General features: G+C 68.8%; 50 protein-coding genes and 1 pseudogene (1 of these 51 cut by a window edge). 16 read left to right on the plus strand and 35 right to left on the minus strand.

Going from position 1 to position 56773, the window contains the following annotated elements:
* Together HUA75_RS46300 and HUA75_RS35520 are read right to left on the minus strand one after the other, a co-directional pair.
* Positions 1-1036: pseudogene (locus HUA75_RS46300) on the minus strand (molecular chaperone DnaJ); the annotation flags it as partial.
* Between the two features lie 33 nt (positions 1037-1069).
* Complete coding sequence (locus HUA75_RS35520) at positions 1070-1573, minus strand: tRNA (cytidine(34)-2'-O)-methyltransferase (protein ID WP_174488942.1); 504 nt, start codon at positions 1571-1573, stop codon at positions 1070-1072.
* Between the two features lie 17 nt (positions 1574-1590).
* Between HUA75_RS35520 and HUA75_RS35525 the strand changes: the two genes are divergently transcribed.
* Positions 1591-1968, plus strand: a complete 378-nt coding sequence (locus HUA75_RS35525) for a DUF192 domain-containing protein (RefSeq protein ID WP_174458592.1) — start codon at positions 1591-1593, stop codon at positions 1966-1968.
* A gap of 90 nt (positions 1969-2058) precedes the next feature.
* Positions 2059-2823, plus strand: a complete 765-nt coding sequence (locus HUA75_RS35530; protein ID WP_141642395.1) for a Stp1/IreP family PP2C-type Ser/Thr phosphatase — start codon at positions 2059-2061, stop codon at positions 2821-2823.
* Between the two features lie 7 nt (positions 2824-2830).
* Here the strand turns inward: HUA75_RS35530 and HUA75_RS35535 are convergent, their stop codons facing one another.
* The 4 genes from HUA75_RS35535 to HUA75_RS35550 form a co-directional block, all read right to left on the minus strand.
* Positions 2831-4849, minus strand: coding sequence for an amylo-alpha-1,6-glucosidase (locus HUA75_RS35535; protein WP_174488943.1), 2019 nt, complete (start codon positions 4847-4849; stop codon positions 2831-2833).
* Positions 4846-6750, minus strand: a complete 1905-nt coding sequence (gene treZ, locus HUA75_RS35540; RefSeq protein ID WP_174488944.1) for a malto-oligosyltrehalose trehalohydrolase — start codon at positions 6748-6750, stop codon at positions 4846-4848. Before treZ ends, HUA75_RS35535 begins: the two co-directional genes overlap by 4 nt.
* Before the next feature lie 307 nt (positions 6751-7057).
* A complete protein-coding gene (locus HUA75_RS35545) occupies positions 7058-8089 on the minus strand; it encodes a sugar phosphate nucleotidyltransferase (RefSeq protein ID WP_174488945.1) in 1032 nt (343 codons plus the stop codon).
* Positions 8090-8117: 28 nt separating this feature from the next.
* The gene (locus tag HUA75_RS35550; RefSeq protein ID WP_141642399.1) at positions 8118-9158 is read right to left on the minus strand and encodes an aminoglycoside phosphotransferase family protein; all 1041 of its coding nucleotides are present in this window, start codon (positions 9156-9158) and stop codon (positions 8118-8120) included.
* Between the two features lie 374 nt (positions 9159-9532).
* On the opposite strand from HUA75_RS35550, the gene HUA75_RS35555 reads away from it, so the two are divergent.
* The 4 genes from HUA75_RS35555 (at position 9533) to HUA75_RS35570 (ending at position 13948) form a co-directional block, all read left to right on the plus strand.
* Positions 9533-10900 (plus strand): pyridoxal-phosphate dependent enzyme, encoded by a 1368-nt coding sequence (locus HUA75_RS35555; protein WP_141642400.1) that lies wholly within the window; start codon positions 9533-9535, stop codon positions 10898-10900.
* Between the two features lie 135 nt (positions 10901-11035).
* Positions 11036-12544 (plus strand): AlkA N-terminal domain-containing protein, encoded by a 1509-nt coding sequence (locus tag HUA75_RS35560; RefSeq protein ID WP_174464153.1) that lies wholly within the window; start codon positions 11036-11038, stop codon positions 12542-12544.
* Positions 12537-13073 carry a methylated-DNA--[protein]-cysteine S-methyltransferase gene (gene ogt, locus HUA75_RS35565; protein ID WP_174488946.1) on the plus strand — a complete coding sequence of 179 codons (537 nt, stop codon included), beginning with the start codon at positions 12537-12539 and terminating at the stop codon, positions 13071-13073. Before HUA75_RS35560 ends, ogt begins: the two co-directional genes overlap by 8 nt.
* A 59-nt stretch (positions 13074-13132) precedes the next feature.
* Complete coding sequence (locus HUA75_RS35570; RefSeq protein ID WP_174468246.1) at positions 13133-13948, plus strand: isocitrate lyase/phosphoenolpyruvate mutase family protein; 816 nt, start codon at positions 13133-13135, stop codon at positions 13946-13948.
* A gap of 159 nt (positions 13949-14107) precedes the next feature.
* On the opposite strand, the gene HUA75_RS35575 is transcribed toward HUA75_RS35570, so the two are convergent.
* The gene (locus HUA75_RS35575) at positions 14108-14566 is read right to left on the minus strand and encodes a MaoC family dehydratase (protein WP_174488947.1); all 459 of its coding nucleotides are present in this window, start codon (positions 14564-14566) and stop codon (positions 14108-14110) included.
* Between the two features lie 187 nt (positions 14567-14753).
* Here HUA75_RS35575 and HUA75_RS35580 point away from each other — a divergent pair, with 187 nt between their 5' ends.
* Positions 14754-15017 carry a hypothetical protein gene (locus HUA75_RS35580; RefSeq protein WP_174458583.1) on the plus strand — a complete coding sequence of 88 codons (264 nt, stop codon included), beginning with the start codon at positions 14754-14756 and terminating at the stop codon, positions 15015-15017.
* 222 nt (positions 15018-15239) lie between these two features.
* Here the strand turns inward: HUA75_RS35580 and HUA75_RS35585 are convergent, their stop codons facing one another.
* The 4 genes from HUA75_RS35585 to HUA75_RS35600 all read right to left on the minus strand — a co-directional run bounded on the left by HUA75_RS35585 (position 15240) and on the right by HUA75_RS35600 (position 19313).
* Positions 15240-16238 (minus strand): hypothetical protein, encoded by a 999-nt coding sequence (locus tag HUA75_RS35585; RefSeq protein ID WP_174488948.1) that lies wholly within the window; start codon positions 16236-16238, stop codon positions 15240-15242.
* A 164-nt stretch (positions 16239-16402) separates the two neighbouring features.
* Positions 16403-17998 (minus strand): caspase family protein, encoded by a 1596-nt coding sequence (locus tag HUA75_RS35590; protein WP_174488949.1) that lies wholly within the window; start codon positions 17996-17998, stop codon positions 16403-16405.
* Positions 17995-18765: a hypothetical protein gene (locus tag HUA75_RS35595; RefSeq protein ID WP_174488950.1), complete on the minus strand. Its 771-nt coding sequence runs from the start codon at positions 18763-18765 to the stop codon at positions 17995-17997. Before HUA75_RS35595 ends, HUA75_RS35590 begins: the two co-directional genes overlap by 4 nt.
* On the minus strand, positions 18762-19313 hold the full coding sequence (locus HUA75_RS35600; protein WP_174488951.1) for an RNA polymerase sigma factor: 552 nt from the start codon (positions 19311-19313) through the stop codon (positions 18762-18764). The genes HUA75_RS35595 and HUA75_RS35600 overlap by 4 nt, the downstream gene beginning before the upstream one ends.
* 205 nt (positions 19314-19518) lie before the next feature.
* Here HUA75_RS35600 and HUA75_RS35605 point away from each other — a divergent pair, with 205 nt between their 5' ends.
* A complete protein-coding gene (locus HUA75_RS35605) occupies positions 19519-19680 on the plus strand; it encodes a hypothetical protein (RefSeq protein ID WP_174488952.1) in 162 nt (53 codons plus the stop codon).
* Between the two features lie 41 nt (positions 19681-19721).
* On the opposite strand, the gene HUA75_RS35610 is transcribed toward HUA75_RS35605, so the two are convergent.
* From HUA75_RS35610 to HUA75_RS35620, 3 genes are all read right to left on the minus strand, one after another.
* Positions 19722-20099 (minus strand): DUSAM domain-containing protein, encoded by a 378-nt coding sequence (locus HUA75_RS35610; RefSeq protein WP_174464160.1) that lies wholly within the window; start codon positions 20097-20099, stop codon positions 19722-19724.
* A 9-nt stretch (positions 20100-20108) separates the two neighbouring features.
* A complete protein-coding gene (locus HUA75_RS35615; protein ID WP_217446436.1) occupies positions 20109-20582 on the minus strand; it encodes a hypothetical protein in 474 nt (157 codons plus the stop codon).
* Positions 20583-20751: 169 nt separating this feature from the next.
* On the minus strand, positions 20752-21399 hold the full coding sequence (locus tag HUA75_RS35620; protein ID WP_174488953.1) for a TetR/AcrR family transcriptional regulator: 648 nt from the start codon (positions 21397-21399) through the stop codon (positions 20752-20754).
* A 55-nt stretch (positions 21400-21454) separates the two neighbouring features.
* On the opposite strand from HUA75_RS35620, the gene HUA75_RS35625 reads away from it, so the two are divergent.
* From HUA75_RS35625 to HUA75_RS35635, 3 genes are all read left to right on the plus strand, one after another.
* Positions 21455-22186, plus strand: coding sequence for a nitroreductase family protein (locus HUA75_RS35625; RefSeq protein ID WP_174488954.1), 732 nt, complete (start codon positions 21455-21457; stop codon positions 22184-22186).
* A gap of 93 nt (positions 22187-22279) precedes the next feature.
* Positions 22280-23470 (plus strand): hypothetical protein, encoded by a 1191-nt coding sequence (locus HUA75_RS35630; RefSeq protein ID WP_174488955.1) that lies wholly within the window; start codon positions 22280-22282, stop codon positions 23468-23470.
* Positions 23471-23544: 74 nt separating this feature from the next.
* A complete protein-coding gene (locus HUA75_RS35635) occupies positions 23545-25044 on the plus strand; it encodes a tail fiber domain-containing protein (RefSeq protein WP_174488956.1) in 1500 nt (499 codons plus the stop codon).
* 149 nt (positions 25045-25193) lie between these two features.
* Here HUA75_RS35635 and HUA75_RS35640 read toward each other — a convergent pair whose 3' ends face one another.
* The 3 genes from HUA75_RS35640 to HUA75_RS35650 form a co-directional block, all read right to left on the minus strand.
* Positions 25194-27071: a metallophosphoesterase gene (locus HUA75_RS35640; protein WP_174488957.1), complete on the minus strand. Its 1878-nt coding sequence runs from the start codon at positions 27069-27071 to the stop codon at positions 25194-25196.
* A 191-nt stretch (positions 27072-27262) separates the two neighbouring features.
* Positions 27263-28408, minus strand: a complete 1146-nt coding sequence (locus HUA75_RS35645) for a cystathionine gamma-synthase (protein ID WP_141642414.1) — start codon at positions 28406-28408, stop codon at positions 27263-27265.
* 49 nt (positions 28409-28457) lie between these two features.
* Positions 28458-29219 (minus strand): crotonase/enoyl-CoA hydratase family protein, encoded by a 762-nt coding sequence (locus tag HUA75_RS35650; RefSeq protein ID WP_174488958.1) that lies wholly within the window; start codon positions 29217-29219, stop codon positions 28458-28460.
* Positions 29220-29352: 133 nt separating this feature from the next.
* Here HUA75_RS35650 and HUA75_RS35655 point away from each other — a divergent pair, with 133 nt between their 5' ends.
* Positions 29353-30354 (plus strand): class I SAM-dependent methyltransferase, encoded by a 1002-nt coding sequence (locus HUA75_RS35655; protein WP_141642416.1) that lies wholly within the window; start codon positions 29353-29355, stop codon positions 30352-30354.
* Between the two features lie 34 nt (positions 30355-30388).
* Here HUA75_RS35655 and HUA75_RS35660 read toward each other — a convergent pair whose 3' ends face one another.
* Positions 30389-31579, minus strand: coding sequence for a hypothetical protein (locus HUA75_RS35660; RefSeq protein ID WP_174464168.1), 1191 nt, complete (start codon positions 31577-31579; stop codon positions 30389-30391).
* 235 nt (positions 31580-31814) lie between these two features.
* On the opposite strand from HUA75_RS35660, the gene HUA75_RS35665 reads away from it, so the two are divergent.
* Positions 31815-32480 carry an RNA polymerase sigma factor gene (locus tag HUA75_RS35665; RefSeq protein ID WP_174458571.1) on the plus strand — a complete coding sequence of 222 codons (666 nt, stop codon included), beginning with the start codon at positions 31815-31817 and terminating at the stop codon, positions 32478-32480.
* Complete coding sequence (locus HUA75_RS35670; RefSeq protein ID WP_174488959.1) at positions 32467-34299, plus strand: FecR domain-containing protein; 1833 nt, start codon at positions 32467-32469, stop codon at positions 34297-34299. The genes HUA75_RS35665 and HUA75_RS35670 overlap by 14 nt, the downstream gene beginning before the upstream one ends.
* A gap of 248 nt (positions 34300-34547) precedes the next feature.
* Here HUA75_RS35670 and HUA75_RS35675 read toward each other — a convergent pair whose 3' ends face one another.
* Positions 34548-35741: a DTW domain-containing protein gene (locus HUA75_RS35675; RefSeq protein WP_174488960.1), complete on the minus strand. Its 1194-nt coding sequence runs from the start codon at positions 35739-35741 to the stop codon at positions 34548-34550.
* Between the two features lie 146 nt (positions 35742-35887).
* Here HUA75_RS35675 and HUA75_RS35680 point away from each other — a divergent pair, with 146 nt between their 5' ends.
* On the plus strand, positions 35888-36652 hold the full coding sequence (locus HUA75_RS35680; RefSeq protein ID WP_174464171.1) for a 16S rRNA (uracil(1498)-N(3))-methyltransferase: 765 nt from the start codon (positions 35888-35890) through the stop codon (positions 36650-36652).
* Between the two features lie 33 nt (positions 36653-36685).
* On the plus strand, positions 36686-38308 hold the full coding sequence (locus tag HUA75_RS35685) for an aminopeptidase P family protein (RefSeq protein WP_174488961.1): 1623 nt from the start codon (positions 36686-36688) through the stop codon (positions 38306-38308).
* Positions 38309-38422: 114 nt separating this feature from the next.
* Here the strand turns inward: HUA75_RS35685 and HUA75_RS35690 are convergent, their stop codons facing one another.
* The 16 genes from HUA75_RS35690 to tig all read right to left on the minus strand — a co-directional run.
* Entirely contained in the window at positions 38423-39592 is a 1170-nt protein-coding gene (locus tag HUA75_RS35690; RefSeq protein ID WP_254614854.1) for a winged helix DNA-binding domain-containing protein, read from the minus strand.
* A 273-nt stretch (positions 39593-39865) separates the two neighbouring features.
* Complete coding sequence (locus HUA75_RS35695) at positions 39866-40423, minus strand: DUF4123 domain-containing protein (RefSeq protein WP_141642423.1); 558 nt, start codon at positions 40421-40423, stop codon at positions 39866-39868.
* A gap of 14 nt (positions 40424-40437) precedes the next feature.
* Complete coding sequence (locus tag HUA75_RS35700; protein WP_174488963.1) at positions 40438-40968, minus strand: hypothetical protein; 531 nt, start codon at positions 40966-40968, stop codon at positions 40438-40440.
* A 50-nt stretch (positions 40969-41018) separates the two neighbouring features.
* Positions 41019-42449 carry a DUF2914 domain-containing protein gene (locus HUA75_RS35705; protein ID WP_174488964.1) on the minus strand — a complete coding sequence of 477 codons (1431 nt, stop codon included), beginning with the start codon at positions 42447-42449 and terminating at the stop codon, positions 41019-41021.
* 77 nt (positions 42450-42526) lie between these two features.
* A complete protein-coding gene (gene grxD / locus HUA75_RS35710) occupies positions 42527-42847 on the minus strand; it encodes a Grx4 family monothiol glutaredoxin (protein WP_141642426.1) in 321 nt (106 codons plus the stop codon).
* Between the two features lie 16 nt (positions 42848-42863).
* The gene (locus HUA75_RS35715; RefSeq protein ID WP_141642427.1) at positions 42864-43121 is read right to left on the minus strand and encodes a BolA family protein; all 258 of its coding nucleotides are present in this window, start codon (positions 43119-43121) and stop codon (positions 42864-42866) included.
* Positions 43121-43666, minus strand: coding sequence for a YqgE/AlgH family protein (locus tag HUA75_RS35720; protein WP_141642428.1), 546 nt, complete (start codon positions 43664-43666; stop codon positions 43121-43123). Before HUA75_RS35720 ends, HUA75_RS35715 begins: the two co-directional genes overlap by 1 nt.
* Positions 43667-43752: 86 nt before the next feature.
* Positions 43753-44214, minus strand: coding sequence for a response regulator (locus HUA75_RS35725; protein ID WP_141642429.1), 462 nt, complete (start codon positions 44212-44214; stop codon positions 43753-43755).
* A 93-nt stretch (positions 44215-44307) separates the two neighbouring features.
* Entirely contained in the window at positions 44308-45120 is an 813-nt protein-coding gene (locus HUA75_RS35730; protein WP_174488965.1) for an ABC transporter permease subunit, read from the minus strand.
* Positions 45121-45445: 325 nt separating this feature from the next.
* The gene (locus HUA75_RS35735) at positions 45446-46330 is read right to left on the minus strand and encodes an ABC transporter permease subunit (RefSeq protein WP_141642431.1); all 885 of its coding nucleotides are present in this window, start codon (positions 46328-46330) and stop codon (positions 45446-45448) included.
* A gap of 572 nt (positions 46331-46902) precedes the next feature.
* Positions 46903-48489, minus strand: coding sequence for a peptide ABC transporter substrate-binding protein (locus HUA75_RS35740; RefSeq protein WP_217446452.1), 1587 nt, complete (start codon positions 48487-48489; stop codon positions 46903-46905).
* Between the two features lie 242 nt (positions 48490-48731).
* Complete coding sequence (gene lon, locus HUA75_RS35745; RefSeq protein WP_141642433.1) at positions 48732-51182, minus strand: endopeptidase La; 2451 nt, start codon at positions 51180-51182, stop codon at positions 48732-48734.
* 198 nt (positions 51183-51380) lie between these two features.
* Positions 51381-53450 (minus strand): prolyl oligopeptidase family protein, encoded by a 2070-nt coding sequence (locus HUA75_RS35750; protein ID WP_254623996.1) that lies wholly within the window; start codon positions 53448-53450, stop codon positions 51381-51383.
* A gap of 288 nt (positions 53451-53738) precedes the next feature.
* Positions 53739-55022 carry an ATP-dependent Clp protease ATP-binding subunit ClpX gene (clpX, locus tag HUA75_RS35755; protein WP_141642435.1) on the minus strand — a complete coding sequence of 428 codons (1284 nt, stop codon included), beginning with the start codon at positions 55020-55022 and terminating at the stop codon, positions 53739-53741.
* A gap of 215 nt (positions 55023-55237) precedes the next feature.
* Positions 55238-55858, minus strand: coding sequence for an ATP-dependent Clp endopeptidase proteolytic subunit ClpP (gene clpP, locus HUA75_RS35760; protein ID WP_141642436.1), 621 nt, complete (start codon positions 55856-55858; stop codon positions 55238-55240).
* Positions 55859-55909: 51 nt separating this feature from the next.
* Positions 55910-56773, minus strand: the 3' portion of a protein-coding gene (gene tig / locus HUA75_RS35765) for a trigger factor (protein WP_174458560.1). Its footprint extends 414 nt past the window's final position; the window shows 864 of its 1278 coding nt (coding positions 415-1278); its start codon lies off the right edge, out of view — the gene reads right to left on this strand; its stop codon occupies positions 55910-55912.

Here is a 56773-nt window from a genome sequence, read left to right on the forward strand (position 1 = left end):
GCTCTTCCTCGGCACGGATCCGCGCCTCTTCCGCGAGCCGGGCCTCCTCGGCAAGCCGAGCCACTTCGGCGAGCCGGGCCTCTTCCGCGAGTCGCTCCTCCTCGGCGCGAATCCAAGCCTCTGCCGCCAGCCGAGCAGCCTCCGCGCGCCGGGCCTCTTCCGCCCGCCGTTCTTCCTCGGCACGAGCCCGGGCCTCTTCCGCCCGCCGTTCTTCCTCCGCCCGAACCCTCGCCTCTTCCGCGAGCCGAGCCTCCTCGGCACGAATCCGAGCCTCTTCCGCGAGCCGAGCCTCCTCAATCGCACGGAGTCGGGCTTCCTCCGCCAGCCGAGCCTCCTCCGCCCGCCGACGAGCCTCCTCCTCGGCGCGGAGCCGCTCCTCCTCCGCCCTCCTGCGCGCCTCCTCCCTCGCCTCCCACTCCTCCACCGACAGCGCCTCGACGCCCCCCTCGCGCTCCAACACGAGCAACAGCGCCTCGCGCGCGGGCGTCAGCGACTCCGGCTCACGAAACTCCCCCAACGTCCTCAACAACTCCCGCTCGGACGCATCCGTCAGCCACGGCTCGCACACGGCCACATCCGCGCACCGGAACACCCGCCCCTTCGCCCCGCCCGCCCCCGGCCGCTCCAGCGCCGCCCGCACCACCCTCACCCCGGAGATGGGCTCGAACTCCGCCTCCACGCTCCCAGGCTCGAAGGCCGCGCGCTCGGCCAACTCACTCAACCGCCGCACGTGGGCAAGCACCTGCTGCTCCACCACCGCGTCCCGCTCCAGCCCGTGCTCCTCCAACAACTCCTCGTCCGCGGCGCCCGCACCACCCCGCGCCCACAGCGCATCCAGCGCCTCCGCGCTCAACAAGCCACTCTGCAACAGCGCCTGCGCCGGACTCTGATACCCAAACCCCAGCCGCGTCCCCACGAGGTCACCCTCGCGCAGCATCAACCGCGACTCACGCCCTCCTGCGGACAAGGTCAGCCATCCCGTGGCTCGGGACTTGTGGGCGGAATACAGCGCTTCGGCGGCCTGCGACGGAATCATCCTCGCCGCAGTGTAGTCCCTCCTCACCGCCCCTCAACTTGCCGAGGGTGCCCGCCTGCCCGCCCCGGTGAAACACACCTGTCGCAGCGCCTCGTAGGTCCCCACCCCCACCGCCGTGGACAGATTCATGCTCCGCCGCCCCTCCAACATCGGAATCGTCAGCGCCGTCCCCGTCCCCCCCTCCATCACCTCCGGCAACAGCCCCGTCACCTCCGAGCCGAACACCAGGTGGTCCCCCTCCTCGAACCGCGCCTCGTACAAGGTCTGCTCCGCCCGCGCCGAGAACAACCACCGCCGCGCCTCCGGATACGCCTCCACGTAGGCCTCATAAGTCGGGTACAGCCGTAGAAATACCTTGTCCCAGTAGTCCAACCCGGCCCGCTTGAGGTTCCGGTCATCGATGGAGAAGCCCAGGGGCTCCACCAGGATGAGCCGGCAGCCCGTCACCGCGCAGAGGCGGGCCACGTTGCCGGTGTTGGGGGGAATCTGGGGGGAGACCAGAACCAGATGCAGAGGACGCGCCAGGGGCTCGAGCATGGGGTAGAACGCGCTACATGCGCTGGAAGGTGACCAACGAGACGCGGCAGAAGCCGCTGGCGGACCGGGCGGAGAAGGCCACCTCCTTCGCCCAGCGCTTCAAGGGATTGATGGGGCGCCAGGAGCTCGCCATGGGCGACGGCCTCCACATCCAGCCCTGCAACTCCATCCACACGTTCTTCATGCGCATCCCCATTGACGTCGCCTTCCTGGACGCCCAGGGCCGCATCGTCAAGCAGATGATGGCGCTGCCGCCCTGGAGGGCCACCTCCGTGTACTTCCAGGCCCGTTCCGTGCTGGAACTGCCCGCGGGCGTCCTGGCCGCGAGCGGCACCCAGGAAGGGGACCGCTTGAGCTTCGAGCCTGCCTCCCCTGCCCCGGTGTCCCCTGTCTGACCGCACCAAGAGCACGTCTTTTGACCGTTTTCCGAGCGCTTTGTTAACGTGCGCCGCCAGTTTCTCGTCCCCTTAGAAGAGTCCCCGCGCATGCGCATCGAGGTAGCCGGCAGCACCCACGTCGGGATGAAGCGGAACCACAACGAGGACAACTTCCTCATGTTGCCCGATGAGCACCTCTTCATCGTCGCGGACGGGATGGGCGGGCACTCCTCAGGAGAGATCGCCAGTCGCATCGCCGTGGACGAGTTGGGTGAGTTCTACAAGATGACCTCCAAGGACCAGGACAGCACCTGGCCCTTCAAGATGGACAAACAGCGCAACTATGACGAGAACCGGTTGGCCACCGGCATCAAGCTCGCCAACGCGCGCATCTTCGAGAAGGCCAGCAGCGAGTCGAAGTACAAGGGCATGGGGACGACCATCGTCAGCGTGCACTTCGCCAGCGACGTCGCGTACGTCGGGCACGTGGGCGACAGCCGCGTGTACTGCTTCCGCGCTGGAGCCCTCAAGCAGATCACCGAGGACCACTCCCTGCTCAACGACTACCTCAAGGCGAAGAAGCTCTCGCCCGAGGAAGTCGAAAACTTCCCGCACAAGAACGTCATCGTCCGCGCCCTGGGCATGAAGGAGAACGTCCAGGTGGACGTCTCCCGCGTGGACCCCCAGCCGGGCGACGTCTTCCTGCTGTGCTCGGACGGCCTGAGCGGCATGGTGACCGACCCCCAGATGCAGGAAATCCTCGGCCGCACGCCCGAGCTGGACAAGGCGTGCTCGCAGCTCATCGACATGGCCAACGCCGCGGGCGGCAACGACAACGTCACCTGCGTGCTCGCCCGCTACCACCCCGCCTGACCCGACGTCAGGCGGTGCGCAGGAAGACCCGCAGCGCCTCGGCCACTCCCCAGGCCTGGGCGATGCACCCCCTGGGCCTGAAGGGGGGCGTGGCGTCGAAGATTTCGCTGACCTGACCGACGCCCGCCTGTCTCAGGTGGGTCTCCAGGCCCTCCATGACGTCACGCACGTGCGCGCGGGCCGGCTGAACCCTGAGCGCGGCGTCCACGTAGTGGCCAATCAGCCAGCTCCACACCGTGCCCTGGTGGTACGCCGCGTCACGCGCGCGCAGGTCTCCGTCATACGTGGCCTTGTAGTCGTCGTGGTCCGAGGCCAGCGAGCGCAGCCCCACCGGGGTGAGCAGCTCCGTCTCCACCTTGCGCAGCACGTCCGACCAGTGGTCCGGGTTCAACACCGGATACTTGAGGGACAGGGCGAAAATCTGGTTGGGCCGCACGGCGGCGTCATTGCCGCCCCCTTGCGCGTCCACCACGTCGAACAGGCACCCCTCGGCCGGATTCCAGAAGCGCCGGTTGAAGGAGTCCTGCGCCTGTTGCGCGGCCTTCGCGTAGGGCGTCCCGTCCAGTCCCTGGAGCGCGGCCCACTCCGCCATCAGCCGCATGGCGTTGAACCACAGGGCGTTGAGCTCCACGGCCTTGCCGCGTCGGGGCGTCACCACCCAGCCGTCCACCTTCGCGTCCATCCAGGTGAGCTGGTAGCCCTCTTCGCCCTGCGTCAGCAGCCCATCCGTGGGGTCGATGCGGATGTTGTGGCGCGTTCCCTGCTGGTGCCTGCGGACGATGTCCTCGAACGTCGGGTAGAACTCCCGCAGCAGCTCCAGGTCCCCGGAGGCCGTCACGTAGCGGTCCACCGCGTGGAAGAACCAGAGCGTCGCGTCGGCCGTGTGGTAGAGCCCGTCGGCCTCTCCCTCCGGGAAGAGGTTGGGCAACAGCCCGTCCTTCACGTGGTGACGGAACGTGCGCAGAATCGCCGCCGCCTCACGGAAGCGCCCCGTGGACACCGTCAGGCCCTCCAGCGAAATCATCGTGTCGCGGCCCCAGTCGGTGAACCAGGGGTAGCCCGCGATGACGCTGCGGGCATCCTCGCCAATGGCCCGGGCCCACGCATCGTCGCGCGGACGCATGGGGTCGACGATGAACTGGTCGCCCGCGAGGACCAGGCGCGCCGCCGTGCCCGTCCTCGCCGCCACGGGCGCGCGCTCCAGCAGGCGCCACTCGCGCTCGCGCTCCATGTCGAAGCTCATGGACGGGTCCCGGTCCAACAGCGCCCAGTCATCCACCGTGGCGCCGAGCGACAGGCGACCGCCTGGCCTCACCGTGCACTCGAAGTAGCCAGGGCTCGCCTGCGTCTCGATGTGGGGCATCCCCCGGGAGCGCTCCGTCCGGTAGAGCAGGGGTGAGGAAATCTCAGGCATCGCCACGAAGGGCACGGTGCCATCGCCGTACAGCCGCAGCCGCAGCGAAGGCGCATCCTTCGCCGCCTGCATCTCGATGCGCTCTCCCTGGAGAATGACCTTCGGCTGGCAGTAGTCGTGCGGGAAGTCGTGCTCGTGCACTCGAAACACCGGGAAGGGCCGCAGCCGGAGCTTCACCGGAGGGCCGGACAGGTGCGCCCACTCGATGAAGAGCGTGTTCTCCCCGTGCACCAGCACCAGCCTGCGACGCAGACGGGAGGCGCCCAGGACGTAGTCCCATTCGGGAATGAGGCCGTCGAGCCGGAAGGAGCGCAGCAGCGAGGCGTCCCCCATCAGCGCGCCGTCCGCCCGCACCTCGCCGTCCAGGCGGCACGTCTGCCCCTCCACCCGGGCCGTCTCCACCAGGCGGGACAGCATGACGGTGCGGCCCCGCTCGGGCAGGGTGGGGATGAAGAGGCCGTGGTAGCGGCGCGCGTTCACCCCCGCCAGGGTGCCGGACGCATAGCCCCCCAGGCCGTTCGTCATCAGCCACTCCCGTCCGAGCACCTCGATGGCCGGCGCTCCCATCGGCCATGCGAACTTCAGCTCCGGCAGCCCGCGCACCCGGCTCATCCGACCTTCCGTGGGCCGAGCCCCTGGCCGCTCCTCCCGGTGCTCGTCATCCACAGGGCGGTCATCCCCGGTACGCGCCACGACGTCTCGACCCTCAGTGACTCCAGTGAGCAAGACCCTGCACCTCCGAATCGAACCTCTTCACTCGACAGTCCAAGACGCCACCCTTCATCCCGAGGTGGTGCGAGTAATGGTTCGGGGCACGGAGAGAGCTCCAGCTCGCCCCCCAGGTTGACGAGCAGCAGCCGGTCGCCTTCCTGTTCGCCGCCCGAGTAGCGCAGCACGAGCGCGAGCGGGGAGAGGACCGCGCCGGTGAGCTGGCCGCTGTCCTGCCGGGCAAGCACGGAGTCCTCGCGGCGCAGTCGGAGCAACTCCCGGTGCAGGGTGAGTGGCCCGGTGTGGCGCTCGCGCTCGCTCCAATCGAGCCGGGAGAGGGTGAACGCCTTCTCGTCCACGTGCTCCACATAGCCCTCGTGCTCCAGCGCGTGACGGGCGCTCTCGAACTGGCCGAGGAACTGGTCCCGGCCCTTGCGCACCAGCGGCTGCAGCTCCGGCTTGTGGTCCACGAAGTAGAAGAAGGGGGAGTTCGCGAACCACTCCTGGCCCATGAAGAGCAGCGGCGTCTGGGGCAGCAGCAGCCACAGCGTGGTGAGCGCGCGCGCCAGTCGCTCGCCGCAGATGCGGTGCAGCCGCTGGCCCTGGAGCATGTTGGCGAGCTGGTCGTGGTTCTGGAGGTAGAAGACGCACGCGCTCGCGGGCACGCGCAGCAGCGGACTGCCTCGGGCCTTCTTCTGCCAGCGGTAGTACTGCCCCTGATAGAGCGAGTTGCGCAGCGCGCACGACAACAGCTCCTGCGCGGTGCCGCGATAGTCCTGGAGGTAGGCCTCCGCGCGTCCCGTGGCGGCGACACGGGCGGAGTGGTGGAAGTCATCCACCCAGAGGGCGTCCGTGCCCCAGCCGCCCCTCTCCACCGACCTCACGCACAGTTCGTCCTGGGGCTCGTTCTCGGCGATGACGAGCACACCGCGGCCGGCCGCGGCCTCGCGCACGGCGCGCGTCAGCTCCTGGACGATGTGGCACGGCCCGTCGTCGTACAGGGCCTGTGTCGCGTCCAGGCGGAGCCCGTCGAAGTGATACTCGGCGACCCAGGCGCAGGCGTTCTGGATGAAGAAGTCGCGGCTGGGGCCCGCGGCGGCGCCGTCGTCGAAGTTCGTCGGCTCGCCCCACTCGTTCTCATACTTGCGGGTGAAGTAGTCCGGTGAGTACTGGGCCAGGTAGTTCCCGTCGGGCCCCAGGTGGTTGTAGACGACGTCCACCAGCACGCCGAGCCCCAGCGCGTGCGCGGCCTCCACGAAGGCGCGCAGGTCCTCCGGCCGGCCGTACTGCCCGCTGGGCGCGAAGAGCTGCGCGCCGTCATAGCCCCAGTTGAAGCGCCCGGGGAACGTGTGCAGCGGCATCAACTCCAGGCAGGTGACGCCCAGCTCCTTGAGCAGCGGCAGCTTGGCGATGGCCGCCTTGTACGTCCCCTCGGGTGTGAAGGTGCCCAGGTGCAGCTCGTAGAGCACCTGCCCCCGGATGGAGGACACGCCCTTCCAGTCGCCGTCCGTCCACGAGTGCGAGTGCGCGTCGACGACCTCGCTGAAGCCATGCGGGCCCTCGGGCTGGAAGCGCGAGGCGGGGTCGGGGAACTCCTCGCTCGAATCCAGGCGGTACTTGTACAGCGCCCCCACGGCCACCGGATGCACGGCCTCGAAATAGCCCTGGGCATCCCCCACGAGCGGGAGCGGGCGGGAGCCTCCCTTCACCACGACCTCCACACTGCGCCTGCGTGGCGCCCACACGCGGAAGTGAGTGCTGTCTCCCCCTGCCGGCCTGGCCCCCAGAGAACCTCGCCACTTCATGCCCCGGACCTCCCCTTGTTCCCCGCCGGAAACCCCCAGCGCAAGCAGGCTGTCCGTGGCGAAAGGTAGGGCCCATTGTCCGAAACGGCGACCTTCGTGCGGACGACAGAGCTCGCTTGCACGCCGTGCGGAAACCGACCCTTTCCGAGCAGGGTTCGTGCGCGCGCGGACAGGAGTCGACAGGCATCACCATGCGGCCGCCCCCACACGCTCGCGGCGAGGGCACGCGCGAGCGGGCGGCGCACGGCACCCGCCGACCGCGCGCACACACGGTCAGCGCATCCGGGTGCCTCGAGGCCCGTGCGAGTCAGCGTCCCGAAAGCGGCGCGGGAATCCGATGCTCTCGCCACGCGAGCAACTCCGTGAGCGACTCACCCGCCGTAATCACTGTCTGCTCGAAGACGGCGGCGTTCTGGAGGCGAGCCCCCGCGTCCACCTTCACTCCAGCGCCCAGCGACACGGACTCGCCGACGACGGCGCCCTCCGCCACCGTGACGCCCCGGCCAAAGTACGCGGGGCCCTCCACCTTCGCGCCACTCACGTGCGCGTCGGGATGCGCCCACGAGGACCCCGGCCCTCGCACCGTGCCAGCGAGCGGCGAGTCCGCCCCCAGCCACTCCAACCGCACGCGGCCGGCGAGCACGTCCCGCACCGTGGCCAGATACCGCGACGGCGTGCCCAAATCGGACCAGTAGCCATCCACGCGCACGCCTCGCACCACCTGTCCCTGGGACATGGCGCGGGCGTAGACCTCGCGGTTGATGTCCTCGGGGCCTTGCGCGCTCATGAAGTCGAAGACGCGCGGGGACATGACGTGCACCCCGGTGAAGTGCCACGGCGTCAGGCCCTCGCCTCCAGGCCCGTGCCCCGCGATTCTCCGCACGCGCCCCGACGCATCCAGCTCCACCGACGCGTACTTCTCTCCCTCCGGCATGGGCAGCAACACCATCGTCGCCAGCGCACCGGACGCCTGGTGCACGGCCACCACCGGCCGCAGGTCCACCGGGTAGAGGATGTCGCCGTTGTAGACGATGAAGTCTCCGTCGGAGAGGAAGTCGCGCAGGCCCCGGATGCCGCCGCCGGTGCCCTGGATGACGGGCTCGCGCACCACGTGCAGCGCCAGCTTCGCGCGCGCGCACTCCTCGCGAGCCACCTCCTCCATCGTGTCCGGCAGGTGGTGGGTGTTGATGCCCACCGCCGTGACACCCGCGGCCTTCAGCACCGCCAGGTGGTAGCGCAGGAGCGGCTGACCCAGGAACGGGAGCGCCGGCTTGGGCCAGCGCTCCGTCAACGGACGCAGGCGGGTTCCCAGACCCGCGCAGAGCACCATCGCCTTCATTGTCGACTCCCCTCCCCCGCCAATGGGCTCAGGCCGCCAGCTCCGGGACGTACTTCGCCACCAGCTCCTGCAGCCCTCGCAGCTCCGGCCGCTGACGGAACGCCTCGCGCACGTAGCGCAGCGACGCGGGGATGGAGACGAGGAAGCCCGGGTTGCCCTTCACGCGGTTGATGTACTCGAAGCGGCCCGCGTCCTTCAGCTTGCGCTGCACGGTGAGCAGGTCGAAGAACGCCTTGAACTCCACCGCGTTGATGCGCTCGCCGCTCGCCTCCTGGAACGTGGCGATGTAGCGGTCCAGCATCGCGTCCACGAAGGCCCGGTCCAGCTCCACGTAGCTGTCGCGCAGGAGCGCCACCAGGTCGTACTGCCTGGGACCCTGGAGCGCGTCCTGGAAGTCGATGACCACCAGCTCGCCCTCCTTCACCATGATGTTGCGGCTCTGGTAGTCGCGGTGCGTGAAGCCCCGGGGCGCGGCGGCCAACTGCTTCGCGATGTCCCGGAACGTCGCGTCCAACTGCGCGCGCTCGGCGTCCGTGGGCAGCTTGCCGCTCCACGCCTCCAGGCCCCACTCGCGGAAGTGGTGCAGCTCCCAGTCGTACAGGTCCTCGTCGAACGAGCGCGTGAAGGCCAGGCAGTCCGGGTCCTGGTGCTTCTCCGCCTGCACCCGCAGCCGCGCCAGCAGGTCCACCGCGCGCGTGTAGAGCGCCTCGTTGTGCTTGCCACCTTCCAGCGCGGACTCGAAGGTGATGTCGCTCAGGTCTTCAATCACCATCATCCCCGCCGGCTCGTCGTAGCGGAGGATGGCGGGCACGCGCACACCGAGCTTGTTCAGGTAGCGGTGCACGTTGACGAAGGGCAGCTCCTTCGGAGGCTCACCCTTGGTGGCCTCCTCGCTCTTCTTCGTCGCGTCCAGCGGCATCACCATCACCACCCAGCTCTCCGGGGGCGCGCCGACGCGGTAGTACGAGCGATTGCTCGCGTCTCCCTTCAGCTTCTTGATGGGAGCATGGGGCACGGGACGGCCAGTGGCCTGTCCCACCTGGTCGCGCAGGGCGGCCTCGAGTTCCATATCGACGGGGTTCTCCAAGGGGGTTGGGAGAAGAGGCTTGCGAGTATGGGAGGGGCGACTTTCCGCGTCAAAGGCCCGGCGCGGCGATTGCCCCCTGGCCCCTCGGGCTGTCACGTAAGCGACGGCGAAACCTTGAGCCCCCAATTCCCGTCGCGACGCGTCGCGCGCCCGGCCGCCCCCTGACGAAGCAGGCCCGTCCCTGCTGGCAGGTCGCCAGGAGACACCCCGGGTCCTGCTGCTCCAGGGGTGCGGGGGAAGTGCCCAGGACGGGGCACTGTTACTTCTCGACCGGGGAGATGGACTCCCGCTGTCGACCGGGCCCCTCCGGCGGCATATAAGACGCGCCGCGAACCCCCTTTTTTCTGGAAGCCCCGATGGACATCCACGACACCATTCTCTCCGCCATTGGCAACACGCCCCTGGTCAAGCTCAACAAGCTCGTCGGACCGAACGATGCGACTGTTCTGGTCAAGTGCGAGTTCATGAACCCGGGCGCGTCCATCAAGGACCGCATGGCGCTGTACATCATCGAGAAGGCCGAGCGGGAGGGGAAGCTCAAGCCCGGCGGGACCATCGTGGAGAACACGTCCGGCAACACCGGCATGGGCGTGGCGCTGGCGGCCGCGGTGAAGGGCTACAAGTGCATCTTCACGATGCCGGACAAGATGTCGCTGGAGAAGATCAACCGCCTGAAGGCGCTGGGCGCGCAGGTGGTGGTGACGCCGACGAACGTCGCGGCCGAGGACCCCCGCAGCTATTACGAGACGGCCAAGCGGCTGCACCGTGAGACGCCGGGCGCGTTCATGCTGAACCAGTACCACAACCCCGACAACATCGAGGCGCACTACCAGCTCACCGGTCCGGAGATCTTCGAGCAGACCGGCGGCAAGATGGACTACTTCATCTCGGGCCTGGGCACCGGCGGGACGATGAGCGGCGCGGGCAAGTTCCTCAAGGAGAAGATCCCCGGCCTGAAGAACGTGGGCGTGGACCCCGAGGGCTCCGTCTACGAGGGCTACTTCAAGACGGGCAAGCTGACCGAGCCGCACGTCTACAAGGTGGAAGGTATCGGCGAGGACATGCTGTGCGGCGCCATGGACTTCAAGGTCGTGGACGACGTGCGCCAGGTGGATGACCGCCAGTGCTTCGCGGCGGCGCGGCGGCTGGCGCGCGAGGAGGGCATCTTCGCGGGTGGCTCCTCCGGCGCGGCCGTGCACGTGGCCGTGCAGCTGGCGAAGGAAGTGGGCAAGGGCAAGACGATTGTCGTCGTGCTCCCCGACTCCGGCAGCAGCTACATCAGCAAATTCCACTCCGATGAGTGGATGCGCGACAACGGCTTCGCCGAGGACAAGAGCACCGGCACCGTGCGCGACATCATCGGGAGCAAGCAGCGCGACGTGAAGACGGCGCGCAAGGGCGACCGGGTGGACCAGGTCGTGGAGACGATGCGCGGTCACGGCATCAGCCAGATGCCCGTGGTGTCCGAGGACGGCCGCGCGGTGGGCATGGTGCACGAGTACGACCTGCTCAACGCGCTGGTCGCCGGGAAGGCGAAGTTCGCCGACACCATCGACGCCATCGTCTCGCCGCTGCAGGGCGCGCTGTCGCCGGACACGAGCATCGCCCGCCTGCGGGAAATCTTCGCGCAGGACAACGTGGCCGTCGTGAAGGAGGGCGAGAAGGTCATCGCCATCGTCACGAAGATCGACCTCATCGACTTCCTGCACCGCACGGCGGCCTAGTCAGCCCCCAGGCAGTCGCGTCTTGAAGAGGGCCTCTCACCGGTGGTGGGAGGCCCTTTTCGCGTCTGGAGGGTGCGTGCCATCGATGTCCGAAAACCGCGAGCGCGCACGACGCCCCGATGACACTGTCTGGGCATGGACCTGCTCGATTCCGACGCCTGCTACCGCGTGCTCCAGACGCGGGATGCCCGCTTCGACGGCCGCCTCTTCGTCGCGGTGACGTCGACCGGCATCTACTGCCGGCCCATCTGCCCCGCGCGCACGCCGAAGCGGGAGAACTGCCGCTTCTTCGCCTCCGCCGCCGCGTCCCAGGAAGAGGGCTTCCGGCCGTGTCTGCGCTGCCGGCCGGAGACGGCCCCGGACCTCGCCTCCTGGCGGGGCACCTCCAACACCGTGTCGCGCGCGCTGGCCCTCATCGCGGAGGGCGCGCTGGACGGAGGCGAAGCGGGCGTGGACGCGCTGGCGGAGCGGCTGGGCGTGGGCGGACGACAGCTCCGCCGTCTCTTCAAGCAACACCTGGGCGCCACGCCGGTGGCTGTCGCGCAGACGCGGCGCGTGCTCTTCGCCAAGCAGCTCATCCAGGAGACGCGGATGCCGCTGGCCGAGGTCGCGCTCGCCGCGGGCTTCGGCAGCATCCGGCGCTTCAACGAGACGTTCCAGGACCTCTACCAGCGGCCCCCCAGCGCCCTGCGCCGCAAGCAGGCGGTGGAGACGACCTCCAGCGCGGCGGCGGAAGCGGGCGTCACGCTGCGGCTGCGCTACCGGCCGCCGTACGACTGGGCTGCGATGCTCGCCTATCTGTCCGCGCGAGCCATCCAGGGCGTCGAGCAGGTGTCCGACTCGCGCTACCTGCGCACGGTGTCCCAGGACGGCGCGGTGGGCACGGTGGAGGTGTCCCACGAGCCCGCGAGGGACAACCTCGTGGCGAGGATTCGCTTCCCGCGCGTCCAGTCGCTCCCCGCCATCGTCGCGCGCGTGCGCAGGGTGTTCGACGTGGGCGCGGACATCGAGGTGATTGGCGCGCACCTCTCCAGGGACCCCTTCCTGGCGCCCCTCGTGGCGCTGCGCCCCGGGCTGCGGGCCCCTGGCGCATGGGACGGGTTCGAGCTGGCGGTGCGCGCGATTCTGGGCCAGCAGGTGACGGTGGTGGCCGCGCGCAGGCTCGCGGGCCAGTTGGTGGGACTGTGCGCTGACGCCCCCGTGGACGGACTTGCTCCGGGCCTGTCGCGGGCCTTCCCTTCACCGGAGCGCGTCGTGGCGACGGACCTGGGAGCACTGGGGATGCCCTCCGCGCGCAAGGCGTCGCTGAAGGCCCTGGCGGAAGCGGCGCTCGCGGACCCGCTGTTGTTCCAGCCGTTCGGCACGGTGGAGGAAGGCGTCGCCCGGCTGCGCTCCATCCGGGGCGTGGGCGAGTGGACCGCGCAGTACATCGCCCTGCGGGCGCTGCGCGAGACGGACGCGTTCCCCGCCAGCGACGTGGCGCTCTTGCGGAGCGCGGCGACAGACGCGGGCGCGCGTCCCACACCCGAGGACCTGCTTCAACGCGCGGAACCCTGGAGGCCCTGGCGGGCCTATGCCGCGCAACACCTGTGGGCCGCGGACCCGGGCCTGCTTCCACGACTCCAAGAGGTGCGTCATGGCTGAGACTCTCCGCTTCCTCATCGACAAGACGGATACACCCATCGGCGAGCTGGTCATCATCGCGGACCGAGACGGACACCTGCGCGCCGTCGACTGGACGGAACACGAAGGCCGCATGCGGCAGTTGCTGCGCCTGCACTACGGGGCCGGAGGCTTCGAGCTGGACACCGCGCGAAATCCGGGCGGACTCACGGAGACGATGCGGACGTATTTCTCCGGGCGGCTCGACGCCATTGAGGGACTGTCGGTCCGCACCGAAGGCACGCCCTTCCAACGCGAGGTGTGGGCGGCGCTGCGGGGCATTCCCTGCGGCGCGACGGTGTCCTACTCGGAGCTGGCGAAGCGCATCGGCCGTCCCGCGGCCGTACGCGCGGTGGGCCTGGCGAACGGCGCCAATCCGGTGGGCATTGTCGTGCCGTGTCATCGCGTGGTGGGTGCCAATGGCTCCCTCACCGGCTACGGAGGTGGCATCGAGCGCAAGCGCTGGTTACTCGACCACGAGTCGCGAGTGCGACGGACATCCACGGCCTGAAGCGCTCTGCGTATCATCCGGCCCCGCTCCACACCCCTGTCGAAAGAGGACCTCTGCCCATGCCTGTCGCTCCGCCGAACTCCGCCCGGGACTTCCGTCAGTTGCACGAAGCGGGCTTGTTGTTGCTGGTCAACGCATGGGACGCCGGAAGCGCCCGCGTCATGGAGAGCCTGGGGGCCAAGGCCCTCGCCACGACGAGCGCGGGCGTGGCCTGGGCCCAGGGATACCCGGACGGCGACCTGCTGCCGGTGAGTCGACTCCTGGACACTGTCGCCGCCATCACCCGCATCGTGAAGGTGCCTCTGACGGTGGACATCGAAGGGGGCTACTCGGAGGACCCGCACGCGGTGGGCGAAGTGGCCGCGGGGGTGCTGGAGGCGGGCGGCGTCGGCATCAACCTGGAGGATGGCTCGGGCTCGGTGGACCTGCTGTGCGCCAAGATTGAAGCCGTGAAGCGCGCCGCCGCGCGAAAGGGCGCGGACCTGTTCGTGAACGCGCGCACGGATGTGTTCCTGCGGGGCATTGGCCCGGCGGAGCGTCGCGTCGAGGAGACGCTGGCCCGGGCCCGTCGCTATCGCGCCGCGGGCGCGGATGGGCTCTTCGTTCCGGGCCTGAAGACGCCGGTGGACATCAAGGCCATCGTCACGGAAGCGGGCCTGCCCTTGAACCTGATGGCGATTGGCGGCCTGCCTCCCGCGTCGGAGCTCGCCTCGCTCGGCGTGCGTCGCGTCAGCGCGGGCGCGGGCATGGCCCAGTCCATCTTCGGCCGCATCGCGGCGCTCAGCGCGGACTTCCTGCGGGACGGCTCCTCCGCGCCTCCGCCCGAGGCGGGCATCAACTATCCCGCGCTCAATGCCCTGATGGCCCAGCGCTGAGCCGACGTCGCGCGGGCGGACAACAAGACGACGCGGTGTCGCTCGCCCACGTGGAGGGTCGCACCGACGTCGGGTCCGGCCAGCGCCTGGCAGGTGAAGCGTGGCCGCGCCGATGAATGGCGCGGCTCTTGCCATCGGTTCCCTGAGGATGGCTCGCGGCTACTTCGCCGCGCCGTCCTCGGGCCGTCGGGCGAACAGCGCGTTGGCGACCTCCGTCATCACCACCTCGCCATTCTGGTTGCGGACCTCGAAGCGAAACTTGATGGCGCCCCGGTCCGGCTTGCTGCGCGACGGAGTGGTGGCGAGGACCTCGAAGCGCGCGCTGAGCGCATCGCCGGGACGCACCGGCCGCAGCCAGCGCAGCTCATCGAGCCCCGGTGAACCCAAGCTCGCGGACTTGCCCAACAGGCTCTCCACCGCGAGCTTGTGGCAGATGGAGGCCGTGTGCCATCCACTGGCGATGATGCCGCCGAAGATGCCCTCCCGACCTCCCTCGTCACTCAGGTGGAAGGGCTGCGGATCGAACTGCTTCGCGAAGGCGATGATCTCCTCCCGGGAGACCACGTAGGGCCCGGCCTCAATCGCCTCACCAGGTTGGAAGTCGTCGAAGTAACGCATGGGATTCCTCGGATATGGGTGACTCGTGCTGCGTGGCCCCCTGGCGCATTGCATAGGCTGCTCGCCGGGTCAGGGCAACGCATTGCGGCGCCCATCCGCTCCCGAACCATCTATCCTCGACTTTCTGGATTGGTTGTTTTCATGACAGACTGGCGTGGCCTCGTCAGGCACTGCCAAGGAGACACGCATGTTCGCGAAGCTGCTCAAGAGCCAGTGGTCCATGGTGCTGTGCATGTTGCTCGTGGTGGGACTCGCCGCCCTGTCCATGGGTGAGCCTCAGGCCGCGCTCGTCGAAGTGGAAGGAGACGCGACGTGTGACCTGGAAGTGAGCACGCCGCCGGAGGGCATGCTGCTCGCCGACAGCGAGCACGCCAACGCGGCCTGTCGTCCCGGCTGCGTGGGTCCGTGCTGGTTCTGCCTGCTGGGTGTCTGTGAAAACCGCTGTATGTAGACAGTCCTCGGAGCGTTGAGCCACCCAGCATGGATGGACGCGGCCAATCTCTGCTCAGAAGTGCCCCATGAATCCGTCGCCTGGGATTCATGGGCTCGCGGAGTCAGGGGTCGCGGTCCTCGTCACGACAGGCTGTGACACTCGGAAGTCTTCCGTGCCGCCGTCGGGTGACTCGTCGCGAAGGGGGCAGCGCACCCGGCCTGCCCCCTCGCGGTCCTCACCTCAGGGCGCGGACACCGGGCAGGGCCACCACGCGGGCGGAGAGGCCCGGTCATCCCAGGCGCCATCCCAGTAGTCTCGCAGCGTGTACGCCACCGTGTTCGCGGCGGTGCAGAAGCGCTCCGGATGGGGGTTCACGTGCAGCACCTGCTCGAGGTGCGACACGGGACGGATGTACGTGCCGCAGCGCTGGGTGCTCCCCGGCGGTGGCGGCCCCATGGTGGAGGCGCGCACCGAGTCCCTCAGGACGTTCGCGTTGGGCAGCTCACAGGCCATCTGCTGGAGGGCCAGGCTCGCCTCCAACTCGATGTTCAAGTCCACCTTCCGCGTCGTCACGAAACACTCCTCGGAGGTAGGCGTGTAGCGCAACGTCACCACGGAGTACCCCTGGGGAATCTCCGGGCAGTTCGGGAAATCGAAGTGGAAGATCGGGTGGAGCGCGCCCTCGCGATACATGATGAAGGAGCTCTCCGTCTGCGCTCCGTCGAAGCCCTCCTGAAACCCGACGACGATGTCAGGGCTGGAAAGAGCCTCGGTCGGGACCCGGTCCAGCTTGCCGTTGCCGTTGCCGTCCACGTAGGCCAGCACATTGGCCATGCCCAGCCGGGAGCCTTCCTCGCCCATCAGGGCTCCAGGCTCCGGCAGGCGATTGAGGGGCATGCTGAAGGTGTTGGGGAAACGGCCGTTCACCTTCACGTCCACCCCGGGATGGTGGAACGACGACCTGGGGCTCAACCGCGCGCACTTGGAGATACCCTCCGGGTACGTTCCCTGGACCAGGCAGTCCACGACGACCTTGGGCCAGGTGTTCCAGAGCAGCGCCGCTCGCAGCCGGTCGGAGTTGGAGTTGCCCAGATCGAATGAAGCGCTGGATTGAAGCGTCCCGTCCAGCGTGAGCAGGGGCTCATCCCCCGCCTCGTCCCCCAGGACACCGCCGCACCCCGCCAATGCCAGTGAAAGCAGGCCCCACTTCCAGAAACCGCGCTCCAGCCTCGTCGTCATATGGCCTTCCTTTCGGTGCATGGGAGCAATCCCATGTCGCGTGACAGACACCAGCCAGGAGACACGCGCGCCTTGCTTCGAATGCGCTCGGGCCACCTGGTCGATGCGAGAAAGGAGACGCGCGGACAGCGAGGCGTGGGACATCCCTTCCATGCGCTTCCGTGTCACAGCCCCCAGGTGCAACCCAGCAGCAGTTGTGGCACGAGTTGCGTGCGGAGCTTTTCATCCTCGCGCATCAACGCGAGATGGCCGCCCAGCCGGGCGAAGAGGCCCGTGCGCGCCCCCACCGGCACCTCCGCGGAGAGCGAGGCGAACGCGGCTGCTCCCGCGCCCGTGCGTGTCCGCCGCGCGGGCAGCCCCAGCTCCCGGCGTCGCTCCGCATCCGGGCTCGTCGCGCGTTGGACCAGGCCCAGCACGCCGAGGCCCGCATGGGCTCCGGCCCAGACACGTCCCACGGAGCCCGCCACGCCCAGGCCACTCCACAGCCCCAACTCCAACTGCTCCAGGTCCTGCGCGGGGGTTGAGCCCCGGGTGGCTCCCAGCGTGAGTCCTCCAAGGAAGGACACGCCCAGGCCTCCCGTGCCCTCGCGCGCGAGCAGCACGCCCACCTGCGGCCCCCATCCGCCCAACTGCGTCGAGGAGCGGCCCGCGCCCAGCGCCGCTTGAAGTCGCCAGGAGCTGGCCTCCAGGAGTTCGCCCTTGCGCTGGTGCAGGGCCAGGGTGCGCACCTCCAGGGACTCGGGATTCAAGCGCTGCCTCTCGCCCCAGGGCAGGTACACCTTGCCGTAGAGCACCTGCGAGCCACGCCGCACCTGCACGCGGTAGCGCCCCGAAGGCAGGGCGATGCTCACCGGGTCCTCCGCCCGCGGCTCCACCTCCGCCATCACCTGCAACGTGCGCTCGTCCACGAGCACGACGCTGTCCCCCACCAAGGGAGGAAGTTCGAGGTGCGCGTGGGCTCGCGAGAGCGTGGTGAGGAACAGGTCCCCTTCTCCCGCGAGCTGGCTGGACAGCTCCGGGTGCTGCACCGCCGCCGTGGAGCCATGGGAGCCCGCGAGCGTGCGGTGGTAGACGTGGCCATACGCTTCCGTGAGGGTGACGCGGCCGTCCGCGTCCACATCCGCCGCGCCCCGCAGGCCCGAAATCAGGTGGTGCGTGAAGAACGAGCCCCGGAGGCTGTCCGACTCCTGCGCGACCTCGTGTGCGCCGGCGGAGGCGATGAACACGCGGCCCTCCGGCCCCACCTGTCGGAGGAAGGAGACATCGAAGGCGGGCGCGGACTTGAGGCCCTTGGACCGGCCGCGCACGAGCGCGCCACTGTGACAGGCGTCCAGCATGGCGATGGTGACGGTGGCCGGGACTTCGGCGAGCAGCCGTTGCAGCTCCGCGAGCGGAAGCGCCTCCCCACCCATGCGCAGCGCGGCCTCGTCTCCATGGCCTGAGTAGAAGAAGAACAGCAGCGTGCGCTCCCCGGCGCGTCGAGCCTCCTCGATGCGGCCTCGCATCCGCGCCAGTCCCAGCCGGAGATTCGAAACCGACTCACCGCGCAGGAGGATGCGGCGGTCCTCGGGCACGCCGCCAAGCTGGCCGAAGACCGCGTCCATGCGTTCGGCGTCCTGCTGGGCCCAGCGCAGGGGCTCATCCGTGTCCCGGCCCAGGTTGTGTCCCACGCTGATGGAGAACCGGTTCTCCGCGCTCGCGACAGAGGCGGCGAGGAGGACGAGCAGGCCTCCGAGCGCGCGCGCGGCCCTGGCGCTCAAGGCAGCTCCTTGGGCAGCGTGCGCACGGCGTGGCGGGTGCCGGGCAGTGGCGTGAGTGACGGGGGGAAGTCCGCCTCTCGCGCCGCCTGCTCCAGCCAGCGATGGATGGCCTCTGGCGACGGTGCATCACGGGCGTCGGCCGCGAGCACCACCACCAGCGCCTCCTGCTCGGGGGCGTCATCCAGCTCCAGGCTCCCGGGCAACACCCACCGCCCCGGCACCATGGACAACGTGCCCCCCGTGGCCGGAAAACCCTGGAGCGGAGTGACGCGGCCACGCTCACTCACCGCCAGCACATAGAGCGCGCCCCCTTCCACGTCCTCCACCTCCACGCGCACCCTGTCGCCGGAACGCAGCACCGCGCCGGGCCCCTGCTCGAAGACGACCTCGCCTCGCTTGACGAGCACCCGCGCGGTGAGGCCACCGCGCACGTGCACCCGCTCCACCTCCTGGAGCGAATGAAGCCGTGGCAGCACCGCCGCCAGCACCACGCCGAGCACCAGCACGGGCTGGCTCCAGCGCCAGAGCATCCGCCAGCGGCTCGGACGAGGCAGCTCCAGACGCGCGCGCACCGGCCCGAAGGGACGCACGAGGGCAAAGGCCGCCTTCTCCGCCCGTCGCTCGCGCAGGTGCGCGGCCAGCGCGGGCGAGGCCCTGGCCGCCTCCTCCACGTGACGAGCCTCTTCCGAAGAGAGTTCGTCACACAGGTAGCGCTCCACCAGGAGGTCCGGCACGCCCGGAAAGTGAGGAATGGATGAGGTGCTCATGTGGAGACCGCTCCCTTTCGCGGCTCAGGACGGGGGGCGACTTCCAGCAGCCGCCGTGCGGTGTCGAAGAAGGCCTGGAGCTTGCGCTGCACCGTTTTGCGCGAGACGTCGAGCAGCGTGGCGATCTGCTCCTGCTCCAGCTCGTCGATGAAGCGGTGGGCCACGATGCGCTGGACGTCCTCCGGACAGTGGGCGAGGACGCGTCTCACCAGGTCCGCATCCACCAGGAGCCGCTCCAGCGTGGCCTCTGGGGACGCGTGGGCGTCCGGAAGCGGAGCCAGTCGCGTCAGCGCGCTGGTGACCTCCGTGCGGCGGCGACGCAGCACCGAGAAGCACTGTCGGTCCGCCACGGTGAGCAACCACGACAAGGCAGAGCCGGCGGCGCGGAGCTGCGTCAGGTTCGCGTGGGCGCGCAGGAACACCTCCTGCGTCGAGTCCCAGGCCAGCGCGTCGTCGCCAAGCAAGCGCAGGCAACGCCGGTGCACGGCCTCACCGTAGCGACGGTAGTAGCCCTCGGTCTGCTCGACCTCATTCACTGGCTCGCGCACGCAAGGACCTCACCCTGGGCCGACACCTGCCCCCACAGTCAGTCTCGCCCGGCGCGGGCGTCGGGGGAGGCTCGACCCACGAAGCGAGACGCATGACCCTCATTCCGTGGGACATTTCCCGAGCCCATTCTTCTCGGCTTGACGGGAAGCAGACGGCTCGTTCCAGGCGGGCGGGCCTCACCGGCCACCCTCGGCGGAATCCTCCATGACCCGGTATGCCAATACGCAGGTGATGTGCGCCGCGCTGACGGCGGTGCGCGACTCGGAGCGCACATGGGCCGCGTATCTGGATGCGCGGCTTACGGCACGGACGGGCGCGGCGTGCAGGCAAGAGGCGCCACCGAGCGACGGAGCGGCGGCGCCGTAGTGCTCCGGGGCTCCGTTTTGGCGGGAGCGCCCCAATCGCCGTTACGGCTCGTCGAGCGCGTCCAACTGCACCTGGGCAAGCTCGCGGTAGAATGGAACAACCTCAACATCAAGCAGTTCCAGAAGCGGTGCACGCGCGGCGTCAAGGTCGCCTTCCTCCTGGCGCTTGTCCACTTCGGCAAGAGCGCGCGACAGGCGCCACGAGCCCACGCGAATGCGCTTCGCAATCTCCTTGAGCAGAGCGGCGGCACTCGCGTCGCCCTGGAGGGCCTGGGAGACCTCCTGCGGCGCGATAGCCACCTCGGAGGCCGTGCCAATCAAGAGCGCTCGGATTTCATCCGTGAGGGCGAAGGGCTCCCCGAGGTCGATGACGCGGCGATTCAGTTCCCTGATTTCGTTCCAAGTTCTATGGTCCGGCATCGGAAGCCCCTAGCGTTTACTCTGGCTGCACAGTTCGTAAGGCCATTGGTGTTGGCCTTCGCAGTTGCGTAGGCAGTCATAGCAAGGCCCCACCCATCGCGGCTTCTTCTGGCTCTTGCACCGCACATAGTTGTCGATGCAGTGCTGTCGCCATCCTTCATCGGGGTCGTCGCCTTCGCTCGACGTGGCCAGCACTGACGTGGCCGTCGCGGCAGCCGCGAGGATGATGGCAGCTTCCGCATCGGTGAAACCGCACGCAGCCGGGTTGCCCGGATGTGACTGCAGGCAACACGTCTCGCTGTCCATGCAGCGCCCCCCAGGGGTGGCGCATTGCAGCGAGAGCGCGGCGACGAATGCGGTGAACCCGATGGATTGCACGTTTGTCATGGTGAGCAATTTATCCACCAGGAGTGACGTCAATGCGTTGGACGTGATGCCGCGCTGACGGACGCATGCAAGGTACGGCATCAAGCGCGGCGCCACTGGTACGCATCCAGCACACCGTCGGTCCGGGACGCCAAGGTGCGTCCTGCGGCACCCGGTTGACGGCCGAACCCCAGGCAAGGATTCCAACTGATAATGCAATACCCCTCGGAGTCACGTCCGGGGCCGCGCTTTCAGGCAGCGCTCCGAAAGCAGTCCAGTCTGAGGCCTACCCCGCGCGCGTGCGTGAGCGCGCCGGGGCCGCCCGGCGAAGGTAGCGGTCCAGCAGGCACACCACCTCGCTGGCGAAGTCAGGCCGGTCCAGCAGCTCCTGCCTCGAAGTGGCCGCCTCGTGAATCACCGCGTGCAGCGTCACCCGGACGAAGAAGGCCGCGAGCGGCAGGTCCGTCACGTTGCGCACGAACGGCGCCAGCACCTCCCTCCAGAACCGGTCCACCTGCGCATCCGGCACCTCCGAGGGAGCCCGGGCCGAGCGCGGCAGCTCCTCGGAGAAGATTCGGTGCAGCTCCGGCGCAACACGGTGCTCGGCGATGGCCCCCTCCACCACGAGCTCGAGCACGCGCGGAAGCGTCTTCTGCGCCCGCAGCGCGGAGATGGCCCCCTGCATCCCCTCCCGTGACTTCGCGACATGTCGCCGCTGGAGCTCCACCACGATGGCTTCCTTGTTGGGGAAGTACTGGTAGAGCGAGGCGATGTTCACCCCGGCCCGCTCCGCCACGCGGTTGGTGGTGAAGCCCTCCCAGCCCTCGCGGACCAGAATGTAAGTCGCCGCTTGCAAAATCGCGTCGACCGTCGCGACGGAGCGGTCCTGCTTCGGCTGTTTGCGGGGAGAGGTCCTGGGCTTTCGCGCGGCCATCGCTGGGTCCTGAATGCAAGTTGTGAATCCAAGCTCCAACTTACATTCTTGACACATGACAGACCAGACCCACACCGAGCCTCGCTGGAGCCACTTCTGCGAGGTCAACGAGCACCGCCGCGCCATCCGCGATTTCGATGGAGCCCCCCTCCCGGACGAAGACGTGCGCGCGGTGTTGCAGGCCGCGCTGCTGGCACCGTCGAGCGGCAACCTCCAGCCCTATGAGCTGCACTGGCTGCGGGACACGGACCTGAAGCAGCGCGTGGCGGAGGCCTGCCACGCCCAACGCGCGGCCCGGTCCGCGTCGACGCTGGTCGTCGTCGCCGCCAGCAGGAGCATCGGCCTCAGGACAGCGGCGCGGCAGCTCGAGCACGTCGAACACGCCACGGACATGGATGCCCGGTCCAGGACCTACCACCTGGGTCAGGTCCGCAAATTCACGCGCTTCCTGAAGCTGGCCCCGCTGCTGCTCTGGACGCCGATGCGCGCCCTGCTGTCGCTGCTGAATCCCGTGCACTCGCTCCTGCCCATCGGCACGACGGGCATGCGCAACTGGGCGGCGCGCAGCGGCATCTACGCGGCCCAGACACTCATGCTGGCCGCATCCGCGCGCGGCCTGGACTCGTGCCCCATGGAAGGCTTCGACGCCCCCAAGGTCGCCAAGGCGCTGGGGCTGCCGCGCGGCACGGTGATTCCGATTGTCATCGCCCTGGGCCATCGCAGCGCGGACGCACGCCTGGAGCCGCGCTGGCGCCGGGCGCTCACGGACGCGGTCATCGAGCACTGAAGCTGTCCCGCCGCGTCCTCCGCGAGCAGGCGGGGCACCGGGCCTCGCCCTTCCGTCGCTCCTAGCTTCAAGAAGAGACGCTGGAGGTGCGTCATGCCCAATCCCCACACCCTGTTGAGCAGCCCGGAGCTGATTGCCCGGCACATCATCGAATACGGCGCCACGGTGGACGAGCAGCCACTGGAGGCGACGGCCCTTCCCAGAGGCCCCCTGCCCGCCGAGGTGGCCCTGGGGCTGACCTGGCCCACGGGCCTGGAGCCGCGTCCCCGACGACTGCCGACCACACCCGACCCCGGCGCCGCGCTTCCGCAGGCCGACTACCTGGTCGTCACGTGGACGGTCGCCGAAGTGGAGGCCCTGGCGGACACCCTCACCCCGGGCGTGCGGCGCACCGCCTGGTACCCATACGACAGGAACTTCCAGAGCCACTACCAGCCGCTCATCCGCAAGTCGGCGCCCGCCCAGCGCGTGCAGCGACTGGGAAGCTGGTTCCTCACCGACATCGGTGGCCGGAGCGTGCTGTGCTTCAAGTCGGAGCTGCACCTCAACCAGGACGGCGTGCGCACCGGCGTCGGCACCGCGACGCTGCCGGTGAAGGACCTGTTCCACCAACTGCTGCGGGAGGTGAAGCCTCGCATGGCCATCACCGTGGGAACCGCCGGAGCGACGTTCGCGGACCACGAACTGGGCGACGTCATCGTCACCCGCGCCGCCCGCTTCCGACTCTCCCAGGAGTTCCGCAACGAACCCTTCAACGACAAGACCTATCGCTGCGAGATGGACGTCCCCACCCGCTTCTTCGACGACGCGGAGCGACTGATGGCCCAGCACGCGCCACAGCTCGGCGAGCCGGACTTCGGGCCGCCCACCAAGCGCTACGCCTTCGACGGACCCTTGCTCCAGGGCCCCCGCAACACCCCCGACATCAAGCTCGATGGCAGGGACCTGCCCGCCTTCCACCCCATCCTCACCACGGACTTCTTCGAGTTCGGCACCTCGCGAAACGGCCTGGAAGCCGTTGGCGCGGGTGTGGAGATGGGGGACGCGGTGCTCGGCATGGTGGCGGAGGAACTGGGTAACACCGCACCCCTGTGGCTCGTCATCCGCAACGCCTCCGACCCTCAAATCAACGGAGACCTGCCGGATGCGCCCAGCCGGCTCGACATGCAGGCGCACTGGGCCGTCTGGTACTACGAGGCCTACGGATACTGGACCAGCGTCAACAGCGCGCTCGCCACCTGGGCGGTCATCGCCGGGCAGACAGCCCCCGGGGTGCGACACTGAAGGCAGTCCATCTCCCGAGATGACCTGGCGCGTAGGGCGGTAAGCTCCCCGCCCTATCTGCCTGGAGGCATCGAATGAAGGTCGGGACGTGGCTGGCCGCGCTGGGAGTCGTCTTCGCCGGCCTGGGCTGTGGTGGGTCCGATGGTGTGAACGGCGCGCAGGGCGGCCAGGGACTCCCGGGGCCCCAAGGCGCCGCGGGGCCTCAAGGCGTCGCGGGACCCCAGGGCGTCGCGGGGCCTCAAGGTCCCATTGGCCCCGTGGGCCCATCCTGGCAGGTGGGGACAGGGTTGGAGCTGAAGGACGATGTCCTGAGCCTCCGGTACGGAGACGAAGCCACCGCCCCCGTGCCGAGCAGCGACCCGCGCCTCACCGATGCGCGCCAGCCCCTGCCGGGCAGCACCAACTACATCCAGAATGGCGTCCTCGCCCAGGACGCCTCCTTCTCGCTGTCGGGCACGGGCACCACGCGCGGGCGGATGACGACACGCTCCGACCTGCTCGTCGATGCGGCGACGGCCATCGCCACGCCCACGTCCCTCTTGAAGCTCCAGAACACGACGTCGGACGGCGTGAGTTGGACCGCGTTCCCCCTCTTCACCGTGGACTCCGCCGGTGGGCTGCTGGTGCGAGGCGAGCAGGGCCAGGGCAAGCTCCCCATGACGGGCAAGGGAGCTCGCCTCATGTGGGCGCCCCACAAGGGAGCCTTCCGCGCGGGCAACGCCGACACCCAGTGGGATGAGAGCGGCGTCGGATTGTTCTCCTGGGCGGGCGGCACCCTCTCCACCGCCAGCGGCAGAGCATCATTCGCCATGGGTGAGAGCTGCATCGCGAGCGGCGAGACCTCGACGTGCCTGGGCAAGTCCAGCAGTGCCAATGGGGCCAGCAGCGTGGCCCTGGGCCTTTCGAACAGCTCAAGCGGCCTTGGGGCCTTCTCCGGGGGACTCTTGAACGTCGCCTTCGGCCAGGGCGCCGTGGCCCTGGGCTCGGGCGTCACGGCGAACGCCGACTACAGCATCGCCCTCGGTCAAGCGGCGTCGACGAACGGCTACACTGGCTCGTTCATCTGGGGAGACCAGTCGACGGTCGCCGTCATCAACAACACCGCCAAAAACCAGTTCATGGTGCGCGCCGCGGGTGGCATCCGCCTGCGCGTCACCGCGGACGCCAGCGCGGGTTGCGACCTGGCGCCGGGCGGCGGCGACTTCACCTGTACGTCGGACCGGAACCAGAAGGAGGGCTTCCGGAACGTCGACGGCGAGCAACTGCTGGCGAAGGTCTCCGAGCTGCCCATCTCGACCTGGCGCTACAAGCAGGAGCAGTCCGATGTGCGGCATCTGGGCCCCATGGCACAGGACTTCCGGGCGGCCTTCGGCCTGGGCGCGGACGACACGAGCATCGGCATGCTCGATATTGGCGGCGTGAATCTGGCCGCCATCAAGGCGCTGGAGGTCCGCACGCGGGAGCTGCGCGAGAAGACCGCCGAGGTCGACACCCTCAAGGCCGAGCTGGCCGAGCTGAAGCGCGGTCTGTCGCGCCTGGAAGCCGCCGTCCACGCACAGGCCGCGCGCCCGTAGCCATCCGGACTTGCGCCACGGCACGCGGACCTGGAGCCGTCCGCGCCGTGGCACCCGCGCTCCACCACCGCTGGAGCGATGAAGGGCCTCCCGACTCCATGGAGGGAGCACGGGAGGCCCTGTTCAACCCCGGCGTCGTGATGCCGGGCCTACTCGGACTCGGGGGCTTCGGTCCGCGCGGGAGGCTCGGGCGCGTCGGCCACGTCCTCCAGCCGGTCCGCTGGAGGCAGCGGAGGCCGAACCCTCAGGCTCTCCGGCATGTGGGCCGGGTCATCCACGGGTCCAGGCACCGTCTCCATCGGCTCCAGCTTCTGGGCCTGGGACGACGTGCGCACCGCCGGCTGCGACTTCGTCACCGTGAGGGTGTCGCGCACCGTGCCCGTGGAGGTGATGAGCCGCGCCGTCAGCGTGCCGCCGTCCACCACCACGTCCATGAAGCCATACACCTGGTTGTCGCGCAGGGCCGTCCACGAGGGCTGGCTGCCCGCGAAGGGACGCAGCGTCGCGCCGCCGCTGCCCACCACGACATAGGGAATGCCACGCGTGCCCGACGGCGCCACGGCGTCTCCCTTCATCGGCTTGCTGCGCTCGTAGTTGTGGTCATGCCCGGTGAGCACCAGGTCCACGCCGTACTTCTCGAAGAGCGGGCCGTACGTGCGGCGCATGGTGAGCTGCGAGCCGTGCTCTCCGCTGGACCAGGGCGGGTGGTGGAAGAAGACGACCTTCCACGGCAGCGCGCTGGCCGCCAGGTCCTGCTCGGCCCACGTCTTCTGCGCCGCCGCCGAGCACCGGTCCGAAGACGCCATGCCGATGGCGCAGTTGGAGTCGAGCGCGGTGAAGTGCACGTTGCCCCAGTCGAACGAGTAGTAGCGCTCGCTCTTCGCCGGGTTGTTGGTGGGCAGGTAGAAGTTGTCCAGGTAGGGCTGCCCCTGGTTCGTCACGTACTCGTGATTGCCCAGTGAGGGGAACACCGGCACCTCGCGCAGCAGGGCCCCCATGGGCTTGAACATCCGGTCCTGGAACTCCTGCTCGGTACCAGAGGAGTAGGCGTTGTCCCCCAGCGCGACGAGGAACTCTCCGCGCCACTCCGGCTTGTTCATCATCGCCATCACCTTCGACTGCGCGGAGCCGCCCGTGCCGAAGTCACCCATCGTGGTGAAGCGCACGCGCCGCGTCCCCGGCGCCGAGGCCGTGCGGAACGTCCGCAGCCCCGTGACGGAGCCACACGCCTCCACGCTGTAGCCATACGCGCGGCCCGGCTGCAGGCCCTCCAGCTTCACCGCGTGACGCCAGCCCGCGACGGTGGCCGTCGCCGTGCGCGCCGGCAACGTGCCCTCGCCGAAGCGGACGAAGGGCGTGCAGGACACGCCGGAGCGAAACACGACGATGGCGCTCGTGGGCCCCACGCTCTGGAGATACGGCAGGCGCGGCAACACCGGCCCGGAGTCCGCGGTGGGCGCGGGCGGCGCGGTCTGCTCACCACACGCGCGCGTCTCCGCGATGGAGGCCCAGTCATTCACCGTGTTGCCATTCACGGTGATGCGCACGTAGCGGGCCTTGCGCGCGCTGAACGCATACGTCTGCGCCTGGTTGTTCAACGCGCTGTCGGCCGCATATGCCTGGGTGAAGGTGGCGCCGTCCTCGGACGTGGAGAGGACGAAGTGGTTCTGTCGCTCATTGCCCCGGTGCCACGCGACGGTGGTCCCCACCAGCGTCTGGGACTCGCCCAGGTCCATGATGAGGAACGCGCCCTTGCCCGGACCACTCCAGCGCGTGTCCAGGTTGTCGTCCTGCGAGTTGGCCGCGACGCTGCCATCACCGTCGTCACCGCTGGCCGTCACGGAGGCGGTGGTGAGCATGCGGCAGTCGGGCGCCGTCAAGGCGGCCTCGGAGACCTGCGACTCCGTCGCGGGGACTTCGGGTGGAACGACGTCCTGGTCGGCGGACGCGGGGGGCTCGTCGCAGCCAGCAACGGCCGCGAGCAGCACGCCCAGGAAGCATGTGGAGAGATTGCGTCGGTCGCTCATGATGGGAGCCCAAACGGAACCCATCTGGCGACATTCCATTGGAGAACACTCGCCCTTCCCCCCAGGCGGCAGGGCAGCCGAGCGCGAGCCACGGCTGGCAGGGCATGGACAGACGAAGGGCCTCCGCGCGTCCCAGATGCGAGGGAGCGGGGAGGCCCTTGGAAGCCCGCCAGGCGCGGGGGCTGACGCGGTTACTTCACCGCGTCGAGCGCCTGGGACAGGTCATCGATGAGGTCGCGCGAGTCCTCGATGCCGACGGACAGGCGGATGAAGCCATCGGCGATGCCGAGCTTCTCGCGCGTCTCCTTGGGCACGGAGGCGTGGGTCATGATGGCCGGGTGCTCGATGAGGGACTCGACGCCGCCGAGCGACTCCGCGCAGGCGAAGACCTTCACCGTCTTGAGGAAGCGGCGCGCCGCCTCCAGGCCGCCGTGGATGTCGAACGTCAGCATGCCGCCGAAGCCCGTCATCTGCTGGCGCGCGAGCGCGTGCTGCGGATGCGTCTCCAGGCCCGGGTAGGTGACCTTCTTCACCTTGGGGTGCGTGGCCAGGAACTGGGACACCTTCATCGCGTTGTGCGCGTGGCGGTCCATGCGGACATGGAGCGTCTTCACGCCGCGCAGCACGAGGAAGCTGTCGAAGGCGCCGGACACGCCGCCCACCGCGTTCTGGAGGAAGTACATCCGCTCGGCCACGTCCTCGCGGCTGGTGCAGACGAAGCCGCCCACCACGTCGCTGTGTCCGTTGAGGTACTTGGTGGTGGAGTGCGCCACCACGTCGAAGCCGAGGTCCAGCGGGCGCTGGAAGTACGGCGTCATGAACGTGTTGTCGGCGACGGCGAGGATGTTGTGCTTCTTGGCGACCTCGGCGATGCGCGCCAGGTCGATGAGCTTGAGCATCGGATTGGTGGGGGTCTCCACCCACACCATCTTCGTCTTCGGCGTAATCGCCGCCTCGAAGGCTCTCGGGTCGGACAGGTCGACGAAGGAGAAGTTCAGGCCGCAGCGCTTGTAGACCTTGTCGAAGAGGCGGAAGGTGCCTCCGTAGACGTCGTCGGAGACGATGACGTGGTCACCGTGATCCAACATGTGCATCAGCATGTCCGTGCCCGCGAGGCCGGAGGCGAAGGCGGCGCCGTACTTCGCGCCCTCGAGCGCGGCCAGACAGTCCTGGAGCGCCTTGCGGGTGGGGTTCTGCGTCCGGCTGTACTCGTAGCCCTTGTGCTCTCCGGGCCCGTCCTGGACGTAGGTGGAGGTCAGGTAGACGGGGGTCATGATGGCGCCCGTCGTGGGGTCCGGCTCCTGACCGGCATGGATGGCGAGAGTGTCGAAGCGCATGGGCGGGGGAGTAACACAGCCCCCTGGGCCGTGCATCAGCCCCGCTGCCCTACTCGAACGTCCCGTGCCGCCCCGCCCCCTTCGCGAAGCGGGTGGCCCCGGCGATGGACTCCGATTCCAGCACCTTCACGCCCCCCACGAACTCCTGACGCAGCGCTTCTTCCAGGCCCAGGCCCCCCTGGGCGTAGGCCGAAGCCCGGTCCGCGTTCATGCAAGCCTGCGGAAACGCGGCCACTTCCCGGGCGAGCGCTTCGGCCGCCTCGCGTGCCTGCCCGCGGCGCACCACGCGGTTGACCAGTCCCATGGCCAGCGCCTCCTGAGCCGACACGGGGCGTCCGGTGAGGATGAGGTCCATGGCCCGAGACAGGCCGATGAGCCGGGGCAAACGCACGGTGCCGCCGTCGATGAGCGGCACGCCCCAGCGCCGGCAGAAGACGCCCAGCACCGCGTCCTCCTCCGCCACACGCAAGTCGCACCACAACGCCAGCTCCAGGCCACCCGCCACGGCGTGGCCTGAAATCGCCGCGATGACGGGCTTGCTCAGCACCATGCGCGACGGGCCCATGGGGCCGTCCCCGTCGACTTGAAGGCGCGGCATGCGGCCCTCGGAGACGGCCTTGAGGTCCGCGCCCGCGCAGAAGGTGCCGCCGTCGCCGTACAGCACACCCACGCGCGCGTCGGAATCGGCATCAAAGGAGCGGAAGGCGTCAGCCAGGAGCTGGGCGGTGGCGCCGTCCACCGCGTTGCGCACCACGGGCCGCTGGAGGACGACGGTGGTGATGGGGCCGCTCTTCTCGACGCGCACACTCATGGCGCCGAGTCTTCCCTCCCCCAGCACTCGCCGCAATGCCCGCGCGGGGGGCGTGCGCTTCGTCACCTGCCCGCCCGAAGCGGCCTCTCCGAGCTTGTCGTCCGTCCGCGAGTCAGGGATGAGTGGGGCCGAGATGGCTGACCCACAAGATACCCACGGCAACGGCGGCAACGAGACACCCGGGACGACCGAGGCGGCCATGTTCGCCAACCGGCTGCGCAAGGGCGCGAAGCACTTTCGCAAGTGGGCCCAGGCCCGGGGGCTGACGTCGTTCCGCGTCTATGACCGGGACATCCCCGAGTACCCCTTCGCGGTGGATATCTACGGCGACTGCGTCCACGTCACCGAGTACCCGCGCCGACGCGCGCTCAAGTCCGGCACGGCGGAGACGCAGCGCACGGAGGTGCTCGCGGCGGTGACGGAGGTGCTGGAGGTTCCCGCCGAGCGCGTCTTCGTCAAGACGCACACGCCCCAGCCCTGGGGTCGCGCGCAGTACGGCCGCGTGGGCCAGGGCAGTGGACGGCTCGTGGTGGAGGAGCGGGGCCTGAAGTTCTGGGTCAACCTGGGCGACTACCTGGACACCGGCCTCTTCATGGACCATCGCGACACCCGGCAGCGCGTGCGCGAGGAGGCCAGGGGCAAGCGCTTCCTCAACCTCTTCGCGTACACGGGCGCGTTCACCGTGTACGCCGCCGCGGGTGGCGCCGCGAGCACGGTGACGGTGGACCTGTCCAACTCGTACCTGGACTGGGCCGAGGACAACCTGGACCTGAATGGACTGGCGAGCTCGCGCCACGAACTCATCCGCGCGGACGCGAAGGCGTGGGTGGAGGCCCAGGCCCGGGGCCCCGAGCGCTTTGACCTCATCGTCTGCGACCCGCCCTCCTTCTCCACCTCGAAGAAGATGACGGGCTCGTTCAACGTGCAGAGAGACCACCCGCGCCTGCTGGACGCACTCCGGACACTGTTGTCACCCGGAGGCGTCCTCTACTTCTCCAACAACTTCCTCGGCTTCCAGCTCGACGCCAAGGCGACGCGCGGCTGGAAGTCCGTGGAGGAGCTCACACCGGCCTCCATCCCCGAGGACTTCCAGCGCAAGGACATCCACCGCTGCTGGCGGATGGTGGCGCCCTGAGGACGGACCTCAGCGCGCCACCCGTCATGACGGACTACAGCCAGCAGACGTTTTCCTGGCAGCGCTCTCCCGCGGGGCACTCGCAGTTGGCCACGCAGGCCTTGCCGCTCCCTCGGTTGACGGGCTTGCACGCGCCCTCCATGCAGGCCTCTCCCGCCGGGCACTCGCAGTTGGCGCGGCACACCGTGGTGGTGCCCGCATCCTGCGGCGTCGGAGGCGGAGGCGCGCGGCAGTAGTTGTTCGTGCACACCTGACCTGAAGGACAGTCGCAGTTGGCGGCGCAGGCATTGCCCGGGCCCGCGTCGGGCGGAGGAGGCGGCGGCGCGGGAGGACGGCAGTAGCCGCTGGTGCAGACCTGACCGGAGGGGCAGTCGCAGTTCGCCAGGCACGTCTGACCCGGTTCCGGCTCCGTGGAGCGGCACTGGCCGTTCGTGCAGACCTGGCCCGAGGGGCACTCGCAGTTGGCGCGGCACTCACCGCCGTGGGGAATGGGCAGGCAGTAGCCAATCTGGCAGGACTGGTCCGCGGGGCACTGCGTGGTGGACTCGCACTGCGCACGGCACTGGCCGTCCACGCAGTCCTTGCCACCCGAGCAATCCGCCGCCGTGCGGCACGCGTTCGGGTCCGGCGGACGCGGGCGGCACACGCCGAAGACACACGCCTCGGTGCTGGAGCACTGCCCATCCGTCGCGCAGCCGCGGTGACACTGGTTGTTGATGCAGTAGTTCCCCGTGCCGCAGTCCGCGTTCACCTGGCACACGGGCCCCGGACCCGCATCCATCGGAGGATGCCCCCCGTCGGGAGGACCCGCGTCGGGACGACCGCCGCCATCCGGGCGAGGACCACCGTCGGGCTTCGGGCCGGAATCGGGAGTGCCGCCGTCACGCGGCGGCCGCGAACTACTCGGGGTGCAGAAGCCGTCCTCGCACCTGCCACCGGAGGAGCACTCGGCGGTGCGGGTGCAGGGCTGATTGCAGACGGAGTTGATGCAGATCTCCGTGCCGGGGCATTCGAGCGTGGAGGTACACCGATCCGCGTTGGGCCCCAGGTCGCGACAGTAGCCCGCACGGCAGTACTGGTCGGCGTCACAGTCGGCGTTGGTGGCGCAGTAGCAGAGTTCCTCGTCGTCCAGCCAACTGTCATCGTTCTCGTGGATGATGCAGCCAGAGAATGCGAACAACACGAGGAGCGGCGCCAGCAGGCCGCGTGCGGGGTGGTGCCTCATGAGCGGGGACTCCATGCTTCGGGGAACCGGTCCGGCCACCGGGTGGGTTGTCCGGTTTCACCCGCGTTCGACTCCAAGGCGCTGACGGCTGATCAAAAATCTTTTTTGATCGGGTCACGTCGCTGCGGCGACCCAGGGGCACGGAGGTAGTGTGCTGGCCTGGACCTTTCACATGGACGGTGGGGCGCTCCTACAGGGGGGGACCTCATGGCGCGTCCCGGAGGGAGAGCGTCCGGTGATCTTCCGCGAAGCCCAGGCATTGGCGCCGGCCGCCTCGCCCGAGGAGCGCCCTGGACAGGGCCCTTCCTCACCTCCCACGTCGGATGAGCCCCAGCTCCAGTCGCTGGTGCGCCGGCTCCAGGAAGGAGACACCACGGCCTTCGAGCACCTCTACGAGCTGACCCGGGTGGACGCCGCGCGCACCTTGCGGCACCTGGTGGGCAATCGCGTGGACGTGGAGGACCTGCTCCAGGAGGTGTACCTGCGGCTCTTGACGGCGGTGAAGGGCTTCAGGGGCGAGTCGCGCTTCCGGACGTTCTTCTACCGGGTGTGCTCGAACGTGGCGCTGTCGCATCTGCGCTGGAAACGGCGCAGGCCGGAGGACTCGGTCGCGGAGCCACCCGAGCAAGAGTCTCCGGACGAGGACCCGGAGCGTGCCGCATCGCGGCGGCAGGCCGCTCGGTTGGTGGAGGCGGCGCTGGAGAAGCTCAAGCCGAAGAAGCGAATCGTCTTCGTGTACTACGAGCTGTGCGGAATGAGCCCGGACGAAATCGCCGAGGCCGTGGGAAGCTCTCCCAACACGGTCCGCAGCCGCCTGCACCACGCGCGATTGGAGTTCAACGAGGCCATGCAGCGACTGCTCGCCACCCGCCGCCCTGGAGGCCCTCATGGCGCACCCTGAGGCACGGGCGCTGTGGGCGCTGGCGGCGAACGAGCTGAGCGCCGAGGAGACGGCGAGCACGCGCACGCACCTGTCGAGCTGCGCGACGTGCACCGCCGAGTGGGAGCAGGTGCGGGCCAGCCGCGCCGTGCTGCACGAGGCCAGGAGCGTGGAGCCCCAGGTGAACTGGGACGCGGTGGGCACGAAGCTGCGCGCCGAGGCCGCCGCGCGGCTGGAGGTGAAGTCCTGGCGGTCCCGATGGCCGTGGAGCACCGCGACGGCGCGACGCTCCGGGAGCGAGGAACACGCGCGACAGGAGGGGAAGTCCACCGCGACCTTGTCGCCCGTGAGAACGGTGAGCGCGCGACGGGCAGACAAGTCATTCCGACCGACGTGGCCCTGGGCGCTCGCGCTCGCGGGAACCTGCGCCGTGGTGTTCGCGCTCTGGATGGGCCGTCCAACAGGGCCGTCCGTGAGTCCCCGTCCTCCTGAAGTGGTGCTCGCGGAGCAAGCGGCTCCGCCTCCCGAGGCGACGGTGGCGATGGGCACGCCCACGTCCCCCGCCGAGCAGGATTCGACCCGAGCGGAGAGCACGACGGGCGCGGTGATGCGCGAGCGCGGCGGCGCGGAGCGAGAGCTGCGGGCCGGGATGCGTTTGCGCTCGGGGGCGGCGGTGAAGACTCCGGCGCGAGCCTCCGCGATGTTGCGCCTGCCGGACGCGAGCCGGGTGAGGTTGTCGTCGGACTCGGAGGTGGAGCTGTCCCGCGCGGAGGCCAGCGACGTGCACCTCACGGTGCGCCAGGGCCGGGTGTCCGTGAAGGCCTCGCATGCGGAGCGCCGTGGCTTCCTCGTGGACGTCGCGGGCCTGCGAGTGTCGGTGGTGGGCACGGTGTTCACCGTGGAGCGCACGGCCCTGGGGGCATCGGTGGCGGTCTCCGAAGGTCGAGTCCGCGTGGAGCTGCAGGGCCAGCCCGCGCGGATGGTGGGCGCGGGCGAGCGTGTGGAGTTGTCCGAGCAGGGGGGCGCGCTGAAGCAGGAACCGCTGTCCGAACCGGACCGTGATGCGCTCGACTCGATGGACCTTCCCACCGAGTCGTCCACGCAGGAGCCAGGCCCGACGGTGCCGACAGGTGCGAGCACACCCGAGGCAGCTCCGAGCGTGGTGCCGGCGGTGGCCCATGCCCCCCAGACGCCGAGCACCGTGAAGCCGGCCCTCGCAACGGAGCCCTCCCACAAGGTGGAGCGCAAGTCGAAGGTGGTGGCCGCATCCATGAAGTCTCGACAGGAGAAGGCTCCGCTTCCGCCAGAGGCATCGGAGGTCAAGGAGAAGTCCCCCGTGGAGCCCACGTCACCGCCGCCGACCGCGGTGGCCGCGTCGACGCCCTCGCCGGCCCCCACTCCTCGGAATCCCGCGGACCCCACGCAGGAGTTCGCGCCCTACCCCGCGCCGTCGGTGACGGAGAAGCTGCCTCCCGCGCAGCTGGCTCCCAACGTTCCCGAGACGAAGCCGCCGGTGCAGGTGGCGGAGCGTCCTCAGCCCAAGAAGAAGGAGGGACTCATTCCGATGTCCCTGCTGTCGAAGGACGCTGACGAGCGGTTCCTGGGCTACGCGCGAATCCAGATGGGGCCACGGACGTGTGAGAACTTCCTCGCGGGCCTGGAGGAAATCGCGGACAAGAGCCCGCGCACGGACCACCGCGAGCAGGCGCGCTATCTGCGCGCACGCTGCTTCGAGGAGCGACTCCAGGGGCAGGACGCGAAGATGGAGTATCGCCAGTACCTGAACGACTTCCCGCGCGGCCGGTACGCGCGAGAGGCCGGCACCGCGCTGCTGCCCTGAACCCCGGCACAGGGCCTCGCGTCATGAGGCTAGCGACATCCCCTCGTGCGGCCCCAGCACGACATGGCGCCGCGCGCGAATCCCGCAGGACAGCGGCACCCCCTCGTGCGGCCCCAGCACGACATGACGCCGCGCGCGAATCCCGCATCACGCGGGCGAGCTGAACGCGCTCGGCGGTCGCGACAGGCGCGAAGCCCACATCGCCCACTCACCAGCCGAAGCCCGCGAGCACCCCGGTGTCCGACGCGTCAGCCTTCGGTGCCCGTGCGCTGCTGCTTCACCCGCTTCATCGGCTCCTGGGCGAGGCCACGCTCCACCAGCACGCGCAGCACGGACTCCAGCGCGCGGATGCGCGTGCCCGCGCGCCCGGGTGCCCACGAGGGCACGTCCGGACCGGCCAGCAGCTCCATCGCGTGCTCCACACCGCCGGCCTTGCCCTCCAACGCACGCGCCGTGGCCAGCCGCACGTTCCTCGCGGGCCTGCGCTGCACACCGCCGCTCCACAGCAGGTCCAGCGCGAACGTCGTCCACACCGCCAGCTCGTCATCGGGACGCAGGAAGCGCTCGAACCGCTCGAGCGCCTGCACCCGAGGCTCGCCCGCGCGCAGCACCTCTTCCGCCAGCTCCACGTGCAACGTCGTGCTGCGAGCCAGCGGCTGCTCGGGCGCGATGATGGCCTCGAAGCGCTCGCCCGTGGCCGGACGACACGCCACCACGTGCACCAGCTCCGGCGGGATGTCCGCACCCGTCGGGTGCGCATTCGCCTCGCCGTAGAAGACGACGAGGTTCTCGAAGTCCTCCGCCAGCGAGCGCAGTTCCTGCGGCGGACGCCACGGACCAAAGTGGATGCGGCGCCGGTTCGGCGACGTCCGCGTCGACTGTCGCCCCAACTGCGTGTCCACCATGTACTCGAACGCCTTCAACATCGTGTCGAAGCGCTCCGGCTCACCTTCCAGCAGCCCGAGGATCTCCACCACCGCCTCGATGGTGGAGACGCAGTGGTCCGCGGGCTCCGCGCGGATGCGGTAGTTGCTCGGCCGGCGAGGCACGAAGCCGATGCGCGGCAGCCCGGCGAGCAGCGGGTTCCGGGCGACGACCTTCTTCGCCTGTGGCCAGGTGCCATCCACCACGATGAGCGTCTTCGGCGGATGCGCACGCGCCTGCTCCACGGAGATGGCGTCCTCACCAGGGAAGAGGACCGCGACGGACCCGGGGTCCGCGGCCAGCTCCTCCAGCCGGGAGTGGCCGGTGAAGTCGACGCCGTGGTGAAGCTCGGAGTTGGCCAGCGCCAGGTGCGCCATGCGCGCGGTGCCAATGGCCACGCGGCGCTCACGCGGGTGCTGGAGGAAGACGACGCGGGTGCGAGTGTCCAGCCGAGGCGGCAGTTGCGAGCAGTAGCAGGTGCTCTCGGGGCGATGGCAGCGAAGACAAAGGTTACGCACAGCCCGGCTTTACGGCACGGCCCGGGGCCGGGCAAGCACTGCTGGTGGAAGGGCGCCCCACCTGTCAGGGAGCCGGGCGCTCCAGGGCCACCCCGGAGGGAAGAAGGGCCCCACGGCACCCCCTGGCCGGGGTACAGAAGCTCCCCGTGAACCTGCTGCTGCTCTTCGACGAGGACTTCCTTCCGGACGGCACCGCGCGCCTCACCGGCCGCCGCGCCCAGCATGCGCGCGAAGTGCTCCGCGCCGAGCCCGGCGAATCCCTGCGTGTCGGCCGCCTCGGCGGACTCATCGGCACCGGCGAAGTGCTGGAGAACAGCCCCGGCGTCCTCCACCTGCGCGTGGACCTCACCGAGCCGCCTCCGCCGCGCGCCCGCATCGACCTGCTGCTCGCCATCCCCCGGCCCAAGGCGCTCAAGAAGGTCCTCCCCGCCGTGGCCTCGCTGGGCGTGGACCGCATCGTCCTGGTCAACGCGGCCCGAGTGGAGAAGAGCTACTTCGACTCCAAGGTGCTCGACGGCGCCTTCGTGAGAGAGCTGCTCCTCCAGGGCCTGGAGCAGGCCCGCGACACCCACCTGCCGGAGGTCCTCGTCCGCGAGCGCTTCCGCCCCTTCGTCGAGGACGAACTCGACACCGTCTTCCCCCCCGATGCCGTCCGCCTGCTCCCCCACCCGCCCGCGAGCCAGCCACTGCGCGCCGTGTCAGCATCCCCCGGCCAGCGCTCCGTCCTGGCCATCGGCCCCGATGGGGGTTGGGTGTCGTTCGAGGCCCAACTGTTGGAGTCCCACGGCTTTCGGCCGTTCTCCCTGGGGCCTCGCATCCTCAGGGTGGAGACGGCGGTTCCCGTGCTCGTCGGGCAAGTAGCCCTTCTCGCGGAAGACACTGCTCCGCGTCAGGATGCATCTCGGGCTTGAGGAGCGCGGGGCGCTGTTGAAGAGTGCCTCGCCATGGCCACGTCCATCCCTTCGTCCCCGGTCGCTTCCGACAGCTCGCAGCCCGCGGTCGGTGAGCAGCAGCCCCTCGTCACGTCCGAGCCGCAGGCGCCAGCGAAGCCCGCCAGCCACGACTCGGTGCCGCCGCCCGCGCTGCTGGACTTCATGCTTCAGCAGTGGAAGCCCTCCGCGCAGAAGCTGCCTCCGCGCATCAAGTACGCGGACGCCTTCAAGGCCCGTCGCAAGGCGCTGTCACAGGCGTTCCCCGGCGAGACGCTGGTCATCCCCACGGGCCATGAGAAGGTGCGCGCCAACGACACCTACTTCCGCTTCCGCCCCGGCACGGACTTCTACTACCTGACGGGCAACCTGGAGCCGGACTGCGTGCTGGTGCTGGAGCCGAAGGACGGCGGTGGCCACACGGACATCCTCTTCGTGGAGCCCAACCCGGGCCGCGCCAACGCGACGTTCTTCACGGACCGCGTGAAGGGCGAGCTGTGGGTGGGCCCGCGCCTGGGCGTGCCGGAGAGCCGCGCGCGACATGACGTGGACGAGGCGCGCGGCCTGGACACGCTCGCGGACTACCTGACGGGCCTCAAGGGCGCGGCGACGAAGCCCTCGCGCGTTCTGCGCGGCCACTCGGCCAAGGTGGACGGCGCGGTGACGGAGGGCGGCGAGCGCGACAAGGCGGTGGCCACCACGCTGTCGGAGATGCGGCTCATCAAGGACTCGCAGGAGCTGCGCGAGCTCCAGATTTCCATCGACGCCACGCAGCGCGGCTTCGAGGACGTCATCCGCAGCCTGAAGGTCGCCAAGAGCGAGCGCTACGTGGAGGGCGTGTTCAACCTCCGCGCCCGCGTGGAAGGCAACGACGTGGGCTACAACACCATCGCCGCCAGCGGCTCGCATGCGTGCGTGCTGCACTGGACGCGCAATGACGGCCCGCTGGTTCCCGGGGACCTGCTGCTGCTGGACGCGGGCGTGGAGGGCCACACGCTCTACACGGCGGACATCACCCGCACGCTGCCCATCTCCGGGCGCTTCACACCGGAGCAGAAGGCCATCTACGACCTCGTGTATGCCTCGCAGGAGGCGGCCTTCGCCGCGGTGAAGCCGGGCAACGACTTCATGGAGCCCAACCGCGCCGCCATGCGCGTGCTGGCCGAGGGGCTGCAGAAGCTGGGCATCCTCGAGAGCGCGGCCGAGGCGCTCAAGGACGAGCACCAGTTCTACAAGCGCTACTCGTTGCACAACGTCAGCCACATGCTCGGCCTGGACGTGCACGACTGCGCGCAGGCGCGGCAGGAGGCCTACAAGTACGGCAAGCTCCAGGCGGGCATGGTGCTCACGGTGGAGCCGGGCCTGTACTTCCAGAAGGATGACCTCACGGTGCCCGCGCGCTACCGAGGCATCGGCGTGCGCATCGAGGACGACCTCGTCGTCACCGCCCGGGGTTGCAAGGTGCTCTCCGCCAACATCCCGCGCACGGTGAAGGACATCGAGGCGTGGATGGGCGGCCTGTGGAATGCCGACAAGGCCCCGGCCGCGAAGGCGAAGAAGTCCGCCGCGAAGAAGCCCCAGGCCCGCGTCGCGAAGAAGGCCCCCGCGAAGAAGGCGAAGGCCGGCAAGCGCAAGTAGCACGCGGCGACGGAGTCGGGCCCGACGGTCCGACTCTCGGCGCCCGACGCGGGGCTCGGAGTCACAAGCTCCGAGCCCACCTTGTGGCGCGAAGCCCGACGCCCCCCGTTCGCGTCAGGACACCGGCGCGAAGTGGACGTCGTGGGACGGGCTGTCAGGAGCGGCGAAGGCGAGCAGCCGCGCCCCCTCCTCCGTCAGCGCCGCGCGGTCCTCGCGCGCAATCCGTTCAAAGGGTTCGATGCGCAGCGTGACGCGCTCCTTCTCACGCTCCAGCTTCCACATCCCTCGCACGAAGCCATCCACCAGCACCGTCGGGCGGATGATGCCGTTGATGGTGAAGACACGCTTGCGGTAGGGCTCGGAGATGATGCGTGAGCGCTCCGCATGCGACAGCAGCAGGTTGTCGAACTCCGCCACCAAGCGCACCGGAGCCGGCGTGTCCCCTTCCGGCCGAGGCGCGTCCGGCACATCGAACAGCTCGACCCCCTGCTCGTCGCGGAACGTTCGCAGCCGAGGACGAAGCTGCTCGACGGTGTCCGCCAGTCGAATCAGCCCGGACCAGGCCTGCATGTCCTTCACGCTCGCGGGACCGAAGGCGCCCAGGTAGCGCAGCACCACGTCCTCCAGGGGCAGCGCGGGGCCTGGCGGCTCACCGAACCACGACTTCGACGTGGCGAACTCCACCTCTCCGCCCACGCCCCACGTCCCGAAGGGAGGCACGGTGACGAGCGGCTCAGCCACCCGCACCACGAAGCTCAGCGCACGAGCATCCCGCTCCGGCCAGCGCGCCTGGAGGCGACGCCCCAACTCCACGGTGCTCAACGGCTCCTTGGCGAGCAGCTTCCGTCCCTCGGCGACCACCAGGTCCAGGTCCAACCCCACCAGCTCCCGCGGATAGACGCTCTGTTTCATCATCCGGTCCAGGACCGCCTGGAGCGTGGGCCGCAGGCGCTGGAAGTCGCGCGCGGTGACGAGGTGCTGCGTGGACCGCATCATCGTCGCCCGAACGACGGTGCGCTCCTGGTAGCACCGCGTCAGGTCGTCGAGCTGGAAGTCCTTCATCCGCGTCCAGAGAGCCAGATAGGGCGCGTTGCCGGCCTGCGCTTGAAGCCCCACCAGGTGCTCAATCACCTCCGGGAGCGAGCTGGCCGTCCGGCGCAGCAGGTACTGCCGCTGGAGCAGGGCCCGGTTGAGCTCCCGCGTCGTCAGCACCGGAGCCAGTCCACCCTTCCCGCTCCGACGCGGGGTGGTGGCGGATGCCGGGCTCTTGCTTCGAGGCGACAAGGCGACCTCCTTCACATTCCGGGGTGCGGCAACCACGCGCTGGCGACGTCCCGGGTTCTTCGCACCGCCCACCCTGGAACGCGTCTCTTCGGCCGGAATGAAGGGGAAAGGCAAGAACATCAAGGGGATGGGAATCATGGGGCCTGGGGTCCTGGGCGGGTCCGGAAGCTCGACGGCTTCGTAAGACGCACCATGACCCTCGGGCGTGACAGCCATATGTCAGGTATCTGGGCAGGCGCCCCGCCGCCCGCGCGCAACAAGAAACACGGCAGCTCAGGCGGCGACGGTGTCGGCCAGGAGCGGCACGCGCTGGAGCAGGAGTTCCCCGTCGCGCAGCGAGAAGCGCAGCAGCGACGAACCCTCCTCGTCCTCCATCAGGAACGAGCGGACGGGACCGAAGACGAACTGGAGCTCCTCGGCGTTGCACGTGGGCAGGTACGTCCGGAGCACTCGAGGGTCGTAGTAGCGGAAGTAGAGGCGCTTGCCCCGCTCGTCCTGGACCTTGAGGAACCGTCGGAAGTGACGGCGCAGCAACTCCGGCGCGACGGGCGCCTCGACGTAGAGCCCCCACGCGCGGCCCCACCCCGTACCGAGCAGCTCTCCCAGGAGGGGCGCATCGGGCCGCAGCCGGACCAGGTAGGGAGCCACCTCGGCCAGCTCGGCGGGAATGCGCCCTTCGTAGAGACACGAAGCGGCGGGCTCCCAGCGAATCAGCGAGTACACGCGCGGCTCACGGGCCGCGTCGAGCAGGGCGTAGCGCTCCAGCGGAGGCGAGCCCTCTTCCGGAGCGGCCCAGAGCAACGCTGACAAGTGTCTGGCGCGCGGTGACATCCTCGTTCTCCCCTTCAGGCGGCGCGCTTCTGGGGCCCTTGCAGGGCCTTCTTCGCGCACTCCTCGCAGAAGGGCGTGCCGTCGGCGGCCGCCTGTCGCAAGGCGCGCACCTGCGCGGCGATGTCCTGCTCGAGCGCGGGAGGCGGAGGCGCGGGACGCTCCATAGGAGCCTCGCGTTCGATGACCACCGGCTCGGTGAACGGAGGCGGCACGTGACGTACGAGCGGCACCTCGCGCACCGTCAGCTCGCCATCGAGCAGGGCCCGCTCCAACCGCTGCTTGAGCCGCTGCTCGAAGTGCGTGCGCTCCAACGTGGACAGGCCCATGGGACACATGCCGCCCAGCGCCTCGTAGAGCGAGTACACCGTCGCCCGCGAACCCGCGAGCCACCGGTCCAGGTGCCAGATGGCCAGCCCGCCCGCCACCGGCGCGAAGCCCTCGCCGTCCTCGAACGTCATGTCGACGGCGCGCGCAATCTCGTAATCGAGTTGCGTTCCCGGCAGCAGCCAGGACCGCGCATGGGAGGACTTGCGGCGAGGAAGCATGAGCTCAGTATCTCACAGGGCTTCGCGCGAAGTGACGGCCCCGCGCGCGACTAGGGCGTGGGCGAGGGTGCGACTTCCACGGGGATGGGGGCTTCGTCGGGCGGAGCCGACGCGGGCGGTGCCGTCTCACCCGGAACCTTGTCGGTAGGCTTGCGCGTCTTCGCCCACTCCTCGGCGGAGAGGGGGATGATCTCCTTGAGCGTGGAGTACTCCACCTTGAGGTCGCGCGGCTCGGTGCGAGTGTCCAGGCCGGCCGTGAAGGACAGGCGGTTGATTTCGTGGCCGGCCTCCGTCTCCAGCACCACGCGCCAGTTGCCGGGCTTCAGGTTGGACGTGGTGGCGTAGAAGCGGTAGCCGCCGTCCGTCCCGTTGCTGCTGACGTTGGCGATGAAGCCGTTGCCGCTGGTCGTCCAGCCCTTCTCCGGGTGGTCGTAGTACCAGCGCACGCGCACCTTGTAGGGCGCGAAGTGCTTCGGGGCGAAGATGCGGAAGAAGTAGTACGGCTTGTCGCCGGGCCGAATCACGAAGTCCGGGCCAAACCACGTCCACGGCTTGTACCAGAGCGAGTCGTCCACCGAGGTGAGCTGGTACAGGCCCGGACTGACGCGCTTCACCTCGTGGAAGATGCCCGAGTACTGCACGGCCAGGGGAATCGGCGGGATGACGCCCACCAGGTAGCAGATCAGCAGCGCCGCCTGTACGCCGAAGCCCGGCAGCGCCACCTTGCGCACCACGTACTCGACATCCGGGCGCAGGCGCTCCATCAGCCGCATCAGGCCGAACACGCTCGCGCAGCCCAGGGACACGGCCAGCAGGAACACCCAGAAGCCCATCCGGCCGATGAGCACGGGCAGGAGGAAGGCGAAGTACATCGTCACGCAGAGGCTGAGCAGCGACACGCGGACGATGGGGCCCAGTTGCCGGAAGCGCGGCAGCTCGTTGGCCACCAGCAGGCCGAAGAGGCCCACGATGAAGAGGTACGGCGTGAAGCCCGACGTGCTCTTGAACAAGAGCAGCATGAAGACGCTGAGGAGGCTTCCGAAGAAGAAGTGGATGGCGTCTTCGCGCCAGCGCCACACCTTCGACAGCACCCCCGGGGGCGGCGTGCCCTCTGGAAAGCGCTGCTCCAACAGGATGAGGGTCGCCAGGATGAGCAGGTAGGCGAAGCTCTGCACCATCGTCAGCGTGTCGTCGATGCGGCTGAGCGAGACGATGTCGTAGAGGAAGCCGCCGAAGAAGAAGGCGGCCATCTCCCACTTCTCGTGCCGGGTGCGGAACGCCTGCACCTTCTCCATCAGCGTGGGCGTCTTCGCCGTGGCCACCAGGTCATCGGGGTCCACCACCGCGGGCGCGACGCCCGGTGGGGCATCCGTCAACACGACAGCGGCGTTGGTGACGGCGTTGGAGACCGGCGGGGCACCCGACGGGTCTGCGGTCTCTTCGGTCTTCTCGGACGGGTTGGGCTGAGTGGCGGTGACCACGGTGTTTCCTCGCGGGAGCGGCCACCCATTCTACCCGCAGGAGGGGAGCAAATCTCCCCTCCCCCCTCCAGCCCGGGTCAGGCCGGGGGCTTGCCAGCGACCAGGTCGGTCAGCTCACCGCGCTCGGCGATTTCGGCCAGGATGTCCACGCCGCCGACGAACTGCCCGCGGATGAAGATCTGCGGGATGGTGGGCCAGTTCGTGTAGTCCTTGATGCCCTGGCGAATGGCGGGGTCGGACAGCACGTCCACCGTGAAGACCTCACCGTGGGGCTGGAGTATCTGCAGCGCCCGCGCGGAGAAGCCGCACTGGGGGAACAGGGCATTGCCCTTCATGAAGAGGACGATGGGGTGCGACTGGGTCAGCTCGTCGAACCGGGCCTTGAGCTCTGGGTTCATGGATGGGTCTCCTTCGTTAGCGGTTCCCGAGCTTCTTCCACTGCTCGGGCGAGTAGGTCTTAAGGGCCAGGGCATGCAGTTCGCCCGACTTCAGCCATTGCTGGAGCGGCGCGTACACGAGCTGGTGTTGCTGAACCATCGCCTTACCGGCGAAGTCGGGGCTGATGACACGGGCCTCGAAGTGGTCGCCCGTCCCCGTGGTGTCCTGGACCTCCACCTCGGAGCCCGGCAGGGCCTCCAGGATTCGGCTGCGGACGAAGTCTGCGTCAAGCATCAGTTCATTCCCCTTCCCATCACCAGCATGGCTGGGTCCACGCCCATGCCACGCAATGTCGTCTCCCACAACTTGCCAGGCTCCATATCCAGCACCGCGTCCGCGCTGGCCTCGGTGAAGAGCCAGGAGCCGGCGGCAATCTCGCTCTCCAGTTGTCGGGGTCCCCAGCCCGCATAGCCCAGGCAGAAGCGCAGGCGGGGCGCCCCGCGCTCCAGCAGCGGCCCCAGGGCATCCAGCGTCACGCTGAGGAACAGCCCGGGCAGCACCGAGTGCTTCTCCAGGACACCTCCATCGTCGTGCAGCACGAAGCCCCGTTGAGGCTCCACGGGGCCGCCGACGAAGACGGGCTGGCTGGTGCGCTCCGTATGGATGTCCAGGTTCTGCCCGCGCGCCAGCTCGCCCAGGGTCAGCGGTGCGCCCCGGTTGACGACGAGCCCCATGGAGCCGGACTCCCCGTGCTCAATCATCAGGATGACGGAGCGGTAGAAGTTGGGGTCCCCGAGCTGAGGCATGGCCAGCAGGAAGCCGGGAGCGAGGTTCTTCACGAGCCGAGCATCAACCGTTCGAGCGGGCGGCGCAACCGGAACCGCCCCCGTCGGGGCTCGCTCCGAGCACGCCGCCGCCCTGGCTTTCAGTGCCAGCTGGTGTGCTTGGACTGCAGCGCCTCGGAGAGTCGCTCCGGGTTGAGCGGCTTGCCGATGAAGAGGTCCGCGCCCAGGCCCTTGCACTTGCGCGCCATGGCCGCGTCGCTCATCGCGCTCACGCCGATGAGGACCGCTTGCGGGAAGCGCTCGCGCAGTCGGGACATCAGCGTGGCGCCGCTGCGACCGGGGAGGAACACGTCGACGATGGCGGCATCCATGCGCTTGTTGCGCACGGCGAACTCCGCCTCCTCGGCGCTGCCCACGGGCATGGGCTCGTATCCCCAGCCCGCCAGCATCTCCACCAGGATTTCGCGGTGGGATGGATCATCCTCCACGACAAGGACCGAGCTGCGCACGGTCTCCACCTTCAACTCGTCGCTGCGTTCCGTGCGCTCCTTCGCGTCGTGGCCGAGCACGGGGATGGTCTCTTCAGTGGTAGGCAGGGACATGAGGGCACCGGTTGGGCAAAAGGTTTCCGTGTGATGGGAACCCACATTTCCACGGTGGGAATTCCTCACACCCACCGGTGCCCCGGTGCCTGCTCAGGTGGCCTTGCGAGGGCTCGCCGAGAGTGCCTGTGAGGCGAGCGAAGCGCCGAGCACCAGGAGGACGAGCAGCGCCCAGGCGGGCAGGACGACGCGAGCGCCGCCCTCGTAGATGAGGGCCGCGTAACTGGTACCCAGGTAGCGCCCGAGCGACATGGGCTCCATTCGCGCGATGCCGAAGAAGCTCACGGTGGACTCGGTGAGGATGGCGGTGGGCAGGCGGCTGAGGAACACGGCCAGGGCGAAGGGGCGCAGGGCGGGCCAGAGGTGGACGCGCAACACGTGCGTGCCGCCACCGCCGAGTGCTCGGGCCGCGGCGACGAACTCCTGTCCTTCCAGTGTGGCCAGGCGATTGCGGAACATGCGAGCGGGGCCCGCCCAGCCGACGAGCGCGAGTGACGCCACCATCAACCCGAAGGGGCCCAGGCCTCCGCTGTGTCCCGCATCCGCGAGGGACTGGCCCGCGAGTTGGAGCACCATGACGACGAGCACGTCGGGCAGGGCGAAGACGGCGTCCACGCCGCGCAGCAGGGCCTGCTCCCACGCGCCACCGACGAGTCGTGCCACGGCCGCGACGATGAGGCCGATGAGCGTGGAGAGCCCGCCCGCGCACAGGCCCACGGCGAGGGACACCCAGAGCCCACCGAAGGCCAGCTCGCACACGGTGCGGTCCGGCCGCGTCGGGTCCACGCCCAGCGGACAGGTGCTGGCGAGCCAGTCCGGGAACAGGCGCCCGGCCACGAGGCTCAGCGCGCCGAGGCCCACGAGGAGGAGGAGCCCGAACGTGGCGCGAGCGGGGACGCGGCTCATGTGAGCACCTCGGGAGGGGCCGGCGACCTCGGGCTCACGACGCCGTGCATACGGCGAGCCCCGCGTGGGCGTGGCATCAGCGAGTCACATGATCGTGATGTCACGAAGCCGTGCACACGACGAGCCCCTCGCGTGCGCGGCATCAGCGAGTCCCACGACTGCAGCCTCACGAACCCGTGCACACGGCGAGCGTGACACGTCTGCGAAATCAGCTCGTCGCACGACCGTGGTCTCACGAAGCCGCGCTCGGAGCGCACGTGACACGTGCGCGGAATCAGCGCATCGCACGACCCCGCTCCGGAGCAGGTGGATGCAGGAACAGGCCTCATGCGCGTGCCTCTCGTGAGCGAGGGTCCACCGCGTACCGCGTGAGTTCTACCGCGAGGCTGACGACGACGAGCAGCGAGGCAAAGGTGGTGGTGGCCACCACGACGACGGCCACCTGCTTGTTGAGGACGGCGAGTACGTAGAGCTGACCGAAGTACGGCAGGCCCAGCACGCGCTCGGCGGCGAATGAACCAGCGAGCAGCGCCGTGGCCACCGGCCCCACCGCGTCCAGCAAGGCGGGCAGCACGTTGGGCAGCACATGACGGCGAAGCACCGTGCCGGGGGCGAGCCCCTTGCCCAGCGCGGTGCGCACGTAGTCGCGCGACAGTTCCGTCTCCAGCGAGTCACCCACCAGGGTGCCCAGGAAGATGCCGGGCCAGATGGACGTGACGAGCGCGGCGCAAAGCTCCGGCAGCATGTTGCCGCGCTCCACCACGGCGGGAGCGAGCAGGAGCGCGGGGATGAAGACAGGGGTGCCGAAGGCCAGCGCGGGCACGACATCGCCCAGCGCGGCCCAGCGGCCCCGACGCCAGCGCGTGCGCACCATCGCGAAGCCGAGCGCCCACGTCAGCGCCAGGGGCAGCGCGAGTAGTCCGACGCCAACACTGCCGGACAGCTTGCGCGCCAGCTCGTCGCCGGTGACTCCTTGCGCGCTCGTGCCCAGTCGCTCGCCGCGCCAGAGCTTCTGCCACGGCCGAAGGAAGCCCAGCGGCTCGCCGATACCCAGGTCCCGTCGATACGAAGCGGCAAGCTCCGGTGACACCTGTCGCTTCGCTTCGCTCTCCGTGGTGAGCGGAAGCATCGCCATGAGGAAGTACGAGGCCACCGCCACGAGCGGTACCAGCACGAGCTGTCGCGCCAGCTTCTGGAGCACCGACCTCATGGCGTGACCTCGGCGCGCTGCGACTCCACCGGGAGCAGACACGACGGGGGCAGCGCCATATGCCACAAGCACTCTGCCTTCATGGCGTGACCTCGGCGCGCTGCGACTCCACCGGGAGCAGACACAACGGGGCCAGCGCCATGTGCCACAAGCACCCTGCCTTCATGGCGTGACCTCGGCGCGCTGCGACTCCACCGGGAGCAGACACGACCGGGCCAACGCCATGTGCCACAAGCGCCCTGCCTTCATGGCGTGACGTCGGCACGCTGCGACTCCACCAGGAGCAGCAGCCATGGTGGGGCCAGCGCCACACACCACAAGCACCGCCATCAGGGCGCCGCCTCGGCTCACTTCGGCTCCGCCGGGATCAGCCACAACGTGGCCAGCGCCGTGCGCCACACGCATCGCCATCAGGGCGCCTCCTCGGCCCACTTCGGCTCCACTGGGAGCAGCCGCAACGTGGCCAGCGCCGTGCGCCACACGCATCGCCTTCATGGCGTGACCTCGGCTCGCCACGGTTCCACCGGGAGCAGCCTTGATGGTGCCCGCGCCACGCGCCACAAGCATCGCCGTCATGGCGCCACCTCGGCCTGCTTCGGTTCCGGAGCGGACCGGCGCAGCGTGCGCAGCGCCAGGAAGTTGAACGGGTCCACATCCAGACCGCGCAGCGTGTCCCGAGCACGGAAGTAGCGGTCAGGGTGGTAGAGCGGCGCAATCACCGCCTGCTCCCCCACCAGCACCTCCTGCGCCTGGGTGTACAGCGCATGGGCGCGGGCCTCATCCGCCTCACCATCCGCCGCCTCCAGGAGTCGCTCGAAGCGGCCCATCGGCTCCCCACCCGCCTGCGTCTCCCAGCCCGTCTGATGGTTGCCCTCGCGCTCGAAGAGCGTGAAGAACGTATTCGGGTGCGCGTAGTCCCCGCCCAATCGGCGCAGATACAGGTCATACGCGCGAGGCCCCTGCGCCGTGCGCCGAGCCACCTCCGCCATGAAATCCGAGCGCGCTTCCAGCACCACCTGCACACCCACGCGAGCCAATTGCGCCGCCACGCGCTCCGCGATGGCGACCTCCGGCACGAAGTTGTCCCCAGCGCGATACACGAGCCGCAATGGCCGCTCCAACCCGGGCACCCCAGTCAGCTCCTGCTTCGCGCGCTCGGGCTCGTAGTGCGGCAGTCGCGCCGCCTCCTCCGTCGAAGCCGCACCCGGAAGTTCCGGAGGCAACAACACATGCGACGGACGCGAAGCCGGCAGCAACCCCGCCACCAGCGCCTCCCGGTCCAACGCCCGTGACAGCGCGCGACGCACCTCGGGCCTGTCCAGCGGGGCGCGCTCCGTGTTGAAGGCCAGGTAGTAGGTCGACAGCAAAGGCTCGCGCTGCAGGTCCTCGGGCCGCTTCACGCGCAGGGCTGCCGCGCTGTCCACGAACACGAAGTCCACGCGGCCCCGCTCGTACAGCGCCGGGCCAATCTCCGACTTCATCAAGGTGATGACGGGCACGGGCGCCTCGCCGGGCACGAGCGGCGGAGGAAACGCCGAGCGCGGGTTGTACACCAGCCGCACCCGCTCGCCCGCGCGGTCCCAGCTCTCCACGCGGTACGGCCCCAGCGCCAACGGACGTCCGTCACGAGGCCGGTCGAAGTAGTCACGGACCTCCTCATCCGCCCTGCCCTCCAGGTCCGCGGCCGGCGCCGGATAGAAGATGTAGACGTTGGCCACACGGGCCAGGAAGTAGCTGCGCGGATGCACCAGCGTCACCCGCAGGGTGTGCGCGTCCACGGCCTCCACGCCCACCCGCTCCATCGCCGCGCGGACTTCCGCCTCGGGCGCCATGCGCTCCTGGAGCGCCAGCACCTCCGATGCGCCATCCAGGTCCGCCATCTCCCCGCGCTCCCGCCCGCGCAGCGCACGTCGCCATCCCACGACGAAGTCGCGCGCGGTGAGCAGCGAGCCATCGGACCAGCGCACATCCCGACGCAGGTGGAAGACGTAGACCTCGCAGCCCTTCTCATCGCGGGTGCGCTCCCAGCGCTCCGCCAGCCCCGGCTGGACCGAGTGGTCCGCCCCCAGCACCGTGAGCCCCCGCTGCGTGGCCAGCATCACCGGATAGTTGGCCCAGCTCTCGGGGTCCGAGTGACTCCAGTCCAGCGTGGTGGGCATCGCGGGCACCACCACCTTGACGCCCGCGTCGGGCTGAAAGCCGCACGGCCCGCAGGCCCCGGTCACCCAGGCCAGCAAGAGACACCACCAGGCGAGTCGCGCGCGAGGAGCCACCGGAGCACGTTGTACCCCGAAGCGCCGCTCTCCCGAAAAGGAGAAGCCAGGAGACCGGCGACTCCTGGTCGGCCGGCATCCTGGCTTCGGTACCTCACGGAGGAAACTCCTCCGCTGTCACCCCGGCACTAGGCCGGGGCGGGGGCCGGCGTGGACGGGAGGTCCGGCGGCGCGGCCTTCAGGCTGTCGGAGAACGGCTTGCGGCCGAACTCCTCCGGCTTCTCCAACACCAGCGCCTCGCGCAGCACGTCGTCCACGAACTCCACCGGGACGATGCGCAGCTGCTTGCGAATCTTCAGCGGGATGTCCTTCAGGTCCTTCTTGTTCGCCTTCGGGATGAGGACCGTCTTGATGCCCGCCCGGTGCGCGGCCAGCGTCTTCTCCTTCAGGCCGCCGATGGGGAGCACCCGTCCGCGCAGGGTGATTTCACCCGTCATCGCGACGTCGCGACGGATGAGGACCCGCGTGAGCGCGCTCACCAACGCCGTGCAGATGGTGACACCCGCCGAGGGACCGTCCTTCGGAATGGCGCCTTCCGGCAGGTGGACGTGGATGTCGTAGTTCTCGAACACCTTGCGGTCGATACCGAAGCGCTCGGCGCGGCTGCGCACGTACGACATGGCCGCCTGGGCGGACTCCTGCATCACCTCACCCAGCTTGCCGGTGATGATGAGCTTGCCCTTGCCCGGCATCACGGTGGCCTCGGTGGTGAGGATTTCACCGCCCAGCTCCGTCCACGCAAGGCCGGTGACGATGCCCACCTGGTCCTCCTGCTCCGCCACGCCGTAGCGGTAGCGCGGGGTGCCCAGGAACTTCATCGCCATCTTGCGGTCCACCGCCATGTCCCGCTTGCCGTTCTTCAGCACGTCGCGGGCAATCTTCCGGTACACGCCGCCAATCTCACGCTCGAGCGAGCGCACGCCGGACTCACGCGTGTAGCGGTGGATGATGGTCTTCAGCGCCTCTCGGCTGATGTCCACCTTGATGTCCGCCAGCCCGTTGGCCTCCTGCTCCTTCGGGATGAGGTAGCGCCGGGCGATGGAGAGCTTCTCCGGCTCGGTGTACCCCGCGATGCGAATCACCTCCATGCGGTCCTGGAGAGGACCGGGGATGTTGTGCATCGTGTTCGCGGTGCAGATGAACATCACCTTCGACAAGTCGTAGTCGAGGTCCAGGTAGTGGTCGTTGAAGTTGTGGTTCTGCTCGGGGTCCAGCACTTCCAGGAGCGCCGCGCTCGGGTCGCCTCGGAAGTCCGTGGACATCTTGTCGATTTCGTCGAGCAGGAAGACGGGGTTGTTGCTGCCCGCCTTCTTCAGCGACTGGATGAGCTTGCCCGGCATCGCGCCGATGTACGTGCGCCGGTGGCCGCGAATCTCGGCCTCGTCACGCACGCCGCCCAGGGACAGGCGCACGAACTTGCGGCCCGTGGCCCGAGCAATGGAGCGCGCCAGCGACGTCTTGCCCACGCCCGGAGGACCCACGAAGCACAGCACGGGGCCCTTGAGCTTCTTCACCAGTTGCTGCACGGCCAGGTACTCGAGGATGCGCTCCTTCGGCTTCTTCAAGCCGTAGTGGTCCTCGTTGAGCACCGTCTCCGCTTCCGTCACGTCGAGCCTGTCTTGCGTCTCGTCGTACCAGGGGAGGCTGATGATCCAGTCGATGTAGTTGCGGACGACGGTGGCCTCGGCGCTCATCGGGCTCATCATCCGGAGCTTCTTCAGCTCCTTCTTGACCTTGAGCGTGGCCTCCTTGCTCATCCGCTTGTTCTTCAGCTTCTCTTCAATCTCCTGAATCTCGTTCTTGAACTCGTCGCGCTCACCCAGCTCCTTCTGAATGGCCTGCATCTGCTCATTCAGGTAGTACTCCTTCTGGGTCTTCTCCATCTGCTTCTTGACGCGGGTGCGGATCTTCTTCTCCACCTGGAGAATCTCGATCTCCCCCTGCATCAGCTCGTACAGCTTCTCCAGCCGCTTGGCCGGGGACTCCGTCTCGAGCAGCGCCTGCTTGTCGTTCAGCTTCAGCGACAGGTGCGCGACGATGGTGTCAGCGAGCCGCGCCGGGTCGTCGATGCTGGCGACCTGCATCAGCATCTCTGGCGGGATGCGCTTGTTGAGTTTGACGAAGGCCTCGAACACGGAGTGGACGCTGCGAACCAGCGCCTCCAGCTCCACGCTCTTCTCCGTCTGCTCTTCGACTTCCTCGACCTCCACCATGAAGAAGGCGTCGTTGGGGTGGAACTTCTTCACCTTGGCCCGGCGCACGCCTTCCACCAGCACCTTCACCGTGCCGTCAGGCAGGGGAAGCAGCTGGATGACATGGCCCATGGTGCCAAAGTGGAAGATGTCGTCAGGAGAGGGGTCATTCGTCTTGGCCTTCTTCTGGGCGGCCAGCAGGATGACGGCCTTGTCGTCCGGCCCCTTGTGAGCCATCGCGTCCTTCAACGCCGCGATGGACTTCTCCCGGCCGACGAACAGCGGAACCACCATGTGCGGGAACACGATGATGTCCCGAAGGGGCAAGAGCGGGACGGTGAGTCCCCGCTTCTGGGCTTCCTTCTTGTCGTCACGTCCGAAGAACATGTATCCGCCACCTGCTGGCCTACCGGGAGGGTAGGCCCCTGAAGAGTTGCCCGGTTGCTCGCCCGACGAGCGCTTACCCGGGGTGAAGCATGTCTATAACACGTCGGTTTCAGGCGCCGTTCCCCGCCTCAAGATTGGGGAACGACTTGCTGCCTTCAAGGGAACACCCGGAGCCGACTCGGGTGTCCGCCTGGGGTGTCAGCGGCCCTGCGCTGACTGCCCACCCTGGAGCCCTCCCACCTCCAACGCCTGGAACAAGAACGCGTACTGGTCCGCGCTGGATTCAATGCTCTTGGCCACCTGGTCCGCGCCACCATGTCCCGCGTTCATTTCGATGCGGAGCAGGGCGGGTGACAAGCCGCCAGGTGCGTTCTGCACCGCCGCGATGAACTTGCGAGCGTGCATGGGGTCCACCCTGTCGTCGTGGTCCGCGGACATCATCAAGAGCGCGGGGTAGCGCACGTCCGAACGGACGTGGTGGTAGGGCGAATAGGCGTGAAGCGTCCGGAAGTCCTCGGCCTTCTCCGCCGTCCCGTACTCGGGAATCCACGTCCGCCCGCTTCCGAAGAGGTGGTAGCGCACCATGTCCAGCAGGGGCACCTGGCACACCACCGCGCCGTACAGCTCCGGGCGCTGAGTCATGGCCGCCCCCACCAGCAGGCCGCCGTTGCTGCCGCCCTGGATGGCCAGGCGGCGAGGCTGGGTGTACTTCTCGCGGATGAGGTACTCGGCGGCGGCGTGGAAGTCGTCGAAGACGTTCTGCTTGTTCGCCTGGCGACCGGCCTCATGCCACGACGTCCCGTACTCGCCGCCCCCGCGCAGGTTGGCCACCGCATACACGCCTCCCGCGTCCAGCCAGGGCAGGATGCTGGCTCGGAAGCTGGCCTCCATGTTCACGTTGAAGCCGCCATACCCGTACAGCAGCGTGGGGGCGTCACCGTCCCGCTTCAGGCCCTTTCGGTACACCAGGAACATGGGCACGCGGGTGCCGTCCTTGGAGGGGTAGAAGACCTGGTCCACGGTGTAGGCCGTCGGGTCCATGGGCAGCTCCACCTGGGCCCACAGCTCTGACTTCCCGCTCTGGACGGACGTCTTGTAGACGCGCCGGGGCGTGGTGAAGGACGTGAAGACGAAATAGGCCTCATCCTCGTCCTCCAGGCCGGACAGGTTGGAGGCCGCGCCCACGCCCGGCAGCTCCACCTCGCGCACGGGCTTGCCCCGCAGCGTCGTCACGCGGATGACGGTGGTGGCGTCCTTCATGTACTCCAGCGCCAGGTGCCCCCCGACGATGTTCATCGTCTGGAGCGAGGCCACCGGGTCCTCGGGGACGAGCTCCTTCCACGAGGCACGTGCGGGGTGCGCCGGGTCCACCTCGAACACGCGCTGGCGCGGAGCGCCCTCGTCGGTGTTGACGTAGAAGCGGCCCTTCCAGGCCAGCGCGGTGTAGCGGGCGCCCTGCCCCTTCACCAGCAGACGGAAGTCCTTCTCCCCGGGCCGCTTCCAGTAGATGTCGTTCTCGTTCCAGCCCCGGAGCACATAGACGAAGAGGAACTGGCCGTCGCGGCTCAAGTCGCCCTGGAGGAAGGTGCTCGGGTCACCCGTGTGCGGGTGCACCAGCGCATCCTTCGCGGGGTCCTCGCCGAGCGCGTGGAAGCGCAGCGTGGTGTAGCCCGGTCGCGCGTCCACGGGGATGGAGGCGTCGGTGGGCAGCCACTCGTAATAGAAGCCCTTGCTGTCCGGCGTCCACCGGGGCTGGGCGTACTTGGCCCCCTCGATGACATCCGCCTTCGACCACTGGCCCGAGTCCACGTCCATCACGTGCAGCACGGCCTCGTCGGCCGCGTTGGGCTTTTGCGCGAAGACGAGCTTCTTGCCGTCCCACGAAGGTGCCCACGTGCCCAGCGACACGGAGCCGTCCTGGCTCCAGCCGTTGGGGTCCAGGAGGACTTTCTCCGCGCCCTTCTCACCGTCGCGCCAGTAGAGGACCGCCTTCTCCTTGTCCTTGTGGGTGCGCATGTAGAAGTAGCGGCCCGCGCGCCGGCTGGGCATGGAGATGGAGTCCACGTAGAACAGCTCGCGGAAGCGGCGCACCAGCGCGTCGCGGCCGGGCACCTTCGCCAGGGCCTCGCGCGCGACGGCGTCCTGCGCCTTCATCCACGCCTGGACTTCGGGTGCCTTCTCGTCTTCCAGCCAGCGGTAGGCGTCCGACACCGGCACGCCGTGCACCGTGTCCACCACCGCGTCCACCCGTGTCGCCGGGTATGCCATGCGCGAGTGTTCCTCCTGGGCCCGCGCCCCCACCGGAGGCGCTTCCCGTTCCGCCGGCTTCGAGCCAGCGCAGGCAGAGAGCATCAACCACAAGGCGGGCAGGGGCAGCCGTCTCATGGAGCCAGCACATACAGAAAGCCCCAGGCCCGTCCCACAAAAACCGTGGGCCGCCTGGAAGGCCGGCCCTGCTCCAGAATGGATGGGGCGCGTCGGGCCTGCTGCCTGGCCCTTGACGCGCCCCGTCACATCTCAAGGGGCCGCCCCTGGAAGAGGCGGCCCGGCGCCGCGCTAGGCGGATTCCTTCTTCGGCTCCGCGGGCTCTTTCTCCGCCGCGGAATGGAGGATGACGGGCTCGCTCTTCTTGAGGATGACCTCCTCGGAGATGAGCACCTCGCGCACCGTCTTGCGGGACGGGATTTCGTACATCACGTCCAGCATGGCCGACTCGAGAATGGAGCGCAGGCCGCGAGCACCGGCCTTGCGGCGGATGGCCTCGCTGGCGATGGCCTTGAGCGCGCCGTCGGTGAACTTCAGCGCCACGCCGTCCAGTTCGAAGAGCTTCTTGTACTGCTTGGTGAGCGCGTTCTTCGGCTGGTTGAGGATGTTGATGAGCGCGGGCTCATCCAGCTCCTCCAGCGCGGTGATGATGGGCAGACGGCCGATGAACTCCGGAATCATGCCGAACTTGAGCAGGTCCTCCGGCTCCACGTGCTTGAGCAGCTCCGTGAGGTTGCGCTGCTTCTTGGACTGGATGTCCGCGCCGAAGCCCAGGCTGCGACCACCCAGGCGCCGCTCGATGACCTGGTCCAACCCGCCAAAGGCGCCACCGCAGATGAAGAGGATGTTGGTGGTGTCCACCTGCAGGAACTCCTGCTGGGGGTGCTTGCGGCCACCCTTGGGCGGAACGTTGGCCACCGTACCTTCAATGATTTTCAGCAGGGCCTGCTGAACGCCCTCGCCGCTGACGTCGCGGGTGATGGAGGGGTTCTCCGACTTGCGGGCAATCTTGTCGATTTCGTCGATGTAGACGATGCCGCGCTGCGCCCGCTCGATGTCGTGGTCGGCCGCCTGGAGCAGGTTGACGATGATGTTCTCGACGTCCTCGCCCACGTAGCCGGCCTCGGTGAGGCACGTGGCGTCCGCAATCGTGAAGGGGACGTTGAGGATGCGCGCCAGCGTCTGCGCCAGGAGCGTCTTGCCGCTGCCCGTGGGGCCCAGGAGGAGGATGTTGCTCTTCTGGAGCTCCACGTCCTCGAGCGCGACCTTGGACTCGATGCGCTTGTAGTGGTTGTGAACGGCCACCGACAGCGTCTTCTTCGCCCGCTCCTGGCCAATGACGTACTCATCCAGCACGGCCTTGATTTCAGAGGGCCGGGGGATGCGCAGCTTGGTGTCCTTGGTCTCCTCGCGGTCGATCTCCTCCGCGATGATGTCGTTGCACAGCCCGATGCACTCGTCGCAGATGTAGACCGTTGGCCCCGCGATGAGCTTCTTCACTTCCTTCTGCGACTTGCCGCAGAAAGAGCAGCAGAGGGTCTGGTTGTCTCGCTTCTCCACGTTCTTGCCCGCCATGAAATCCCTCGCTGCGCCTGTAAAGCCGCCACCCTGCCTCGCGCCACCCGACCCGGCCTCAAAGCAATCTAGTCAGCCCCCATCAGGGACGTCCACGCGCCTTCCCGGTACTTAACAGGGAGAGTGGGTCGGCGCAGAAAGCAGAAAGCCGGAGGCGCGGGGACGAATTCCCGCGGCTCCGGCCACCGGCCGAGGCGTCAAGCCCCGGCGAACGGCTACTTCTTCTCGTCCTTGCCCAGCCCCACGACCTTTCGGGGGTTCTGGATTTCATCCACGATTCCGTAGGCTTTCGCCTCCGTGGCGCCCATGAAGTAGTCGCGATCCGTGTCCTTCTCGACGCGCTCGATGGTCTGCCCGGTGTGCTTGACGATGATCTCGTTGAGCTTCGCCTTCATCCGCAGGATTTCCCGGGCCTGGATTTCGATATCCGTGGCCTGGCCCCGCACCCCGCCCAGCGGCTGGTGGATCATGATGCGGCTGGAGGGCAGCGAGTAGCGCTTGCCCTTCGTCCCGGCGAGCAGGAGCACGGCCCCCATCGACGCCGCCTGCCCCACGCAGATGGTGGAGACCGGCGGCTTGACGTACTGCATCGTGTCGTAGATGGCCATGCCCGCCGTCACGGAGCCGCCCGGCGAGTTGATGTAGATGTTGATGTCCTTGTCCGGGTCTTCGGACTCGAGGAACAGCAGCTGGGCGACGATGACGTTGGCCACGTCATCGTCGATTTCGGTGCCCAGCATGATGATGCGGTCCTTCAGGAGCCGACTGTAGATGTCGTACGAGCGCTCACCGCGGTGCGTCTGCTCGATGACGTAGGGAACGGGCATGAAGGGCATGTCGACCTCGAGTAGCGGGCTGAAGCGCTGAAGACGGCTCGGAAGAGAACCTCAGGAATACTTCGCCCGGCCCTTCAGGAATTCAATCGTCTTTTCCTCGCGCAGTCGCAGAGACAACCCGAGGCGCTCGTCCGGACCCTTGAAGTACTTCTTCACGGCGGCCACCGGCTGGCCCGCCTCGACGGCGAGCTGTTCGATGCGCGCTTCCACGTCCGCGTCGGACGCCTGCACGCCCTCCTTGAGGGCGATGGACTCCAGGAGCAGCGTGCCCTTCACTTCCTGGAGGGCCTTCTCGCGCATCTCCTCGCGCAGCCGGTTGAAGTCCAGGTTCAGACGGCTGGGGTCCACGCCCGAGCGCTGCAGCTGCTGCAGGGCGCCACGCAGCATGGAGTCCATGGCGCGCTCCACCATGGCGCGGGGGACCTCGAACGGGTTGCGCTCCACGAGCACCTTCACCAGGGCCTCGCGCTCGTCGTTGTCCGCTTGCGAACGGCGCGCCTTCTCCATGTCGGTGCGCAGCTTGCCGCGCAGCTCCTCCATCGTCTGCGCGATGCCCGTCTCCTTGGCGAACTCGTCGTTGAGCTCGGGGCTGATCTCCTTCTTCAGCGCCTTGAGGGTGACGTGGAAGCGGCCCGTCTTCCCCTTCACCTCTTCCACCCGGTAGTCCGCGGGGAAGGCGTAGTCGATGTCCTTGGACTCGCCCACCTTCACGCCTTCCAGGGCGGCGATCTTCGACTCCACCAGCTCACCGGGCTGCACCTGGACGGTGATGCCCTCGGCCTTGCTGCCGGTGAACGGCTGGCCGTCCACGGTGGCGTCATAGTCCACGGTGGCGTAGTCGCCGGAGGCCGCCGAGTCGCGGTCGGCCACGGGCTCCAGCCGGCTCAGCGACTGGCGCATGCGGTCCAGCTGCTC

This window comes from Myxococcus sp. CA040A (assembly GCF_013336725.1).
In the GTDB taxonomy this organism is placed as follows: domain Bacteria; phylum Myxococcota; class Myxococcia; order Myxococcales; family Myxococcaceae; genus Myxococcus; species Myxococcus llanfairpwllgwyngyllgogerychwyrndrobwllllantysiliogogogochensis.

Excerpts from the sequence above, each read along its gene's own strand:
- clpP (WP_141642436.1), bottom strand. The coding sequence starts at position 55,858 with ATGCCCTTCATGCCCGTTCCCTACGTCATCGAGCAGACGCACCGCGGT.
- HUA75_RS35725 (WP_141642429.1), bottom strand. The coding sequence starts at position 44,214 with ATGTCCCTGCCTACCACTGAAGAGACCATCCCCGTGCTCGGCCACGAC.
- lon (WP_141642433.1), bottom strand. The coding sequence starts at position 51,182 with ATGTTCTTCGGACGTGACGACAAGAAGGAAGCCCAGAAGCGGGGACTC.
- treZ (WP_174488944.1), bottom strand. The coding sequence starts at position 6,750 with ATGAAGTGGCGAGGTTCTCTGGGGGCCAGGCCGGCAGGGGGAGACAGC.
- HUA75_RS35670 (WP_174488959.1), top strand. The coding sequence starts at position 32,467 with ATGGCGCACCCTGAGGCACGGGCGCTGTGGGCGCTGGCGGCGAACGAG.
- HUA75_RS35575 (WP_174488947.1), bottom strand. The coding sequence starts at position 14,566 with ATGCGTTACTTCGACGACTTCCAACCTGGTGAGGCGATTGAGGCCGGG.
- HUA75_RS35545 (WP_174488945.1), bottom strand. The coding sequence starts at position 8,089 with ATGAAGGCGATGGTGCTCTGCGCGGGTCTGGGAACCCGCCTGCGTCCG.
- HUA75_RS35735 (WP_141642431.1), bottom strand. The coding sequence starts at position 46,330 with ATGAGGTCGGTGCTCCAGAAGCTGGCGCGACAGCTCGTGCTGGTACCG.
- HUA75_RS35605 (WP_174488952.1), top strand. The coding sequence starts at position 19,519 with ATGACCCGGTATGCCAATACGCAGGTGATGTGCGCCGCGCTGACGGCG.
- ogt (WP_174488946.1), top strand. The coding sequence starts at position 12,537 with ATGGCTGAGACTCTCCGCTTCCTCATCGACAAGACGGATACACCCATC.
- HUA75_RS35640 (WP_174488957.1), bottom strand. The coding sequence starts at position 27,071 with ATGAGCGACCGACGCAATCTCTCCACATGCTTCCTGGGCGTGCTGCTC.
- HUA75_RS35620 (WP_174488953.1), bottom strand. The coding sequence starts at position 21,399 with ATGGCCGCGCGAAAGCCCAGGACCTCTCCCCGCAAACAGCCGAAGCAG.
- HUA75_RS35685 (WP_174488961.1), top strand. The coding sequence starts at position 36,686 with ATGGCCACGTCCATCCCTTCGTCCCCGGTCGCTTCCGACAGCTCGCAG.
- HUA75_RS35585 (WP_174488948.1), bottom strand. The coding sequence starts at position 16,238 with ATGACGACGAGGCTGGAGCGCGGTTTCTGGAAGTGGGGCCTGCTTTCA.
- HUA75_RS35645 (WP_141642414.1), bottom strand. The coding sequence starts at position 28,408 with ATGCGCTTCGACACTCTCGCCATCCATGCCGGTCAGGAGCCGGACCCC.
- HUA75_RS35570 (WP_174468246.1), top strand. The coding sequence starts at position 13,133 with ATGCCTGTCGCTCCGCCGAACTCCGCCCGGGACTTCCGTCAGTTGCAC.
- grxD (WP_141642426.1), bottom strand. The coding sequence starts at position 42,847 with ATGAACCCAGAGCTCAAGGCCCGGTTCGACGAGCTGACCCAGTCGCAC.
- HUA75_RS35530 (WP_141642395.1), top strand. The coding sequence starts at position 2,059 with ATGCGCATCGAGGTAGCCGGCAGCACCCACGTCGGGATGAAGCGGAAC.
- HUA75_RS35715 (WP_141642427.1), bottom strand. The coding sequence starts at position 43,121 with ATGCTTGACGCAGACTTCGTCCGCAGCCGAATCCTGGAGGCCCTGCCG.
- HUA75_RS35740 (WP_217446452.1), bottom strand. The coding sequence starts at position 48,489 with ATGCCCACCACGCTGGACTGGAGTCACTCGGACCCCGAGAGCTGGGCC.
- HUA75_RS35660 (WP_174464168.1), bottom strand. The coding sequence starts at position 31,579 with ATGAGGCACCACCCCGCACGCGGCCTGCTGGCGCCGCTCCTCGTGTTG.
- HUA75_RS35630 (WP_174488955.1), top strand. The coding sequence starts at position 22,280 with ATGCCCAATCCCCACACCCTGTTGAGCAGCCCGGAGCTGATTGCCCGG.
- HUA75_RS35635 (WP_174488956.1), top strand. The coding sequence starts at position 23,545 with ATGAAGGTCGGGACGTGGCTGGCCGCGCTGGGAGTCGTCTTCGCCGGC.
- HUA75_RS35560 (WP_174464153.1), top strand. The coding sequence starts at position 11,036 with ATGGACCTGCTCGATTCCGACGCCTGCTACCGCGTGCTCCAGACGCGG.
- HUA75_RS35650 (WP_174488958.1), bottom strand. The coding sequence starts at position 29,219 with ATGAGTGTGCGCGTCGAGAAGAGCGGCCCCATCACCACCGTCGTCCTC.
- HUA75_RS35655 (WP_141642416.1), top strand. The coding sequence starts at position 29,353 with ATGGCTGACCCACAAGATACCCACGGCAACGGCGGCAACGAGACACCC.
- clpX (WP_141642435.1), bottom strand. The coding sequence starts at position 55,022 with ATGGCGGGCAAGAACGTGGAGAAGCGAGACAACCAGACCCTCTGCTGC.
- HUA75_RS35580 (WP_174458583.1), top strand. The coding sequence starts at position 14,754 with ATGTTCGCGAAGCTGCTCAAGAGCCAGTGGTCCATGGTGCTGTGCATG.
- HUA75_RS35610 (WP_174464160.1), bottom strand. The coding sequence starts at position 20,099 with ATGCCGGACCATAGAACTTGGAACGAAATCAGGGAACTGAATCGCCGC.
- HUA75_RS35625 (WP_174488954.1), top strand. The coding sequence starts at position 21,455 with ATGACAGACCAGACCCACACCGAGCCTCGCTGGAGCCACTTCTGCGAG.
- HUA75_RS35555 (WP_141642400.1), top strand. The coding sequence starts at position 9,533 with ATGGACATCCACGACACCATTCTCTCCGCCATTGGCAACACGCCCCTG.
- HUA75_RS35595 (WP_174488950.1), bottom strand. The coding sequence starts at position 18,765 with ATGAGCACCTCATCCATTCCTCACTTTCCGGGCGTGCCGGACCTCCTG.
- HUA75_RS35550 (WP_141642399.1), bottom strand. The coding sequence starts at position 9,158 with ATGGAACTCGAGGCCGCCCTGCGCGACCAGGTGGGACAGGCCACTGGC.
- HUA75_RS35700 (WP_174488963.1), bottom strand. The coding sequence starts at position 40,968 with ATGCTTCCTCGCCGCAAGTCCTCCCATGCGCGGTCCTGGCTGCTGCCG.
- HUA75_RS35525 (WP_174458592.1), top strand. The coding sequence starts at position 1,591 with ATGCGCTGGAAGGTGACCAACGAGACGCGGCAGAAGCCGCTGGCGGAC.
- HUA75_RS35750 (WP_254623996.1), bottom strand. The coding sequence starts at position 53,450 with ATGGCATACCCGGCGACACGGGTGGACGCGGTGGTGGACACGGTGCAC.
- HUA75_RS35695 (WP_141642423.1), bottom strand. The coding sequence starts at position 40,423 with ATGTCACCGCGCGCCAGACACTTGTCAGCGTTGCTCTGGGCCGCTCCG.
- HUA75_RS35535 (WP_174488943.1), bottom strand. The coding sequence starts at position 4,849 with ATGAGCCGGGTGCGCGGGCTGCCGGAGCTGAAGTTCGCATGGCCGATG.
- HUA75_RS35730 (WP_174488965.1), bottom strand. The coding sequence starts at position 45,120 with ATGAGCCGCGTCCCCGCTCGCGCCACGTTCGGGCTCCTCCTCCTCGTG.
- HUA75_RS35520 (WP_174488942.1), bottom strand. The coding sequence starts at position 1,573 with ATGCTCGAGCCCCTGGCGCGTCCTCTGCATCTGGTTCTGGTCTCCCCC.